Raw genomic sequence first — 56,748 nt, 5'->3', positions numbered from 1 at the left:
CGAAGAAACTAAAGTTGTATTAAAAGAAGATTCGGTCGATAAGGACATCGCTGTAAAAGTTAACTAAAACTGTCAAGCTTTTTTAGGATGTGACAAACTGCTCATTCCTTTGCCTATAATCCTAAAGAGAAAATTGGGCAATGCTTTCAAAAACGGCTTTTCTGTTGATTCAAGTGTTGAGAATATAGGATGATTCTTACTTATTGGAGTAAATTGATTTTGTAAGAATTAGGAGTTTTTTTGAGACTTGGTGTAAAGCTGAATTATTTGAGAATTAGTGTTTTATGAATTGATTGAGGAGGGCAATTGCTTTGTTTATTTCAATTATTTACTTTTATGAAAAAACTTAAACATTCATATATTTACGAGTAAGCCGTAAGCGTATGAAATAGCAAAAGAAATTAACAAACTATTTAGACAATGCAGTTAAACGATATTTTAGGTCTTGGAAAAGTTTTACCTATTGACAAACTAATTGACATAGTTTCAAATTCTGTTGGAAAAATTTCAAAATCTTATTTTGATAAAAAAGATATTGATACAAGAGCGTACGAAATTGAAAAGCTTGCTGAAGCACGAGCAAAAGAAATGAAAATAATGGCAACAGCTGTCAAAGAGAATTTTCAAATTACAGGTGGAATAGATTATAAAGATGAGAAAATAGCCATTACTTCTCCTAAAGAACTTCCAATCCAAATCCCTCAATCAATTTTAAATAATTCACCACTTGAGGAACGAACAGCAGACAGAATAAAATTTCAAGAAGCAAAAAAGCAATTAAATGTCGAAAATGTTACAGCATTTGCAGCAGAAGAACTAAAGAATGGAGAGCCTGTTACAGATGAGCCCTTAGACGAAGATTGGATAACCAGATTTTTTCGTATAGCTGAGGATATTTCAAATGAGGAAATGCAAGCTTTATGGGGTAAAATTTTAGCTGGTGAAATCAAACAACCCAAATCATATTCCCTTAGAACGCTCGAATTAATTCGTAATCTATCAAAAAGAGAAGCTGATACATTTATGAAAGTTGCAAACTTTGCAATTAAATCTGGCAATGCAAATTATATCTTCAAAGGAAATAATGATGATAAACTATCGAATGATTACAACGTAAATTATATGGACATTGCTCTTCTGACTGAAATAGGACTCATACAACCTGGTGACTTTGTAAACCATCAATTTATACAGCAAACATCAGATAGTCAAAGAATACTTATTGCTGGAAATATTGCAATTTTCGTAAATGTAAAAGCAAATACACCATCAATCAAGATGCCTGTCAATGTATTCAGTAGTTCTGGAAACGAACTTTTACAACTTATAAAGCCAACTCCACCCTTTGATTATTTGACTTATTATGCTAATTCAATTAAAAATGAAAATGTGGAAGTAAAATATGCTCATATTTTTGCTTGGGAGGGAAACTCAATTATGCACTCTCAGCCGTTACAAGAATTCAAATAAAAGTCCAAAATAAACATTATTTAAAATACTTCCCAAAGACCTTTATCCAAACACAAAAAACAAAAAATGAAACCTTTAATCAAAATCCTATTAATCCTGCTAATCTCTATCACAAACCTTAAAAGCATTGCTCAAAAGCAATTGGTATTCAAAGCTAAAGTGATTTATAAATCAAAGGATTTAGTCATTACTCAGATTGCTAAGAATGCTTTTGAACATACCTCTTTTTTACAAACCAATGATTTTGGTTATGTTCCTTGTAACGGGCTTGTTGTTAGAAATAGTAATGAAGTAATTATTTTCGATACGCCAACTAATGATAAAAGTTCAGGGTTGTTAATCAAATGGATTAAAGAAAAGCTTCATTGTAAAATCAACGCCATTATTCCGACACATTTCCATGATGATTGTCTGGGAGGATTAAAGGCATTTGATGAAAATGGTATTCCTTCTTATGCTTATTTCAAAACAATAGCATTGGCAAAAGAGAATAATTATGTTGTTCCTAAAAATAGTTTTAATGATTCCCTTATTTTAAAAGTGGGTAATCAACATATTATCGCAAAGTTTTTGGGAGAAGGACATACCAAAGATAATGTAATAGGATATTTCCCAAGCGAAAAAATCATGTTTGGCGGTTGCTTAATCAAAGAACTAGAAGCTGGCAAAGGTTATTTAGGCGATGCAAATATTGCAGAGTGGTCAAACACGGTTGAAAAAATTAAAAAGACATATCCAAATGTGAAAACAGTAGTTCCCGGACATGGAGATTATGGAAACATCGCTTTGTTGGATTATACTATTCAATTATTTAAACCCTAACAATAGCCCAAAACCTTATAAACACAATAGCCAATTACTTCATGGATAAGGTGATAACCCTCATAATATCCTGCTTCGCTTGGAATGATTAAACTATTAAAAGTAAATGTCCTTGCTTTAGATTTGAAGGCTGTACTAAAAGGTGTTACTGATAATCCAGCTTTTTCAAAACATCCTATCGAACGTCTTTGATGAAAGGCGGAGGTGAATAAAAGATATTTTTTACCTAATTGTGGATTCTTCTGGAGAATTTCTGCCGTATAAATAGCGTTTTCTCTGGTGTTTCGGGCTTTGGTTTCTAAGATTAAATCACTTTTCTTTACGCCCAATTCTTCTAACAATTGAGCAGTTTTTAGGTTTTCGTCAGATACATCATTTCTGATAACCGTCAAATCAGTATTGCCACCCGTTATTAATATCTTTTTGATTTTTCCTTGTTTATAAAGTCGAAGAGGCTGAATAAACCTATCAGCAGTTTTATCTACAAATATTTCTTGTGGTGTTCCTTCTTTATTACTAATCATTCCACCCGTTAAAATAATCCCAACATCATAAATTTCTGTAATACTCTCTGGCGAAGTAGGAGGGATTTCCCATAACAAAAAGCCTTCATTCACAATAAAGTCGTTTCCAAATAAAACAACCATGATGACACCAATTTTCAATAATTTGTTTTTGCGTTTGATGTTTTTAGTAAGCATTGCCCAAACCAATACCAGAAGCGTAATTGATAAAGGCATTAGCACATAAAAAAGTACTTTTGAAAGAAAGTAAAACATAAGTTAAAAAAGGATATGTTGATTGAGAGAAAAATAACGTTATTGCCTTTTAGAAAAGCATTTGAGATGAAATTATCTAAGTTTTGTTTACAAAACTACTAAATACTTTTTCTTAATGTTTTCCTAAAGTAATTTTGGCTAATATTGCATCGTTTGTCAACTTAAAAATAAAAACGCTTAATTTTTAAAATATTGAAACAACAATTAAACCCAATGAAAAGATTATCTCAAATTTTACTCCTACTATTTATTACAACCTTCTCTGAGCAGCTTTTAGCACAAAAAACTGAAGGTTTTTCTATCAAAGGAAAAGTAAAAGGTATTAAAGATACCACTGTTTTTTTAGCTCATTATTTTGGTTACAACCAACAAGTAATCAAAGATACCGCCGAAGTAGATGCCAATGGAAACTTTCATTTCAAAGGAATAAAGACTTTACCAGAAGGACTGTACTTGGTTTCTTTGCCAAAAGGCAAGTATTTTGATATGATTATCGGTAATCAAGAGTTTTCGTTTGAAACAGATACGATTAATTTGATTCGTAAAATGAAAATTGTTGGTTCAAAAGAAAATGAGGCTTTCTTTAAATTTCAACAAGAAATGTCCGACCGTTTTGATGAAATGAAAGCTTTGGAAGCGGAGGCAAAAAAAGGGAAAAACCCAGCAGTTGAAGCAAAAATCAAGAAAGTACAAGCGGCTACAAGTCAGTTTCAACAAGAATGGCTTAAAAATAATGCTACCTTATTTGCAGGCAAATTAATTAAATCTTCACAAGAACCAGAAATTCCTGCTTATCCAAAGCCAGTACTTACCAAGGCAGATACCGCAGCGATGTATCAATATCAATTTCAATATTATAAAGCTCATTTTTGGGATAATATTGATTTGAAAGATGATAGAATGATGCGCACGCCTTTCTTACAGAAAAAATTAGAACGTTATTTTGATGATTTAACCGTACAAACTTCTGATTCTATTTCAAAAGAAGCTGATTTTGTGTTGGCTAGAGCTACAGCGAGAGATGTAAGAAGATATGTGATTTATAAAATTTCTAGTCAGTACGAAACCCCAAAAATCTTAGGAACAGATGGTGCTTTTGTACACATGGCAGAAAAATATTATATCGGTGAACCTGTATTATGGGATACTTCTACCGTAAGAAGAATGAAAGAAAGAGTGGCAATTCTTAAACCACTTTTGATTGGTAAGCGATTCCCAGATATGTATTTGACGGATACTTTGGGAAAAGAAATTGAAATTCCAAGAATCCCAGCTGATTATACTGTAATGTTTATTTACGACCCAGAATGTAGTCACTGTCGTGAGTCGGCTCCTAAATTGAAACAGGCTTATCTAAGTTTAAAAGCTAAAAATGTAAAAGTTGTGGCGGCATCTATTGATAGAACACCTTTAAAATGGAAAGGCTTTATCAAGGAGTTTAAGTTAGAAGATATTATCAACGGAATAGATATTCACAAGAATCCGAAAACTGGAAAAGAAGAGTATTATACAGATTTTAAAAATACTTTTGATGTGTATGCCACGCCTGTAATTTATGTATTGGATAAAGACAAGAAAATCATAGCCAAACGCTTACCGATTGAACAAGTAGAAGACTTTATAGACTTTACTCGTAAGCAAAAGATGGCAAAGAATAAGTAAGAGTTAGTTGAGTGATGAATTGTGAGTGATGATTAATTCAATCAACAGAGGTGTCTCAAATGTTAAAATCATAAAAAAGCGGTCTAAATTAGTTTTTCGACCGCTTTTTTATGATTTTAACATTCGGGATGACTCATGTTTGTATTTTATTAAATCCGGAAATTATTCCGAAATTACTTCATGATTAAATTCCTTCACTAATCCTTTCAAATACTTTATCAATTCATCTAATTCCAAACTTACACCATTACTTGCATAAGCTTCATAATTTGCCATACCTAAAGCAAGTGTTTGTTCAGGAAGTAAATCAAGCATCAAACCAAAACATATTCCTGCATTAAAATTGTCTCTTTCGCCAGTGGATATTCTTTTATGAATAGTACGATTCCCTTTTACTTCATAAACATGGTTTTTTTGAACCAAAAAAGCATCTTGACTGGTGTGTACAAAAATCTGTTTGATATGATATTTTGATAATAAGTTTTGTGTTACCAAGGTTAAATCTGGCTCTTCGTGGTCGTTTGTTAGTTCAAAAATATATCTTGCTTCATCTTCATTCATGCTTAAACTTACTCTTCCATATTGAGCATATTTACTAATAAGTTCAAGCACTTCAATGATTTCCTCTTTAGTTCTTTTGCTAATGTTGGCGAGGTCGAAAAAGAAGTTTTTATGACGCATTCCAAAAACATCATCGTCGGGCTGTTGGAATTTATTTCTTGAAAAATATTTAGTCGAAGCATTTGCCTCTATGGGAGCAAGATTTACGACGATATTCTCTAAAAATCCTTTCCAAATATCGGTGGAATGCTTGATATTTGCCCAATTGACAAAGGCTAATAAAGAACTTTCATAAACCCAGCGACTAAGGTTGTCAATTCCTGCCAGTGCTGCTACATACGACCATGTGAGTTGTTCAAAAGTACTCTCCTCAGCAAATATTAATTTACCATCGTTGAATTCAAGAATGTTTATTTTAGCAGGAGAGGCGATAGAAATCAATTCACAGTTGCGATGAATTTCTTCAAAAACACTATTGACCACAGGATAACCCATTGTGGCAATACATACATTTTTGATGGATAGAGCACCTAAGGAATTGGCAAGAATAGGAGCATTGCCACTCATTCTTACTTCTAAAGGGCGAAGTTGTACTTTAGTATTTTTGCCAGAAAGTTCACTTAGTTGTGTGGCTACTTCACTAATTGTTTCAAAATAAACGGTTTGATTTTGTTCTTTCGTCTTAATGATTTTTTGAACTGTATCAATATAAGCATCAAAGCCAACAATAGCTTTTAAAGACTTTCCAGCGGATTGATGTTTCTCTAGGGCTTTGATTAAGTTTGGTAATGCTTTTTTCAAGGTTAATACGGTTGTGCTTTTATAAAGTTTTGAAAGAATCTAACAATACTACTCAAGTAAATTTATATAATTTTAAGAAATAATTGTTTAATAAAAGTATTTTTTATTCAGAGAAAACTATTGCCAAGTACCAAACTTTCCTTGTTGATAGTCCGTGTAAGCCTGATAAATTTCTTCTTGCGTATTCATCACAAAAGGACCTTGTGCTACCATTGGCTCATTAAATGGTACAGCATGACCAAATATTATTAAGGAGTCGCTCTCTGTTTTGATGTTGATACTTTCTGCATCATTTTGGAATTCAACTAATTGCCTAGCTTCAACATTTTTTCCGTTGACTGTCATTGCACCTCTGATGATATAAAAGAAAATATTTCTTTCTTTGACAACTTCAATTTTCAATTCAGCATTGGCTTTAAAGGCAATTGTACTTAAAAATACATCTGTTTTTGATTCAAAAGCACCAACGGTTTCTCCCCATTTTCCTGAAATTAGATTTACTTGGATGGTATCGCTCGCTAAACTAATGGTCGGAATTTCGTCTTGCTGTAAACCTAAATAGAATGGTTTGGTCATCTTTAATTTGGCGGGTAAGTTTAACCAAAGTTGAAGTATTTCTAAATCTCCCCCTTCTTTCTTAAATTGTTCAGAAGAAACTTCAGCATGAATTAAACCACTTCCAGCCGTCATCCATTGCACACCACCGCTATATATAATACTTTCATGTCCGCTAGAATCTTTGTGCATGATATCTCCGTCGATAATAAAAGTAACCGTTTCCATTCCTCTATGTGGATGCGGGCCGAAAGGCAAACCTCTATTATTGGCAGGATAATGCTGAAAACCATGATGATTCAAGAAAATGAAAGGATCGACTTGTGATAAATTTCGAGTAGGTAACGGAGAGTAAGTAATTAAATCGGCGATAGGTCGGTATTCGGCTTGATGGATTCTTTTGATTGCTCTCATTTGAAATTGTTTTGTTGATAATGTTGGATGCACAAATTAGATGAATATAAATAACATTGAGTGGATAAAACTCATCTGATTTCTTCTCAGAAATTATTTATCAAAGTGGCGTAATTTCTTAATAATTTTTTGACATCTTGGATAATAAAAGTTAAAATAATACAAATAATCATGCACTTAAAGTATTATGAATATTATGAAGGATTTGTCCAGACAATCTGTTGTTTATTATCAATATTACAATAAATAGCCAGTAAAGGTATTAAAATCAAGGGTTTTTACTTAGTTTTTTGCTGTTGATTTTATATTGTGCTAAGATTTTAGGTAGAAATTGTATCATAAGTAATGGCTTTTTGTTTTTAAGCTAAAAATATTTTCAGAATAATACGATTGAAAAAAATCAAAAATATTTGTCCTGAATTCAATTTTTATGCTTTACATTTGTCCCAAACTTTAGGGGTGCCTTAAATATAACGGGCTGAGATTATACCCTCAAAACCTGAACGGCGTAATTGCTGCGTAGGAAAAAGTAAGGCAGAAAATTCATTTCAGATACGATTTTTATCGTTTTTAAAATCACACTGCTTTTCTTGATTGTGCTTTCAAAAGAAAACATCCAACAATTTTGGATTGTTTACAATTGTGTAAAATAGATTCCTGTTTAGGTGTACAACTAAGCGTGGGCTTTATTTTGTGTTTTCAGAGCCAATCATTCCCTCATCAAATTACTTCATTTTTCAGGTCTTCTCTAAGGTTCATTTGTTTTTAAATCTTAACATAAAACCAATGACTGTCTTTGTAAATGACGAAATTTTGGAGTTGACAGATACTCCTACATTAATCAAAATATTTGAAATTCAACAGATTACTGAAATGCGTGGACTTGCCGTTGCCATCAACGAAGAAGTGATTCCTCGTGTACTTTGGGCTGAAACCGTTCTTCAAAATAATGATAGATTAATGTTGATTCGTGCTACACAAGGCGGTTGAGGTTTCAGAAAAAACTAATGAAAAACACAAAGAAAACTGAAAAAACACCTCAGACTGAAACCATCAGTCGAGCAGCATTTCCTGCATCTCAAAAAGTATATGTACAAGGGCAAATTCATGATATTCAAGTGGCAATGCGTGAAATCACTTTGTCGGATACTTTGGTGAATGGAAAAGTAATGTCCAAAAATTCACCCGTAACGGTTTATGATACCAGTGGGCCATTTACCGACCCCAATATTGATATTGATGTAAGAAAAGGTTTGCCAAGATTACGTCAGTCATGGATTGTAAATCGTGGCGATGTGGAAGAATTAGATTCTATTACTTCCAATTATGGTCGTGAACGTTTGGCAAATCCAGCCTTGGATTCACTTCGTTTTGAACATTTGAAGAAACCATTAAGAGCGAAAGCAGGGCAAAACGTTTCGCAATTGCATTATGCCAAAAAAGGCATCATTACGCCAGAAATGGAGTATATCGCCATTCGTGAAAACCAGAAAATTGATGCTTTGAAATCAATTGGTCATCAACACGAAGGACATAGTTTCGGAGCAAATACTCAAAAAGGATTAATCACTCCAGAATTTGTTCGTTCGGAAGTAGCAATGGGAAGAGCCGTAATTCCCAATAATATTAATCACCCAGAAAGTGAACCAATGATTATTGGGCGTAATTTTTTGGTAAAAGTAAATGCCAATATTGGTAATTCTGCTGTTTCATCGAACATCGAAGAAGAAGTAGAAAAAACCGTTTGGGCTTGTCGTTGGGGTGCTGATACCATCATGGATTTATCGACAGGTAAAAATATTCATGAAACCCGTGAATGGATTATCCGCAATTCTCCAGTACCGATTGGCACAGTTCCGATTTATCAAGCTTTAGAAAAAGTAGGCGGAAAAGCCGAAGATTTAACTTGGGAAATTTTCAGAGATACACTCATCGAACAAGCAGAACAAGGCGTTGATTATTTCACGATTCATGCAGGCGTATTGTTGAGATATGTGCCGATGACGGCGAAAAGAGTAACGGGTATTGTGTCTCGTGGAGGAAGTATCATGGCAAAATGGTGTTTGGCACATCATAAAGAGAATTTTCTTTATACGCATTTTGAAGAAATCTGTGAAATCATGAAAACTTATGATGTCGCTTTTTCTTTGGGCGATGGACTTCGTCCGGGAAGTATTGCCGATGCCAATGATGCTGCTCAATTTGCTGAATTGGAAACTTTAGGCGAATTGACCAAAATCGCTTGGAAACATGATGTACAAACCATCATCGAAGGGCCTGGTCACGTGCCGATGCACTTGATTAAGGAAAATATGGACAAGCAATTGAAAGAATGCCACGAAGCACCTTTCTATACGCTTGGACCATTGACAACCGATATTGCACCAGCCTACGACCATATTACTTCTGGTATCGGTGCGGCAATGATTGGCTGGTTTGGTTGTGCGATGCTTTGTTATGTTACGCCAAAAGAACATTTAGGTTTGCCAAACAAGGAAGATGTAAAAGTGGGAGTAATCACTTATAAAATTGCGGCACACGCTGCCGACCTTGCTAAAGGACATTACGGAACTCAGATTCGAGACAATGCTTTAAGTAAAGCTCGTTTTGAATTTCGTTGGGAAGACCAATTCAATTTATCGCTCGACCCAGACACCGCTCGTGAGTATCATGATGAAACTTTACCAGCGGAAGGAGCAAAAATTGCTCACTTTTGTTCGATGTGTGGTCCCAATTTCTGTTCGATGAAAATCACACAGGAAGTACGTGATTATGCCGATAATATGGGCGTAGAAGAACAAGAAGCATTAGCAAAAGGCATGGCTGAAAGAGCAAAAGTTTTTGTGGAACAAGGTGCGGAGGTGTATATTTAGTTGTGATTTAGTGAGTTAGTGAATTGTGATTGAGTGATTTGTGAGTTAGTGATTGAGTGAATTGTAAATTCTTAATTAAAGAAAATAAATTACTCAATCGCCATTCAGTCATTCACAAATGAAGTGCTAAATTTTAAATTATTATCTTACATCTTTATTTATTTTTAATAAAAATAATCACTAATTCACAACTCACTCATTCACTAAATATCTTATATATGCAAAAAGTAATTCTATCAAATCCGACTGATTTTGAAGGTGAAATCGCCATCATTGAGCAATTATTGATGGAGGAATCATTAATTTTTCACCTCCGAAAACCTGATAAAACCTTGAAACAGTTAGAGGATTTTTTAAGAAGTATTCCTGCAAAGTTTTACAAAAAAATTGTACTGCATTCACATCATGAACTGATTAAGAAATATAATCTCAAAGGAATTCATATTACAGAATCCGTCCGACAAAACATGGATGAAACCGTAATGTCAAACATGATTAAGCTTTTCAGAAACAGAGGACTTAGCGTTAGTTTTTCATTACATACTTTGAATGCCATTGAGAATTTAGCTTTTAAAGCTGATTATGTCTTTTTGAGTCCTATTCTAAAAAGTATTTCAAAAACAGATTACATCGGTACATTTACGATGGATGAATTACGGTTTTTCTTTCAAGTTCGGAAAAGTGAAATTCCTGTTTTTGCCTTAGGTGGCATTTGTGAGGAAAATAAAGAATTATTGGAAAGGATTGGCTTTCAGGGCTTTGTAATGATGGGTTCCGTTTGGGAAAAATATTTTCTAGAAGAAAAGCAACATGAATAAAAGAGCTTTTGTATTAAGTATTGCGGGCTTTGACCCAAGTGCTGGTGCAGGCGTTTTGGCAGATATAAAAACTTTTGAACAGCAAGAAACTTACGGTTTTGGTGTTTGTTCTGCCATTACTTTTCAAGACGAAAGCTATTTTGAAGGTGTAAACTGGCTCGATAACGAGCAAATTATTCATCAAGCAAAATTACTTTTTGACAAGTACTCCATTGATTTTGTAAAGATTGGTTTGATTCAATCTTTACAAAATTTAGACGAAATCATTTCGACACTTTTAAGTTGGAATCCAAACTTGAAAATTATTTGGGATCCCATTCTAAAAGCCAGTGCAGGTTTTGATTTTCACTCAGAAATCAACGTGGTTTTATTAGAAAAAATCTTGGAAAAGATTTACCTCATCACACCCAATTTGCTAGAAGTAAGACAACTGATACAAGGCGAATTTTCAGATGAAGAAAAAGCGTTGAAACTCAGTGAATTTTGTCAGGTCTATTTAAAAGGTGGACATTCAGAAAATGCGTTTTGTGAAGATATTTTATTAGTCGAAAATCAAAAATTTTATTTCAAATCCGAGAGAATTCCAGACGGAGAAAAACATGGTTCGGGCTGTGTACTTTCTTCGGCAATCACGGCTAATCTGGCAAAATCTCTTTCTATTCAGCAAGCTTGTGCAAATGCCAAGCTGTACATGAATCAAATTTTAAAGAGTAATCCTAATTTATTGGCTTACCATTTTCAGACATGAAGATTTCAAAATTACATTATATCACACAAGATTTAGCCCACATTCCGCATTGGGAACAAGCTCGTTTGGCTTGCGAAGGCGGTGCAGATTGGGTGCAACTCCGAGTAAAAAATCAAGATTTTGATACTTGGAAACAAACAGCTTTGAAAACACAAGCAATTTGTAAGGCTTTCGGAGCAACTTTGATTATTAACGACAATGTACAAATTGCCAAAGAGATTCAAGCAGATGGCGTGCATTTGGGCAAAACCGATGCTTCGCCAATGGAAGCAAGAGCTATTTTAGGAGAAAATTTTATCATTGGTGGTACTTCTAATACATTTGAAGACCTCGCTTTTTTGCATAAAGCAAAAGTAAATTATATCGGTTTAGGTCCTTTTCGTTTTACTAAAACCAAACAAAATTTAAGTCCGATTTTGGGTTTAGAAAAGTATCAAAGTCTTTTGGCTCAATGCAAAATAGCAGGTTTGAATTTGCCGATAGTAGGCATTGGCGGCGTTTTATTGAGTGATGTTGAAGATTTAATGTTGGCTGGTTTGCATGGAGTAGCGGTTTCGTCGGTGATTAATTTGGCTGAAAAACCTTCGGAAGTTGTAGGTGATTTTATCAAAGCTTTAAACGAAAAATATCATGTTGAGTATTGCTAATAAGGAATTTTCATCCAGACTTTTTACGGGTACAGGTAAGTTTTCATCACTGACTTTGATGGAAGAAAGTTTGTTGGCATCTGGTTCTGAATTGGTGACAGTGGCTTTAAAAAGAGTGCATTTGCATCAACAGTCGGATGATATTTTGAGTCACCTGAGTAACCCACAGTTCAATTTATTACCCAATACTTCGGGCGTGAGAAATGCCAAAGAAGCGGTTTTTGCCGCACAATTAGCCAGAGAAGCTTTGGAAACTAATTGGTTGAAATTAGAAATTCATCCTGACCCAAAATACCTTTTACCAGATGCAATTGAAACCTTGAAAGCAGCGGACGAATTGGTAAAACTGGGTTTTGTGGTGTTGCCCTACATCCATGCCGACCCTGTTTTGTGTAAGCGTTTGGAAGAAGTTGGCGTGGCTGCTGTAATGCCTCTGGGTTCGCCAATCGGAACAAATAAAGGTTTGAAAACAATAGATTTTTTAGAAATCATCATCGAGCAAAGTAATGTGCCAGTGGTGGTGGATGCAGGCATAGGTTCGCCTTCGGATGCTGCAAAAGCGATGGAATTGGGTGCGGATGCGGTGTTGGTGAATACGGCAATTGCCGTTTCTGAAAATCCAGTACAAATGGCAAAAGCTTTTAAAATGGCAGTTGAAGCAGGAAGAATGGCTTATGAAGCCCGACTTGCCCCAAAGACAAATTACGCCATTGCCAGTAGCCCGCTGACGGGATTTCTTTCAATTGTGAATTAGTGATTGAGTGAGTTAGTGAATTTTTAATTTCAACTATAAGGTTATTTCAATGATAATGAGATGTTTATTTTTGAAATGAAGAATAAATGAATCAGTTTGATGCAATTTATTAATTAAAACCACACTCAAATTCACTAACTCACTCAATCACTAATTCACTCAATCATTCAGACATGAATTTCTTTCAAAATATTTTTCAACAATACTCTTGGGCGGAGGTTCAGCAGAGTATTTTGTCGAAAACTGCTGATGATGTGCGTCTTGCTTTACATACTTCTCGAAGAAATTTAGAAGATTTCAAAGCCTTGATTTCGCCTGCTGCCATGCCATTTTTGGAAGAAATGGCACAAGTAAGTCAGCAATTAACACAAAAACGTTTTGGTAAAACCATTCAAATGTACGTTCCTTTGTACTTGTCGAATGAATGTCAAAATATATGTACTTATTGCGGTTTTAGTTTTGATAATAAAATCAAACGAAAAACGCTGACAGATAAAGAGATTTTAGCAGAAGTAGCCATGCTAAAATCTATGAATTACGACCATGTTCTACTCGTAACAGGCGAAGCAAATCAGACCGTTGGCGTGCCTTATTTGAAAAATGTTATCAAATTAATTCGTCCATTTTTCTCACATATTTCAATGGAAGTACAGCCTTTGGATGAAACAGATTATACCGAATTGATTGCTGAAGGCTTGAATACTGTGTTGGTTTATCAAGAAACGTACCATCAAGAAGATTATAAATTACACCATCCCAAAGGGAAAAAGTCTAATTTTGAGTACAGAATTCAAACGCCCGACCGATTAGGAAAAGCAGGAATTTATAAAATGGGTTTGGGTGTTTTGATTGGTTTGGAAGATTGGCGAACGGATTCTTTTTTTACCGCTTTGCACTTAGATTATTTAGAAAAACAATATTGGCAAACGAAGTACTCTATTTCTTTTCCAAGATTGCGACCATTTTCGGGAGGATTAGAACCCAAAGTAGTAATGTCGGATGCAGAATTGGTTCAGTTGATTTGTGCGTACAGAATTTTTAAGGAAGAAGTAGAACTGTCTATTTCGACAAGAGAGAACGAAATTTTTAGAAATAACATTATTAAATTGGGTATTACTGCCATGAGTGCGGGTTCAAAAACCAATCCGGGGGGTTATGTTGTAGAGCCAGCATCTTTGGAACAATTTGAAATTTCAGACGAAAGAAGTCCTGAAGTAATTGCCAAAATGATTCAAGAACAAGGCTATGAGCCTGTTTGGAAGGATTGGATTATATTTAGTGAATGAATGAATTGTGATTTAGTGATTATTTTTCAATTGTGAGTTAGTGAATTGTGATTGAGTGAGTTGTGATTTAGTGATTTTTAAATTAAAATAAGTGAATTTTTAGGGGACTCAATTTGGATAAACCTTCTTTCCAATCAATAACTCACAATTCACTAAATCACTAAATAAGTTAATAAAATGGATTTTCAGCGTTATAATCGCCAAATAATTTTACCAGAAATTGGTTTAGAAGGTCAGCAAAAACTGAATGATGCACGAGTATTGGTAATCGGTGCAGGTGGTTTGGGTTGTCCAATTTTGCAGTATTTGGTTGCGGCAGGCGTAGGGAATTTAGGCATTGTAGATGCTGATACAGTTTCTATTTCTAATCTTCAAAGACAAATCCTTTATACTACTGCCGACCTCAATAAAAAGAAAGTAGCAGTTGCCAAAGAGCGTTTGTTAGCCATTAATCCGAATGTAAATATTGAGATTTTTCCTGTAAATCTTCATGCTGAAAATGCTCTTGAACTCCTTGGACAATATGATATTATCGTCGATGGTTCTGATAATTTTGCCACTCGTTATTTGGTCAATGATGCTTCGGTGATGCTGAAAAAGCCTTTTGTATCAGGTTCAATTTTTAAGTTTGAAGGACAAGTATCGGTTTTCAATTATCAAAATGGCCCAACCTATCGCTGCTTATATGCAGAACCGCCAACTGCAGGAAGCGTCCCAAATTGTTCTGAAATAGGAGTGATTGGTACTTTGGCAGGCATTATCGGAACGATGCAAGCGGCAGAAGTCATTAAAATGATTACGGGTGCTGGAGAAGTCTTGTCTGGTAAATTATTGGTTTTTGATATGCTTTCAATGCGTTCGCAAATTATTAAATTTAAAGCGATTTCTGAAAATAAAAACATTTCAAAATTACTTGATTATCAGGTGATTTGTGGTGATTTCCCGATAGGAAATACGGATACAATTGATAAAGAAAGCGTAGAAAAATGGTTGGAGGAAGAGAAAAGTTTTCAACTAATTGATGTCAGAAATCCACACGAATTTGAGCGTGATAATATCGGTGGAATCAATATCCCTTTAGATGATTTATTAGAAAGTATTCACGAGCTTGATGTAGAAAAAGAAATCGTTTTTTGTTGTCAAACAGGTTTACGAAGTGCAAAAGCCATTGAATTATTAAAATCAGCAGGAGTGGAGGGAAGGTTTTTGAATTTGGTTGGTGGAATTTGAACGGGTTTATCTGTTTTCCAGAAAACAAAAAAGCCGAAACCAAAGTGGCTTCGACTTTAAACATTAACCATTTTTATATTTTTATCACTCCTTGTGAAGGAGTTACTTTGTTATCTATTTTTTCAAGCTAGTAGTAAAAAATATTGCAAATATACTTATTTTAAGTACTTAATTTTGTAAATCTGTGATAAACTTCTTAATAAGTACGAATATCATGATAGGAATATTGTTGAAGCTTTTATTTAAACTTGTCTAACTTATCTTGAGTAATTTTAGATCCATAGCTTAATAGAGAAATCAAAAGAAAGCCTAAAGCTATTCAAATTTATTATTGACTGTTATTCCTTGCCAAGTATCAGTTCTGAATGAATTGGCTGGTAAGCCTTCTGAATTAAATAAATTGGCATCCATTGGCGAATCTGCCCAAGCGTATCTTACAGCAATGGCTTTCAATCCTTTTGGATGATAAACTACTACTTTATTATCTACAATTTCAGCTTTAGCATAATGGAAAACTTTGTCTTCGCCAGCAATTTCAAAGCCTTTTAGATAACCAAATTTATCATTTACTTGTAAACCTTTGGCAATGTGTTTGAAACTAACAGTAGCTTTGGCATTATCAAAAGCAACAGCATCAAACATTGGTGAGCTGTATTCAATATTTTGTCCGAAATCTTTTTTCAAGGCATTTATCGCTAAACGATGACCAACATCTTGTTTGTTGGTTGGGTGAATATCATAAGGATTGCCAATGTCTGTAATTACTGCCATACCTGTTTTAGGTAGCGAAAGTGTCATTGTTTGTGCTTCACGCAATTCTGCCCAATTACTTCCTTGATTACTGTTTTGGTAGCCACCATAATTGGCTAACTGAACAAAGTAAAAAGAGAAATCATCATTCCATTTCTTACGCCAATCTTCAATCATCAAGGGGAAACTTTGGCGATATTGATAAGCTCTGCCTGCATTGGTTTCACCCTGATACCACAATGAACCACGGATGGCAAAAGGTACAATTGGGGCAATCATGGCATTATAAATCGTAGTACCGATATTATTACTTGTGTGTACATATTCATGTGGTTCTGCAAAAGCTGGCATCAATCGCCAATTGTTAGCGATAGCAATCTTTTGATTAGCCGTTTCAACATACAAATCATTGATTGAACCTTGTAATCCTAAACCATACCAAGGCAGACTAATCATTTTCCCGAATTTGATAACCAGTAGATTAGTCCCTGTTTTCCAAGTATTCACTGGAACGGTGATTTTACGAACACCTTTGATAATACCAGCCGATACCAATTTGCCATTGATATAAATCTCATTATAACTATCGTTTTCAGCCAAAGCCAAAGTAGATTGTTGATTCAGAAATTCTGCTGGAACATCAATATAACGAGCCATATAACCCGAACCACGATACGCCCAAATGCCTTTCCAGTCCCATTGTCCCATCGGATTATCCGCATAATGCCATTTTGAAATATCATAATTGGCTTCCAAATACTTCTTTTCGTCGGCTACAGTTGGATTGATATTCGTTCCTAAAAGTTGTTTCTGCACTTTTTGGTCATGGAAATGGTCGGCATCTTTCCAGTTGTCGGGTAAGTTTTGGGCATAACTTTTTAGTTCGTTATTACTTAACATCCCTTCTTTACTAATCCAACCCTCTACTTGCGAACCACCCCAAGAAGAATGAACCAAGCCAATAGGAATATTTAGTTTTTGATATAATTCACGAGCAAAAAAGAAACCTACTGCTGTAAAATCTCCAACTGTTTCGGCAGAAGCCACTTTCCACTCGCCCGTTTTTAAATCAGCTTGAGGCGTCATGGTTACGTCATGCTCTACGAAAAAATGTCTGATTTTTGGATAATCAGCATTTTTCTTTTCTTCTTGAAAATTATTGGCTTGCGAGGTTCTCCATTCCATGTTTGATTGCCCTGAACATAACCAAACTTCACCAATCAAAATATCGTTTACGCTGACATTTCCAGATTTAGCAGTTGCCGTCATTTTATAAGGTCCACCAGCTTCTAAAGGAGAAAACTTAACCATCCATTTTCCAGAAGCATCAGCTTGTGTACTTTGTGATTGTCCTGCCAAAGAAACACTTACTTTTTCATTAGCATTTGCCCAACCCCAAACAGGAATTGGTTTTTGTCTTTGTAATACTACGTGGTCGGAGAAAAGCCTAGCCAATTTTACTTGTGCAAAGCTTGTTGCGGAAAGAAACGTTAAGCAGATAATAAGGATTTTTTTCATAATAGAGAGTGACAGATTAATGTTTCGTCGAAATTACAAGAAAGGCTTTATAAAATTGCAGGTTGTTGTTGGGATTGGGTGAAATTGTTGAGGTTTAGATATGACTCATTGGCGTGTTTACTCATGACATGACTGACAGAAGGTTGTTTATGCTCAAAATAATTTGATATTCATGCCATGAGCATTTCCCAGTTAATTACATATACTAAGCAATAGACCATATATTTTCGGGTATTTTAAATTTATGCTTTATTTAATACTTATTGAAATAGTACTTGTAGCGGTAACCTTTACGGTTACCGTTTCTTATTGCGGTCAAACGGTAACCGCAAGGGTTACCGCTACAGCTTGTACACCCAAGGAAAAAATAATATTTATACCTGATAATTTTTGTGTAGTTACTTAATTACCGTTTAATAAGTTTCGGAGTACAAAATGGGCAAAAAGTTTGTAAAATAAACACTTATTTTTTAGGTTTGTTTAAGCTTGAAAAACAAGTATAACACCTTGATAGCGAGTATGACCTAGAGTTTTTAACCTTTTAATATATATCTTTTATGTCTATCCAAAACAAAATTTCGGCGGTTTTGCCTGAAGCAGAAAAAACCGCTGCCCTCGCCTCACTCGAAGAAGTGAAAACCCATTTACCTTTTTTGATTAGTACGCCCACAGACCAAAGTCCCAGAAGGACAATGGGACCTGCTAGTGTGGAGTATGTTGGACTTTGCTTAGAAGGAGCTAAAAAGTATCCTGATAAGATGACTGGAGATTTTGATACGCCTGAATTTGAACGGGATGTGAATTTGATTGGACAGCTATGGAGTGTACGCATAGCGTTGGCAGATTTGTTAGCAAGAGTTGATGATACTATGAATGCTGCAAGTTCTGATGCAATGGTTACTTCTGATAAAGTGTATGGCTTACTAAAAAGTGCTGCTAAAGAAGATGGTGCTATCAAAGAACTTGTAGCAAGGATTGCCCTTAGATATAAGGCACAATCAAGACCAAAGAAAAAACCAACAACAGAGTAACTCACGAAAAAGACACAGTTCAGTGAACACTCCCGATGTGACACAATTTTTAATCTTTATTCAGTAGAACTTACACAAATTAAACAACACCAACATTTATGTCAAATTATTTAGATACAGGTTTTACCATTAGTCAGTTAAGGTTATTGTCCGATTCGGAAGTAACTACAACTCAGTTATTTTATTGCTCAGAAGCAGGCAAAGAAGGTTTTTGGAAGTACAACCCAAGTAATACCACAGGAACAGATAATGTAGGTACTTTATTAGTAACTACTGGAGGCAAGAGGTTGGAGAGAGTTGTTGATGAAAATATCCTTTTTACATGGTTTGAGGTAAGTGGTGAAACAGACCATACTTCTACCTTGAATAATGCAATCCTAGCTGCTAAATTATTACAAAAATCGTTGATATTAAAGGCTAATGCTTCGATAACGGTTAATCAAAAATTTGAATTGTATCAATCATTGATAGGGAACAATTCTACGATTTATTTGAAGAACAATAGCACTATTGCAAATGGAGATAGCATCTTAGCAATTATGAATCATAATATTACTGTATCAGGTATTATATTAGATGGTAATAATACCAATAATATAGGCACGGCTACTAATGGCATATTAGGAATAAATGCCTATCAAAAGAAATACCTCACGATTGATAATGTAAAGATTATAAACACTAGAAATAGAGGATTAACAATACAAAATTGCCCTAATTTTAAGTTCACAAACTCGATAGTTGACAATTGTGGAAGATATACCAGCCAAATGCCAAATCCTCAAGCTGATAGAATTAGTGTTTTAATTGATAATAATGTAGCCACGAAAGGTACAGAGTTTTATATGGGACTTGAATCTTATATTGACAATATAAAGGTTACAAATTCTGGACTTGATGGACTAGTTTTAGGAGTCGGTATGAATATATTAAACTCTACATTTTCTTACAATGGACAAGATTTGTTGAATTATTATGATGGCGGAGCTGGAATCTATACCAGACCTCCTCAAAATTATAATAATGGTGAGATTGATGGGCTCAATATCATTAATTGTAATACCCATTGGAACACAGGTTTAGGTATTGACATTGGTTTTAATGCATTTTCAACCAACAATCCTATCGGTAAAAATATTATTATACAAAACTGCAAAGCCTCTAATAATAATTTAGAAGGTATAGGCATTGGGAGTAATCAAGATGTTAGCGTTTTAGGTAATTTTTGTTGGGATAACGGCATTAGGGCTTTCTTCTTTGATGGCAATGTAAATAGTAGGAGAAGCGGTATTTGCTTAAATTCTGTTCCTATAGTAAATGCATTGACTTCATACTTTCCTACCAAAAATATATTAATAGAAAACAATACTTGTTATGATTCTAGAGATGTAACAGTGAATAAAACTCAACAGTATGGGATATATATTGATAATAACCATGAATTAGCAGAGAGTGAGAATTTTATCATCAAAAATAATCATTTAACAAGGAATGCTCAAAAGGCTATTTTATTACCATATAACAAAAGACCTGTTAAGCTAGGCTCTATTTTTTATTTTAGTGATAATACATCTGAAAATTCATTTACAATATCACCTCAAGATAATACTGTAATAACACCTGTCAATCCCCATATATATATTTAAATCCCATTGCTGATTTAAGCATAACAGGCATCGATGCTTCTATACTAAATACAATAATTAATGTTGAAAATGTTTCGAATAAAAATATAACGCTAGTAAACAGTAATACATTTAAACTATTAGGTAATTCAAACATTGTATTAACACAAAACAAAACTGCTAAATTCATGTACTGTTTTGAAACAGGAGCATTTTGTTGGAAACAAATTAATACTGGGAATGAAATAGTTAGTAAACTATTATCTACATCGAATGTCTTTTTGGTCAATCAAGCAATAGGAATAACGGCGGAGTCTACAACAAACTTTAGAGTAGATGCCAATGTCGGAGGCTCAACAATTGCTACAGGAGTTTGGAGTAGAGGAACAATACAGACTGATGTTAGCACTAGTGCTTACTATTTTAGATCGGCCACAAGAACTGCCAATAATTTAAACATTGGGTCAATTGTCCATTATATCGCTAGTCAAGGAACACTTGGAAGTAATAATACTATAGCAGAACAAGTAGGTTTTTATGTAGATAGTACACTTTTAGCAGGGAATACTAATATAGCTTTTAAAAGCTCCGTTCCTGCTGGGGCAAATAATTGGGGAATTTATAATGTTGGAACAGCAAAGTCTTACTTTGGTGGTAACGTATTAATTGGTTCTACAACAGACTCAGGGGATAAGCTTCAAGTAACAGGCACTGCTAAAATCCAACACTTAAAGGGCGGAACTAGTGCCCCTACTATTTCAGCAGGAATAGGAGCGGGGACTTCACCAACTATAAGTATCACAGGTTCAGATTTATGTGGGACGATTACTATCATTACTGGAACATCTCCAATGGCAAATGCTGTATTAGTCTCAATTAGCTTTAATGTTGCTTATGGCACCGCACCAATAGTAATTATCAAAGAGGCTAATGTGAACGCTGTGGGCATGAATACAGTTTATGTACCAGCTAATGGTCAGAGCAATGGTACAACGGCTACAGCCTTTAATTTAACAACAGGACCTACTGCATTGGCGGCGTCAACAACTTACATGTATTACTATCAGGTTATGCAGTAATACAATCACTGGTCGTAGGTTAAGCGAAGCGTTCCTACGACCCAAAAGAAAAAAGAGCGTCTCGCTCGCAATCATAAACAGTTCAACATTTTAATCCTATGGCACGTAAATACAAATTCCATGATAACAGCAAGTTGTATTTTGTTACGTTCACTGTCGTAAATTGGATTGATGCTTTCATTCGAGACGATTATCGAAAGATATTTTATGAAAGTATAGCTTATTGTCAGCAAAATAAAGGCTTAGAAGTATATGCTTATTGCATTATGACCAGTCATATTCACATGATAATTGGCACAGAAAAAGGAAATTTATCTGATATTGTAAGAGACCTTAAAAGCTTTACTTCTCGTCATATAAGGAAAGCCATTGAAAGTAGTGAATTAGAAAGCAGAAAGTCGTGGATACTTTGGATGTTTGAACGTGCAGGGAAAAAGAATCAACGTAATATAGACTTTCAATTTTGGATGCAACATAATCACCCCATTGAATTAGATACTCATTATAAAACTGTTCAGCGATTAAATTATATTCATCAGAATCCCGTCGAAATGGGCTTTGTAGCGAAAGCAGAAGAATGGCTACATAGTAGCTGTGGAGATTATTATGGCAATAGAAAAGGAGTAATAGATTTAGTGTTTATAGAATAATGGTAGCGTTTTAGAGCGAGACGCTCTTTTTTCTTTTGAGTCGTAGAAGAACCTACGACTAGCTCGCCCAAACTGTATTGAAGCTCCCAAAAACGGAGTACCAGCTCGCTTAAACTGTATTGAAGCTCGTAAAAAGGGAGTATCAACTCTCTCAAACTGCATTGAAGCTCATAAAAACGGAGTACCAACTCGCTTAAACGGTATTGTAGCTCCCAAAAACGGAGTACCAGCTCGCTTAAACCGTATTGAAGCTCTTAAAAACGGAGTACCAGCTCGCTTAAACTGTATTGAAGCTCCCAAAAACGGAGTGCCAGCTCGCTTAAACGGTATTGTAGCTCCCAAAAATGGAGTACCAGCTCGCTTAAACTGTATTGAAGCTCTTAAAAACGGAGTACCAGCTCACTCAAAGTGAGTTGTAAAGCGGGAGTGTTGTATTAAAGCTCAATTTTGTATATTAGGAGATTCTTACATCACTTATGGCATGACTGACAAAAAAGTGTTGGTTCTCAAAATAATTTGGTATTAATGCCATGAGTATAATATTGAAGAGCGAGACGCTCTTTTGCCTTTGGAAGTCGTAGGAGAACCTACGACTAGTGGCAGAAACGCTTATTGACCATCTTAAAGCAATCAATTTAAAATGAAAAATATATTTTGGACGGCATATACAAACGAAGAAAGGCATCTTGCTATCAGAACGATACAACAAATTGTAGATAAGTATGGAGACATTGTTGATTTTAAACAGTTTTCGGATATTGCTCTAACGATGTTGATTGAAATACAAGAATGTAAAATCAACGAACTATATCAAACATTATCTAAATGTATCGGAATGGAAAGTTTTGATTTACTTGAGAGTAAGCGTGACATAGAAAGAAAACTCTATCTGAATATTAATTTTTCAAAAGCAACGGGCAACTTAAAAGTAGAAATTCCTGCTGTGCCAGGATGAGCGTGACGTTCTTTTACCTTTGTAGTAGTAGTTCACCCTCGCTTGGCGTAGTGTTTTCACCACGTCAGTGAGTACTGCAATGTTACATTGCAAAAATGCAAAGCATTTTATAATTTTTTAAGTTGTGGACTGGGTCTTGGCAATTAGTTTTTAAAATAACCTCTAGCTTTCAAGACTTGTATTTTTTTCAGTTCAAACAATTCCTCTAAATAGTTACCATACACTGCAACGGCCTTGTTACCAACAATTTTATAGTATGGTGATGGATAGACAGTCTGTAAATAATTTTCTCTTGCTCCTACAATAGTAGTATCATAAGTGACATCCTCGGCAAAATCAATTAATTCAGGTTTGATATTACTATTATATTGATATAAATAAAACTTGTACGGACTTGCCCATTTGCCTTTTTTAGTTTTATAGACATCTAGGTATTGATATTTTTCATGATATAGTTTACCGTTTGATTTCGAAACGAATAACATTACATTTTTATATTTTGAAAAAGCTGGTACACCATAATGGTCGTAAGCTTCAAACTTGATAGTATTACCTTTGTAGTCACCATAAACATTTTGAATAATTCTATACTTTGCTTTGTAGGCACCATCCATTAACAAAACTCCTTTTTCAAGCTTTGGCTTAAATTTATTGACTTTTATTTTCTTCCCAATAAACACATAAAGGCTATCCTCTTTTCGCTGAGCCAAAGAAGTAAGATATGATAAAAACAATAGGGTAAATAGAAGGAATGCTTTTTTCATGGCTTGTTAAATACTTAGAGATTTGATACGTTTACCAACTTATAACAGTTGGCTAAATATATCAAATCTTTTTAAGAAAATTAGCTCCGCTTGGCGTTACGTTTTTGTAATACATACTAATCTTAGAATAGAGTCTTCGCCCCATATTTACTAAGTTTCTCTAATTATGTCTTTGATTTTATTATCTAAAGTATCTGTTGCTTCTGAAAGCATACTTAACCAATCTTTATCAACAGGATGAATGCCATCTTTTACCATACCGACCAAACACATGATTGAAGATAGGGGATGTCTGATATCATGTGATTGCATGAAAGCAATTTTTTTGAGTGCTTCATTTTTAGCTTCTGTCTCCTCTACTTGCTTTTTTAGTAATATTTGTCCCAATTTCAATTCCATTAGGCAAGTTACCTGCTTTGAAAGTACAGCAAGCGTTTTTTCTTGTAAAGCTGTTAGTTTATTGGGTTTTAAATCAAACAAACAAAGTGTGCCAAGTTTCAACCCATTATCTAAAGTTAATGGCACACCCGCATAAAAACGTACATTAGGGTCTGACAGTACCAATGGATTATTTTCAAAGCGATAGTCTTTTGAAGCATCTGGAATGATAAGAATTTCATCTTGCAGCACACTATATTGACAAAAAGATGTTTCTCTTGGCATTACTTCGAATGTTACTCCCGACCTAACCTTTATCCTATTTACATCCTTATCCAAAATTGTAATTAGGGCTACAGGTTTATCGCATAGCTGGGCAGCAAGGTCAACAATATCTTGAAAATCAGATGATTTATTAAAATCTAACTCCAAAAAACGTTGTACTTCTTTAAGTCTATCCTCTTCTTCACTACTAATCTTTTGCCTAGTCATTTCTTGTACAATATTTTATGTTTGTTGTGTGTGGGGATTACTCATTTCAGTACTTTTTGTAAAGAACCAATAGCAAACATGTAAACTTACGTTTAAAGAGAAGGTTTAGTTTACTTTATATATATTATTTGTTAATTAACTTTATATTCACCATTAATAGTGGTGATATTTTACTTTTATTGGTTTACTACTGATGTAGGAAAAGTACGAATGGTTGAAATGTCAGCTCAGTCAAACTGCATAAAGCTCATAAAAACTTAGTACCAGTTCAATGTTAAGTTTTTTTTCATCAGAACAACATCAGCCGCTTCTCTGGCTACATCCACTGGATTTTCTACCGAAATTGCTACTTCAGTCACATTAATGGCAGATACATCATTAATGCCATCGCCCATGACTGCCAAAACTTTCTGTTTGTTTTTCCTAGATAAGGTAATAAGATAATCAATTAATGCTGAAACTTTCGTTTTTGAAAGCCTATTCAAAAGTAAGGTTTTAAGAATGAAGTAAAACTGACTTTCATCAACTGAAAACCTAAAAGAGCAAAGCTCACTGGATTTTAGAAAATCTACACTAAAAAAGCCTTTAAGGATGAGGCTTTAAAGTATTTTAGTAATAGTTTTTTGTCTGCTAAAAAGCCCCTTTAATCGCAAAATCAGTAATATATGTCTTAAAAATTACACATTTGTTTAACTATTTTGATAAAATATTAAACAAAAGTGTTTTTGGATGGTTCTAATATTAAGACTTGCAATTCTTGAAAAATGTTACTCCCATGGTGACATTACTAATTCTAAACAACACAAGAGCATGGGTGCTTGTACTAAAATAATAATAATAATGAAAGCTACTAAAAAATTCATTTTACCTATTTTTCTTTTGTTTGCCTCTTTGGGCGTTTCTGCGTGTGATAAAGATAACGATGTTGCCCCCTCTAAAACTATTGTGGATGTAGCTGTTGCGGATGTTCAGTTTTCAACGCTTACAGCAGCTCTCACCAAGGCCGACCTTGTAACTGCCTTGAAAGGTACTGGGCCTTTTACTGTTTTTGCTCCTAATAATGCTGCTTTTGGAAAAGCTGGTATTACTAGTTTAGATGGTTTGAGTAAAGAAGCACTTACTCCAATATTAACTTCGCATGTGTTGAGCGGTAAAATTTTGGCTGCTGATGTAAAAAGTGGTACAGGTAATACTTTAAACACAGCCAATAACATTTATTTTTCAGTTAATCCATCAGGTGTTTATATCAACGGAAACATCAAAGTTATTAGCACGAATATAGATGCTACAAACGGAGTGATACATATAATAGACAACGTTATTGTACCACCATCGAAAAGCCTTGTACAAATAGCAAAGACTACTGCCGATTTCTCAGAACTTACTTCGTTAGTACTTGCAGCGGATCCTGCGGTAGCCAAAGCTTTGACAGATGCTTCTACGACTGGACTTACTGTTTTCGCTCCAACCAATGCAGCATTTAATGAGTTGTACAAAACAATTCCGAAAGCTACATTATTAGACCCTGCAAATAAAAAATTACTTACTGATGTACTTTTATATCATGTAGTAGGAGGCAGAGTATTCTCAACTGATTTGCCAAATGTAACTGGCGAAGTAGCAACTGTAAATACAGCAAAAATTAGATTTGATTTAACAAGTGGTGCTAAAGTTGTAGGCAAAACTAGCGGTAATTCAAATATTACGGCAGCTAATGTATTAGCAACTAATGGAGTAATACATGTAATTGATAAAGTGTTATTACCATAATCCTTTTTCTTAGTAAGAAAGTGAAACACCAATGAAAGTAATTTTAAAGGTGTTTCACTCTCTTTTTCGATATAAGATTTGTAGTTCTTGCTTCCCCAAAAACGTTCCAATCCTTACTAAACAGTAAAATTCCCCCTTCACCTTATAATGTTTTTTACCAGAAATTTTTGAAAGTCTCTTATCCAACAGAATTAAATCTTTTATTTCTTATTGTCGGCATATCTCTCATAATTACACCTAAAAAAGGCTATTGATGAAATACTCCAAAAAGTAAAATGAATTGAAACAAAGCTATTTAATCTGAAAAAAAATGAAAGTTCAAGTAATCAATATACTTCAAAGAAACCCTACTTGGCTAACGGTTTTGTTATGCTTTATTTTACTGATTTGGCAGTTTTTCGCAACTGCATTATCAGTAAATGTCCAGATAATTATCTTTATATCATTGATACTTTTAACGGGTATTCCTCATGGTGCTTTAGACCATTTAATTCAAGAAGCAATCTATAAAAAGCTGAATAAAACTTATCATTTAAGGAATTTTTTATTGAAATACTTACTAATAATGGCGATTTATGCCTTGGTATGGTACTTGTTTTCAGGATTAAGTTTATTAATTTTCTTAGTTATTTCAGCTTGGCATTTTGGTGAAACAGATTTAGAAAAAGTACCTAAAGGTGTTTTGATTTGGTCGTTTACAAAATTGATTTACGGATTTTATATTTTATCGTTTATCCTTTTAACCCATGTTGATGAAGTAAAACCAATCGTATTCAAAATGGTTGGAACCCAAAGTAATTTGATAGAAAGCTGGAGTTTTATCGAAATGAATGTCAAACCGATACTTTATTTGTTGGGCTTGTCTTTCACCACCATTTTTATCATTGCCCAATCACAATATTTAATCAATTTTGAGAAAGAGCGTATGTTTCGCTTGTTAATCATTCTTGTTTCATCGGCTTATTTGCCTCTTTTGCCTGCTTTTGCACTTTATTTTGGAGGATGGCACGCATTGTGTGCATTCGATAATATTTATGGTTATCTCAGGGAAGATGCCCCTAATCTCTCGTTCAAATACATTTATTTGAAGTCACTTCCTTTTACAATCTTAGCAATTGTGTCTTTGTGTGTTTTTCTTTGGTATTGTAATGTTTTTGCGGCATCATTTGACCCTTTTTCGATTTTATTCATTTTCATTTCGCTAATTACGCTTCCCCATTTGGTTATTACTCATCAAATGAAATAATACATTGTGAAATTTATGTTTCTTTTATCTCTTTTTTGAAACATAAAACTGAACATAATGTTATCATATTAAAATATTATCATTTCATATTCAAATAATTCATTATAACTCAATCTTTATATCATGGACACATTCAACATCCTCTTGAATGGTAATCTCCAAGCAGGTGATTACATCGGATTTACATTTTTTACAGGCTATATGTCTATGTTGGCAGCCTCCATCTTTTTCATTGTTGAAAGAGGTACAGTAACCAACAAATGGAAGACTTCATTGCTCATCTCGGCATTGATTACTTTCATTGCCGCTGTTCATTATTATTACATGAGAGGCGTTTGGTTGGAGACAGGTACTTCGCCAACCCAATTCCGTTACATCGACTGGACTTTAACTGTTCCGTTGATGTGTATTGAATATTTCTTAATCTTGAAACCAGCAGGTGCGAAAAGTGGAATGCTTGTACGCTTATTAGCAGGTTCAATTTTGATGTTAGTAGCAGGTTACATCGGTGAAGCAATTACTCCTGAACACAACGTAATGTGGGGAATTATCTCGACGGTGGGTTGGGCAGTAATCATTTACGAAATCTATCTGGGCGAAGCTTCTAAATTGGCAGCCTCTTCAGGAAATGTTGCAGTGATAGAAGGTTATAAAGTGATGAGATGGTTTACTTTGGTAGGCTGGGCAATTTATCCGATTGGATATTGTATGCTACCAGGTAATATATTGCATGGATTAGTAGAAGGTGCTGACTTTACCAAAAACTCTCCTGTGGACTTAGCATACAACATTGCTGATGCTATCAATAAAATTGGTTTTGGCTTAGTAGTATATTCTATTGCTAAAAATGCAACCGCTGCCGAAGAAGCAAAACTTGCATAATGTAAATCAGTTGAAGTAAAATTTGGGTAAATTTAAAGGCAGGGAACGGAACTCCCTGCCTTTTTCTATTGGACACAACTCATAACATCCTCGAAAGAATTGTGAATTGTGTTTAAAACGTGAATTCGTTAAAATTCGTTTCTTCATTCATTATTTATTTCTTGGAAATCCTTCATCAAAATCATAAATACAATGGTAATCAGGAAGATAAATACCCAATATTTTTCACTGAATAATAACTTTGTCAGATGGGACGCTTTGTGAAAAATAACAAAATAGAACAAAGAGCATAAGATATACTCACTTTTAGTAGTGGATGAACCAATCATTAAAGTGAATTACAAACAATTGATTTTATTTTACGGTTTTTGTCGGTTTTGTACGGAAAGTTGCGTGAAAAAGATAGGTTAACCTATCTCAGAGATAGGATGTCCCATCTTTTTCACGCAAAAAACCGCAAAAAAGACAGGCTAAGCTATCTCAGAGATAGCTCGTTCTATGAAAAAGATAGGCTATCCTATCTCCGAGATGGATTGATGATTCTTTTAGATAGATTGGGCTGTGAGGAAGATGGAATATTGCTTTTAAGTAGTGGGAACGCTTTGCTTAACCTACTATCAGTAATAGAGCCTACGATTTCAAAATACAAAATTCTAACAAGTATTAGTTTGCAAGAATTTGTTGCTGAACAGAAATGACAAAGTCTGTTGAAACATTCACAAGTAAAGCACATTGTTCAACCGTCAAACCCATTTTTAGTGCATTTTTAATTGTTTCAATCTTCTCAATTTGCCTCGCTTCTTTAATTCTACGACTTTCTGCTTTAACAGATTCAGCATTTCTTGCAATCAAAATCTCTAATGAAGCTTTTTCGTCAGGTGTCATTTTACGACTATCCAACTCGTCAATGGCTACTTTTAACCATTCTTCATCCCAAAATTTGGGGAACTGTGTAGGTTGAGTCACTGTATGTATCGTTTTCATCGTATAAATCAATTTATGTAAATCGGTTTGACAATCAACTTCTTGTAATGTAAATTTATCCAATTCTATTGTAATGAACGTCATTTGGTCATCAAAAAGTTCGGCTTTTTCATTTCTTAGGTTGGCGAGAGTATGATAGTCTTTGTAAGGCAAAATGTCATTAGCTAAAATAGCCACACAATATATTTTTGTCAACGTCCCATAATCAAACTTACCACGTTTTACCATTGCATTGAACTTGTGCAAAGCGTAAAACTTCATACGTTGAACAAAATATGGAGCATCTCCATACTGCATTTCAACAATAAAATGATTGTCATTTTCATCTCTACAAGCTAAATCAAAAATGCCACTCCGACCATCTTGGGTGATACCCTCAAAAGTATTTTTATCAAACATTACTTCTTTAATAGGAATATCAGACTTAATGAGTGCCTGTAAGGATTTACGCAAAAAAAGTGTATTTAATTCATTGCCAAAAGTCGCTTTGAAGCCATAGTCCGAAATTATCGGGATAAATATTTGGTCGTCAATGTATAATGTTTCCATGAAGTAAATTTTTGAGAATAAACAATGTAAGGTGAACTAATGAATATTTGTAGCTATTACCGAAGTTCGTCCAAATTAATATTTGCAAGAGTTCTATACTGGAAGTAGGAACACTTCGCTTAACCTACTACCAGTATTAGAACAAAATCTTTATTCTTGCATCTTGTGTCTCACGTCTCAACTACAAATTCTCCTCTAAAACCGCCGTCTTAACATTATCGTCTGAATGCCTATCAATCAGTTTATTGATTGGGTCGATTCCAGCTTTTTTAGGTTTTTCTTTGACGATGATTTTGAAGGTATTGTCTTTCTTAGCTACTTTGTATTTTTGGATATAAAGCAATTTATCTTTACCATCTTTGTCTTCGCCGTACACACCAACATCAATCCAATCGTTTAATGAAATTGGTTTCTCATTCCCAGAACTATCCGCACGGAATTTCTCTGAAATAGCTTTGATACTTACCTCATAGGTTTTGTTTGGCAATACTTTGTAGCTGACTTTGTCTGTTTTATTTTCAAACAAAGTAATGGTTTCAAACATATCCTTGAGGATATATTTCAAAGAATCTGGCGTTTCGGCTTTGAAGTATTTCAACAAATCCTGACTGGTTGGATAACGTTTGTATTTCCCATCCGAACTTGGATATTTCCAATCTGCCAAGAAATCTTGCAAGGCTTTATTTACTTTATCTTCGCCGATATAATCTTGCAAAGCAAACATTACTAATGAACCTTTGTTATAGTGAATATAGCCCTGACTTTCTACCAATGCCAATGGTTGTTCTTTTTTACTTTCTCTGGCACGACCAGTCAAGTATTTATCCAATTCGTACTTCAAGAATTTTTGCATTAATTCTGGTTTAATGGCATGTTTCATTACCATCAAAGCAGAGTATTGTGCTTGTGTTTCCGAAAGCATCGCATTGCCTTTTACTCTTGCTTCTGCTACTTGATGTCCCCACCATTGATGTCCCAATTCATGTGCTGTTACATAAAATGGCATGTCCAAATCTTTCTCTGGGTCATTGATTTTCTGGATAAAACCTATTCCTTCAGAGAAAGGAACGGTATTGGCAAATGATTGTGCAAAAGAGGCATAACGTGGAAATTCCATGATTCTCATTTGGCGATATTGATAAGGAGCGAAGTTTTTATCAAAATAATCAAAAGAAGATTTCATCGAAGAAATCATTTTTTCGAGGTTATACTCATGCCCTTTGTTGTAGTAAATTTCCAAGTTTACATTCTTCCATTTATCACGCTTGATTTCGTATTTAGCCGAAATAATTGAATAAAAATTCACCATCGGAACATCCATTTTATAATGGAAATACTTACGATTTTGCTCTTCCCAAGTTTTTTGTAAATAACCCGGAGCAATGGCAGTTTGGTCTTTACTTGTACCAATTACCATTTCAAAACGGATATAATCTGAATCATCACCAAACAAACTTTGTGAAAGTCCGATTGGATTATTCTGCTCCATCATTCTTTCTTTTTCTGGTAATTTATACTTTTTACGAGTGTCATCATCACCAATTTCAAAGTCTTCGCTATAACCTAATGAAGGAAAATAATTATTGTTGAAGAAAGTGCCATTATACACAACATTGGTATTTGAACCACTGGCGACAAAACCTTTGGTTTCAAATTTAGTTTTGAAGCTCATCTTCACAGAATCACCAATGGCTAAAGGTTTACTTAATTGATAGATTGTAAAACCGAAATTATCATAAGCTTTTTTCACTTTAGAACCGCCTTCAAATTTCAAGTATTCAATCTTCATATTATGCAAAATATCATTCTGGATAAGAATATCGCTTAATACCTTTGTCGTTTTATTCTTTAACCAAAAGTAACCTTCCGCAGTAAAATCACGTTCTTCGGGATATACTTCAACTTTTAGGTTTACGTCAACAATTCTGGGTTGTGGAGCATTGTCAAATTGTTTCTTCAAGGTTTTTTCGTAATCTACTTGTAGCTTCTCTTGGTCTTCTTTGGTAATGTATTTATTCAGTTTATTGGTGTTATAATACACATAAAAACCCGTAGAAATAAAGACAACCAAAGTACTGATGGCTAAAGTTAGAATAGGTTTGCTTAAACGAAGTTGCCCAATTTTTAAACGAGTTTTCATCAAAGATTCTGTTCCTCTTACGCTCAATAAAACTGATGTAATAAAGAGAATACCTACAAAAGCCAGCCAATAGAGTTTCATCCAAGAGAATGACGATACAAAATGTCCGTACTTGTTCATGTCAGAATATCCACCTAAACTACCGCTATTGAATGAAAATAGGGGATGTTCTATACCAGCGCCACTCATGAACATATTAATAATAAAGAAAACGAACATCAAAGCAAAACCAACTAATTTGTTGTTGGCAATGGTCTGAATGAAAAATGAGAGTAATGTAAACGCTACTAAAAAGATAAGTTCGTCGGTAAAAAGTGTTTCAAAATAGAGTGGTAATTCAAAATTGAAATAGCCATGTGCTACCTGAACGCATACACCAAAGAAAATTAATCCTAATAATAAAGCGATATAAATAAAGATTAATCCGATGAATTTGGAGAGTAATCCAACCCAATCTGGGACTGGCAAAGCATCAATGATAAGATTAATATTAACAGTTCTTTCTCGCCAAATTAATTCGCCAGAGTAAAAAACTACGATGATTAAAAAGAACAAGTCGAATTCCGACAAAAAGCCTAAAACATTGGCTGTGATTGGATAGGAGCTTGTTCCATACATTTCTCCGAAATAGAAGGAATTAATGGTTAAATCTGCAAAGCCTACAAAAACGATGGCGATAAATGGAATTTCTTTAACGACCATTTTGGCATAAAAAACAGATTGCTGCCAAAGTTGAGTAAGATTTGCTGAGAAATTAGTGAATTGATGAACGAGTGGAATTACTACATTTTCTGGTTTGATAGTAGGAGCTACATCTTTCACTACTTTCTTTTTCTTGTTCTTGAACCATGACGAAGTAACCACATTGAAACTGAAAGCATAATAAGTAATGGCTAAAATAATAAAGCCGATACCACACCAAAGTACACGATTCCAGAGCATCATGCCTTCTAGTGGAATCAAAAGATTATTTTTCTGTGCTGGCGTCCAGTACTGAGTATATATTTGGAAGGTTCTGATTGCGAAAGGGTCAACTAAAGATGCGAGGTCTTTATTCTCTAAATCTTGCGTAATTGTTCCTGTGATTTCGTAGAGAACAAATAAAATAATCCCTTGTGTGTAAATCAATAAAGGTTTTCTGCTGAGTGTTCCAGCTGCAAAGTAAATAGTAGCCTGAATGAAAAGATTTGTAATACCATAAAAGATAAATGGCTGAAAATAATGCCAAGCATCAAAAACGTGCATGGTTTTTTCTTTCCAAGATGGATCCCAAGGAAGGAATTTGCCAAGCGAAAATCCTAGCATAAAAGCTATCCAAATGGAAGAGTAAATCAATACCATCACAAAAAAAGAACCCCAGAAACGCCCCATCAAATAATCGAATTTCGACATCGTGGTGGTAAACATCAAGGATTCTGTTTTGTGTTCAAAGTCACGTAAAACGGCTACACCCATCACTGCTGAACTAATGAAAGTTACGGCAAAAGTCATGATGATAGTCATGAAAGAAAGCGAGTAGGGAGAATTGGCTTGTAACTGTCCGCCACCCGAACCGCCAATGGTAACGTATTTTGAAGTTGCCGCAGCAAAACAAAGGATAAATAAAATCAGGAAATATAGATAAGTAGCTGCTCTGTTTTTTCGATAGCTAAATTCAAAACGTAAAATTTCTAAAAACATAGTCGTATAGGTTTAGGCATTAGCGAAAATTTTTGCAAAATAAACATCTTCTAAATCTCCATTAACGGCATCAAAAGTGCCATCAGGATTACTGTCTGCCAACACGTGAATGACAGGAGAACCGCCAATGAGTTTATCAGAAATCAGCGTGAAGTTTTTCTTATAATCTGCTAATTCTGCTTTTTGAATACGTTTTCGCCAGATTTTGCCTTCAATTTCTTGAATAGCATCAAAAGGATTTCCTTTATAAAGTACTTGTCCTTTGTTGAAAACCGCCATATCTTGACATAACTCTTTTACGTCTTCTACGATGTGTGTAGAAAGTATCACAATGGTATTTTCACCTAATTCCGACAATAAATTCAAAAAGCGATTGCGTTCAGCAGGGTCTAAACCAGCGGTTGGTTCGTCAACGATAATTAATTTTGGATTAGCTAGTAAAGCTTGAGCAATGCCAAAACGTTGTTTCATTCCACCAGAGTACCCCCCCAAATTCTTTTTGCGAGCCTCCCAAAGATTGGTTTTTTGAAGTAACGATTCTACCAATTCTTTACGTTCTTTTGAATTCGTGATTCCTTTCAAAACGGCTAAATGATTCAATAAAGTAACAGCATCAACCTTTGGATACACGCCAAATTCTTGCGGTAAATACCCCAATGTTTTGCGTACTTCCTCTTTTTGCGTGAGTACATTAATATCGCCTAAAGTAATTGTACCTGTATCGGCTTCTTGAAGTGTTGCAATGGTACGCATCAAAGAAGATTTCCCTGCACCGTTTGGTCCTAATAAGCCAAACATGCCTTGATTGATAGTTAGATTGACGTTCTGAAGTGCTTGAACGCCATTGGAATAGGTCTTGTTCAGGTTTGTAATCGTTAGTTGCATAAAGTTTGGAGTTTTGAGTTTCTCCAATTTACGATTTAAGCTTTATTAATTGTTTAGTTTATGATGAATATATTGATATTTAGATAAATGGTAAATAAAAAGGCAAAGCACAGAAAATAAATTTCTTATGCTTTGCCTTAAAACTAAATTTTATAACAACTATTTTGCTTTAGGTTGGAAAAAGTACATTCCTAAAAATAGAATAAAAGCAAAAGTACAAATCCAAAGTCCGCAAGCTTCACGAGCTAACTCTTGATTGATGGTTTTCATCGATAATCCGCCACCTTCCGAGAAAAAACCTTCCCAAGAGGTCATTTGCAACCAAGTGTTTAGTCCTGCTACAAAAGACATCAAGGTAACAACAACTAATAATTCAGGATTACTTTTTTCTTGATATGCTTTTATCGAACAATATGCTGCCACCAAATAAATTGGAATCCAAAGTACTGGATCGGGGTCATTGTATTGCCAACCTGCAAACAATAAGAAAATCATGGTAAAAACTATTCCGAGGTATTTCATTTTTAATTGTGATTTAGTGAATTAGTGATTTTGTGAATGGTTCAGTATTTGAATAACCTTAATTATTTGAAGCCATTCTCTAAAGTAGTAAATTACTTACAAAAAGAATCTATCGCCAATTTCGCATCTGGATAACCCAAACGATTTGCCATTTTGAAACTTAAACAACTATCGTCCGACTGTCCTCTTTTTTGTTGAACAATTCCCAAACCATAATATGCTTTGGCAAATTTGTTATCTGCTTTCACTGCCGCCGTAAAGTCGGCTAAAGATTTATCAAATTCACCAAATTGAAAGTAAATATTGCCACGATTATACAAAGCATTTACTTCTTTTGGATTTAATTGAATTGCTTTGTCGAAATCTACAATGGCTTCCTCAGATTTTTGTAAAGCAGCCAAGATAATACCTCTTTTTACATATAATTCAGCAGTGTCTGGCTGAATTGTAATTGCTTTAGAACAATCTTGAAAAGCACCTTCCCAATCCGATTTTTCCATTTTTACCGAAGCCCTGTTGAAGTAAGGTTGGTAATTGTTTGGGTCTAATTTAATGGCTTGTTCATAATCTAATAATGCCGTTGTGAAATCTTTCAACTCAAAATTGGCTGCACCACGCATATTGAAAGCTTTGGCATTATTCGGGTCTTTATCGATGGCTTGATTCAAGTATTCGATGGCTTCTCTGGCTTTTCCTTGTTTCAATTGTTCTTTCGCTTTTTCTAAAAAAGCATCAGACGAACCCGTGCAATTCACTAAAAGAATGGGAAAAGAAGCTAAATAAAGCGAAAATGAAATTTTTTTTAAAATATTTTTGAATGTCATAATAGTATGTTAATTAACTGTAAATCAAAAGGTCAACGTTATAATCAGTATGTTTTGACTGATTTTTAATAGAAAACTTTCCTCAAAGTTGCGGTGAAGGTTTTGAAAAAACAACAAAACCTGCCATCTTTGTGGAGGCAAATTACCAGCTCCCTCCGAATCCCCCAGGTCTTGACCGAAGCAAGGGTAGGCAGGTTGTAGCGGTGAATTTGCCTTTTTTTGTTTTATGACCATCCCATTACTTCATCAAGCTTCAAAAAAATAACTTAAATTTATTTTTAGATTAATAGAAAAAATAACTGTTCTATACTGTTATAATTTTTCAGAAAAATGTCTGCTTTCTCAAATGCTTTTTATAATTTTGTAAACAGTATTTACAAAGAATCAGTATTAAGCTTTATTCCTTGAATTTACTTTCGTTTTTAATTAGCGTTTAACTAATATATTTCTCAAAAAACAAATCATCATGAAATTTTTTATTGACACAGCCAATCTCAAAGAAATCCAAGAAGCACAGGATTTAGGTGTATTAGATGGTGTAACAACCAATCCATCTTTAATGGCTAAAGAAGGTATCAGCGGTAAAAACAACGTTCTTAAACATTACAAAGCAATTTGTGATATCGTTGAGGGAGATGTTTCTGCGGAAGTAATTGCTACTGATTTTGAAGGAATGATTCGTGAAGGAGAAGAATTAGCAGAATTAGATGAGAAAATTGTTGTTAAAATTCCGATGATTAAAGACGGAGTAAAAGCATTAAAGTATTTCTCAGAAAAAGGAATTAAAACTAATTGTACGCTGATTTTCTCTGCTGGTCAAGCTTTGTTAGCGGCTAAAGCGGGAGCTTCTTACGTTTCTCCGTTCATTGGTCGTTTAGATGATATTTCATTCGACGGTATCCAATTAATCGAGCAAATTCGTACTATTTATGATAACTATGGTTTTGATACTGAAATCTTAGCGGCTTCGGTGCGTAACCCAATTCATATTATTAGATGTGCTGAAGTTGGTTCTGACGTTATGACTGGTCCACTTTCTGCTATGTTAGCATTATTGAACCATCCATTAACGGATAGCGGTTTGGCTAAATTCTTGGCTGACCACGCTAAAACGAATGCTTAGTTAGCTATCGGCTGTGAGCAATCAGCTTTCAGATGTCAGCATTTAGTCTTGGAATAATAAATAATAAAAAAGCTCTTCAAACACTAAAGTCTGAAGAGCTTTTTTATTGGCTTTTGGATGTCGGTCTTTCGGTCTTGTTAGAAAATTCTTTGAAAACTGAAAACCAACATCCGAAATCCGATGACCGACATCTGAAAGCTAAAAACTAATTAATCGGTACAAGTACTTTCACACTGATGTTTCTTCCCATGTTATAAACGCCTTGTCTGCCCGTTGTCTGGTTCACATCCAAATACTTCAATCTACTTTGGTGACTTTGATAAGTATTATCTAATAAATTATTGACATTTAGATAAACAGAAAATAAAGCTTTCTTTTTCAAATTTGTAATCGTAGCACCAGTTCCAATATTGACCAATGAATAAGCAGGCGTTTTTGTTTCCGTATTATATGCCAAAAGTGCATTGTTTTGTTGCTGATTATGTTCCAATTCAACAGAAAAATAAGTGTTTCTCAGATGATTTCCCAAAGTATTTTTTGTCAGTTTAACGTTGCTCAACCATCTTGGCGGAGGCATAAAAGGCAAGTACTTCGCTGAATCGTTTTTCGCAGAAAGGTTTACGCCATTTACAGAAGAAAAACTTTGTGTAAAACTAAACCAACGTGCAGAAGCAGGATTATAAGTAACTACAGCTTCCAAGCCCAAAAGTCTGGCATTGCCTTGTTGATAACGAAAAACAGGTACGTCATTAATGATAGAATCTTTTCCTGAAATATTCTGTACACGTTCTGAAAAAGTATAATGATTGATACGATTGCTGAACAAATTTACATCAATGTAAAGCGAACTATTTTCAAAAGTAAAGCCGAAATCATTTTGTAACGATACTTCAGATTGTTGATTAATATTTCCGATTTCGTAACGGAAAGTACCTGCGTGTTCGCCATTGGATGAAATTTCTGGCACGGATGGCGCTCTAAACCCACGGGCAATGTTCGTTTTTACTGAAAGTAAATCATTGATTTTATAAACTGCTCCAAAACTTCCTGTAGCATTTTGAAATGTTTTGTTGAAACCAGCAAAACGTTCGCTCGTATTCGTTGATGGTTGTGTTTGGAATTTTCCTTCGGAATCAATGTATAATTTATGAATATCTAATTGACGAATGTCAAATCTTAATCCGCCACTCATGATTAATTGATTGAATTTCTTTTTTGAAAACACAAATACTCCATTATCGAATAAATTAAAATTTGGATACAAGGTTTCATTACCACGATTATTCATCGTTTGTGCCATTCCGTTTGTTCCGATTGTAACTTCAAGATTATTTTTTTCTGGAAAGTTAAATCTTGCATCATAATAAAGTGTTTGCAAATAGAAGTATAAATCGGCTTCAAAAGGTTTTAAAACATTGCCGTATTCTCTTCTGTGATTTTGTGAATAAGCTAAATTCAAGCTCAAAGAACTTTTTCCCAACATTAAAAAGTTGTTCCACGATACTTTATAATTACTCAAAGATTGTGAGTTTGAAGGATTGATGGAAGGATTTTTTAATTCTTGCTCAGTTACTCTTAATGTCTTACTTTGTCCGTCCAGTAAAACTTGTTTTGTAAAATGTCCTTCTGCATCTCTCAAGCCATCAATGATATTAATATCTTGTCCAAATTTTGAAAAGTAGATTCTTGAAAAGCCCCATTTTTTGTTTAAACCAATCATTCCTGAGTAGTTAAGTTCCTGAAATTTTGAACCATTCACTAAACCATCGAAAGCGTTTTGATAATTGCCCGCATTTTTATGACTAAATCTACTTGTCCAAACAAAACCGTTTTTATTACCCCCCAGATTTGCCGAAAATCCATGTAAGCCATTGTTCGTTTGATAATTATACAAAACACTTCCATTAATTTTCTCAGATTCTGTCGGTGTTGGCGAAATCACAGAAATTACGCCACCCAAGCCATCAGAACCATACATGAGTGAACCCGCACCACGAATAATTTCATAACGTTCAATAGAAAATTCGTCAATGTGCAAACTGTGTTCTTCGCCCCATTGATTATCTTCTTGGCGAACGCCATCATGAACAGTGATTACTCTATTGAAGCCCAAACCACGAATAATCGGTTTAGAAAGTGTTGGACCAGTCATGATTTGTGAAACGCCTGGCAATTTCACAATCGCATCTACTAAATTAGTTGAAGTACTTTGTAACCATTGTGTTCTTGAAAGTGCAGCGATTGGCACTGGACTTTCTTTGACCAACGTTTTGATGCCTGCTCCAGTTATTACTACTTCTTCTAGCGAAGTAGCGGAATTTTCCATTTCAAAATCTTGCTTTGTTGCGTTTTTTACACTTACTTTTTTAGTGATAGTCTTCAAAGAAACATAGCTTACTTGTAGCGTAAATTCACCTTTTGGTAAGTTTTTAATTTGATAAAAACCATTCACATCTGTACTTGTTCCAGTTCGTAACTCAGGAATATAAATGTTCGCTCCAATAATCGCTTCGTTGGTTTCATTCAGTAATACTTTTCCTGAAATGATATTCTGCCCGAAGGATTTAGTCAAACTAAAACAACAAATAATGCAATAAAGTATTGGTTTGAAAAAGTTTCTCATTTTGTGATTCTAATTAATAGTTTAGATAAGTCTAAAAATTGTTCAAATGTAAGGCATAAAAATTAATTAGCTCCCATAAAATAAAAGTTTTTTTTATTTTTCACAATGAATGATAGGACAAATAGCTTTGTAAATCAGTTAGTTAATGAATTTTAAATATTCCTGAGAAGAAAGTTGAAGTATATTCCTCTGTGGTAATATTACAAGGAAAGTATTTTGAAATGTTATTGAGGGAATTTTTTAGCAGGAATTCTGACGATAATTTATCGTTCGTTTTAGCGTAAATTAGCGGACTAAGCACAAAAAATATTTATTCTAATCAATTTGTCAGTATATTTGAAAAAATAACATATCAAGCAAAAAATGTTTACATCAGAACCCGTAGTTGTCATTCAGAGTGCATTTATATATCAAAACGAGCGAATTGTTTTAAACGACGTTAACTTTAGTATTAATAAAGGTGAATTTGTTTTTTTGATAGGAAGAACAGGAAGTGGAAAAAGTTCGTTGCTAAAAACATTGTATGCTGATCTTTGGCTTCAACAAGGAAAAGCGAAAGTGGCTGGATTTACGATTGAAACAATGAAGGCTGCTGAACGTCCTTTTCTTCGTCGAAAAATTGGGGTGGTTTTTCAAGACTTTCAGTTGTTTATGGATAGAAATGTGCAAGAAAATCTGATGTGGGTTTTGGAAGCAACGGGCTGGACAGATAGTGCCAGAATGAAAGCTAGAGTAGCAGAAGTACTCATGCAAGTAGGCATGTCAACCTCTCGTGATAAAATGCCCCATCAACTTTCGGGTGGTGAACAACAAAGAGTAGTAATTGCCAGAGCTTTATTAAACGAACCGCAAATACTCTTTGCTGATGAACCCACTGGAAATCTTGACCCAGAAGTATCAGGACAAATTATTGAGCTTTTCCATGAAATCAACAAAGCTGGTACGGCAATTTTAATGGCCACACATGATTTTGATATGATTCGTAAATTTCCTGCCCGTATTCTGAAATGTGAAAATGGATATGTGAAGGAACAGCCTCAAGTATAAATTATTTAGAAGTATTTTGTCGAAAAATATCGCAGTTAATAATTTTCAACCTATGAAAAAAGCATTAGCATTTATAACGTTTCTTTATTTTACGAGTAATACTTTCGCTCAATTTTCTAAAAACTCAGAGCCTTTTGCACATACATTTTCAATTGTAGCTCGTGATACTAAAACTGGAGAAATGGCTGTTGGAGTACAAAGTCATTGGTTCAGTGTAGGAACAGCAGTTTCATGGGGACAAGCTGGTGTTGGCGTAGTCGCTACACAGAGTTTTGTCAATAAATCATTTGGAGTAAGAGGTTTGGCATTAATGAAAAATGGCAAAACAGCCCAAGAAACAATGGACATTTTACTGTCCAATGATGGCGGAAAAGAGGTGCGTCAAGTAGGAATTATTGATGCTAAAGGAAACGTTGCAGTGCATACGGGTAAAAATTGTGTAGATTTTGCTGGACACATCAAAGGAGCAAATTACTCGGTACAGAGTAATATGATGTTGAATAATAAAGTACCAGCTGCTATGGCTAAAGCTTTTGAAGAAAATTGGAGATTACCTTTAGCAGAAAGAGTTTTAAAAGCCTTAGAAGCTGGACAAGCGGTCGGAGGCGATATCAGAGGAAAACAATCGGCCGCTTTGTTAGTCGTTAAAGGTACTTCAACCAATAAGCCTTGGGATGATGACCATTTGGTAGATTTGCGGGTTGACGACCACCAAGCACCTTTAGTTGAATTAGCCAGATTGTTGAAAATTAAAAGAGCCTACAACCACATGGATGCTGGTGATTTAGCCACCGAAACAAATAATATGAAAAAAGCCATGGATGAGTACAACGCAGCCATGAAACTTTTTCCTAATAATTTAGAAATGCAATACTGGACAGCCATCACGATGGCAAACAATAAAAGTATTATCAAGGCTTCGGAGATACTTCACAAGATTTATTTGAAAGAACCCAATTGGCGAGAAATGACCAAACGCTTGCCAAAAGCAGGATTATTACAAGTTTCGGACTTGGATTTTAAAGAATTAACGAGATAATTTTTAACTAAAATTAACAAAAAATGCAGCAATAAAACGCTGTATTTTCCATTTTAAGTGAACAGTACTGAAATCAGTATTTGAAAACAATCCATTTTATTATGCAATATTCAATTCTATGGGCAGACGATGAAATCGATTTGCTTAAACCATATATTATGTTTTTGACCCAAAAAGGGTACGATGTAACGCCTGTAAATTCTGGTGCGGATGCTTTAGAGGAAGTTGAAAAAAAGAAATTTGATGTAGTTTTTTTGGATGAAAATATGCCTGGAATGACAGGGCTAGAAGTACTTCCTAAGATTAAACAATTGAAGCCTAACTTGCCAGTTGTGATGATTACTAAGTCGGAGGAAGAGGATATTATGGAAGAGGCAATTGGCTCTAAAATTGCCGATTATTTAATTAAACCATTGAATCCCAATCAGATACTTCTTGCAGTAAAGAAAATATTAGATAAGAAAAGATTGGAGGAAGAAAAAACAAATCTTTCATACCAGCAAGAGTTCCGTCAACTAGGGATGCGTTATCAAGACAAGATGGATCATGCAGAATGGGCGGATGTATATAAAAAATTACTTTTCTGGGAATTGGAAATCGACAGAACTGAAAACAAATCGATGGCAGAAGTAATGAATATGCAGAAGTCTGAGGCTAACGCTAATTTCTCAAGATTTATCTCTGAAAACTATGAAAATTGGTTGAACGAACCAAAAGGGAATAATCCAGTTTTATCGCATCAATTGATGAGAAAAAAAGTATTTCCTTTATTGAAAGAAGATTCTCCGCTCTTCTTTGTTTTGATTGATAACTTGCGTTTCGACCAGTGGAAAGTATTAGAAGGTTTGATTCAAGATTACTTTTCTGTTGAAGAAGAATCTACTTATTATTCTATTTTGCCTACCACAACGGCTTATGCACGTAATGCAATTTTCTCAGGTTTGATGCCTTCTGAAATTGAAAAACAATATCCAAAACATTGGGTGCAAGATATTGGCGATAGCGAAGATGAAGAAGGTTTTAATCAACACGAAGAGTTTTTCTTTCAAGAACAAATTCGTAAGAGTAGAATGCCTTTTCCTGTAAAATCTTCTTACCATAAAATTATTCATAATAATCAAGGGAAAAGTTTGGTAGAAAATTTCTCGAAGTTGACACAAAATCACCTAAATGTGGTGGTTTATAACTTTGTGGATATGCTTTCTCATGCCAGAACAGATATGGCAATGATTAAAGAATTAGCACCTGATGAATCTGGTTATAGAAGTTTAACGGCTAGTTGGTTTACGCATTCACCTTTGTTTGATTTACTCAAAAAGATTTCTGATAAAAAAGGAAGATTAATTATCACAACCGACCACGGAATGATTCGTGTTCAGAATCCAGTGAAAATTGTAGGTGACCGTTCTGTAAATACTAATTTGCGTTATAAACAAGGAAGAAACTTAAATTGGGACGATGAAAACCATTTATTAGTTTGCAGAAAACCAGAGCGTTTTTTCTTACCTAAAGTAAATGTTTCGACTACTTATGTTTTCACGAAAGAAGATTACTTCTTTGCGTATCCAAACAATTACAATCATTACGTCAGTCATTATAGAAATACTTTTCAGCATGGTGGCATTTCGTTAGAGGAATGTATTATTCCATTTGTGTATCTAACGGCGAAGTAGCTAAAAAAGAAAAAAGCTGTGAAATTATCACAGCTTTTTTCTTTAAGAAGTAATCCTTTGTGCTTCTATTAAATCTTCAGGAATATCAATTCCAAAACTATCATAAGGCGTGATGGCAACTTTGATTTTAAAACCATTAGCAAGCCATCTCAATTGCTCCAAAGATTCTACTTTCTCTAACAAAGCAATCGGTAATTTTGTGATTTTATTCAAAATATCAACTCTGTAAGCATAAATTCCAATGTGTTTGAAGTAATCATGGGCATTCAACCACTTGTCTTTTTCGATGCCTCTTAAATATGGAATCGTTTGACGAGTAAAATAAATAGCTTCGTTATAATTATTGAAAATTACTTTTGGCGTATTGGGATTGAACAAAGTAGCTTCGTCTTCGATGCGTTTTATTAAAGTTGCCAATTCTGTTTTTGCCGTCAGGCATTGCACTAAAATGTCGATTTGTTTAGGCTGAATGAAAGGTTCATCGCCTTGAATATTGATAACATAATTGTATCGTTGGAATTCTTTTCCCTCTTTTCTACGTTCCAATTTAGAAACGATTTGCAAAGCCTCGAAACAACGGTCGGTTCCGCTTGGATGTTTTGAGGAAGTCATGACAACTTCGCCACCAAAACTTTTTACGTGTTCAAAAATTCTTTCATCATCTGTAGCAACAACTACTTTGGCAAGTAAGTTAGATTTTGACGCTTGTTCATACACACGTTGAATCATGGTTTTACCATTGATGTCCACTAATGGTTTTCCGGGAAAACGAGTGGAAGCGTAGCGAGCAGGAATAATGCCTAATATTTTTAACACTGATAAACTGGATTAGGATGAGATTGCAAAAATATATGTTTAAACTTGTAATCGGAGATTCAAATTAAAATGTAAAATAACAATAAAATTTATGCTAAAAAAAATAGAGGAGACTTTCGCTGGAAAAATTTGGAATACTGTCTTTTATGAAGATAAAATGGTTTTGGAAGTAAGAGATGAATCTAGCCGACAAGTAAGCTTTTCTGCATTGAATTTAAAAACAGGTGAAGTATTATGGAAAGATTATCGTCCAGAAAAATCTTGGTGGTTGGGTTTAGTCGGAATTTTTGGCAATCATTTAGTCTTACATAAATATTCAGATCAGCAAAAGCCTGAACCTCTGGGAGTAATCCTGATAAATATTATCACTTGCGAGATTGAACAAAGAATTGAAGACTGGATTTTTTTTAGTTGCGATGGCAATATATTAGTGCTTTACCAGTTAGATGAAAGTAATTTACCTATTTATCAATCGCTTGAAATTGGAGTGAAACCATTTCAAACCTTTGTTCCTGAACAAAATCAGCATTTTGTGAGGCATTATCCTGATTCAAGTCCACATTTTCCAACAATTTTTAAATTCTTATACCATTTAATAAATATTGAGGCTCAAAATGGGGTAGATTATCTGGAAGTCAATGACAAAATTGTAATTTCTTACTATATTTACAGAGGAAAACAATTCCAAAATTATTTGTTGGTAACCAATAAAGAAAAAAAAATTCTACTACATGATTTCATCGCAGAGAGCGAGGGAATAGGAATAGACACCTTTTCTATGAAATCTGCCACTTTACTATATGTTAAAAATCAAAATCAACTCATCGGATATGAAATATAACACTAAGTCCGTTGCTAAGATTGTCTCTGTCTTTCTTTTGTCAGCAACATATACAGCATCTTTTGCCAAAGAAATAAGCCTAGATTCAGTTACAGTACGTAAAGAAGAAGGTAAAACATACGTAATTCATAAAGTAGAACCTAGGCAAACATTGTATTCTATTTTGAGAAAATATGGAAGTTCAATGTCTGAATTCAGAGTAGCCAATCCTGGAATTTCTGATAATGTGAATATCGGTCAAATCGTGAAAGTACCTTATAATAAGGTCGTTCGTACTACTCCATCAAAATATACAAGTAACTCAACAGCTATACTGCCCCCCGAACCTTCAAGACCAGCAACACATACTGTTGAACAAGGACAAGGTTTATATGGTATTTCAAGTAAATACAAAGTACCAATTGCTGATTTGAGAAGATGGAATAATTTGACCAATGATCAATTAACAGCGGGACAGGTACTTATCATAGACGCTAGAGAATACGAACGTAAAAGATATTCAAATACTGATGTGCCAACTAGGCCGGCGGATGTAAATAGAGAACCTTACAGACCAGTAACAATTTCTGAACAGCCAAAAGTAGCATCTAAAACTGAAGAACCTGTACCAAATGATGTAAAAACCTCTTCAGAAGTGGTAAGAACAGCATCAGGATACAGAAGAACGATTGAAACAGGTTTAGCTGAGTTGATTGATGTGGAAGATAATTCAGGAAAATATTTAGCACTTCACCGCTCTGCGGGTGTAGGAACTTTAGTGAATGTGAAGAATATCGCTAACGGACAGAGCATTTGGGTAAAAGTAGTTGGAAAATTACCTGATATTGGAAGCGATAAAGTAATCATCAAATTATCGCCAAGAGCTTTTGAAAAATTGAACCCAACTGAGAAAAGAATTAGAACAGAATTAAACTATATGACCCCATAAATAATGCGACGCAATAAAAGACAAATCACTTTTGGGCATATCGTGTTTAATGTTCTTTACACATTGGCATTTCCAGCCATCGCAACTTTTGCTTTTTTATATACAGTGCTAGTTTGGATTTTTTCAATTCCTTCAAAACTTATCGCATTTGTTGCTTCAAAAATTAAATAAAAATACTCGGTATTATTCATCATAATAATGCCGAGTATTTTGTCTTTATCTCTTCAATAATGACTAATTACGTCGCTGATTTATTAGCAGAAAAGTATTTACAGTACAATCAACCCAATTTTATTCCGAACGACCCAATTTCTATTCCACATCTTTTTACCAAGAAAGAAGATATTGAAATCATGGGTTTTTGGGCTTCTATTTTGGCTTGGGGACAAAGAAAAACTATTATCAATAAATGTAAAGAATTAATTACTTTGATGGATGGAAGTCCACATGATTTTATCATGAATCATCAAGATTCCGATTTAAAAGCCTTTCTTTCTTTCAAACATCGAACTTTTAATGCTACAGATACACTTTACTTTATCGCTTGGTTTAGAGAGTTTTATCAAAAACATGAATCTTTAGAAGATGCTTTTTTAGCTGAAAATCTTACAGCTGGCGAAACCAATGTTAAGCTAAATCTAATGTTTTTTCATGAAGCTTTTTTCAGCTTGGAAGATTACCCAGAAAGAACCAGAAAGCATGTGGCAACGCCAAGCAGAAATTCTTCCTGCAAACGCTTGAATATGTTTTTGCGTTGGATGGTTCGCAAAGATAATCATGGAGTAGATTTTGGTATTTGGAATAATATCCCCATGTCTCGATTGGTATGTCCTTGTGATGTACACGTAGAAAGAGTAGCCCGAAAGCTAGGCTTAATAGAAAGACCTAAACCCGATTGGCAAATGGCTGTGGAACTAACAGAAAACCTAAAACTACTCGATGCCAACGACCCCGTGAAATATGATTTTGCCTTATTCGGCTTAGGTGTGGAAGGAGAGATGTAGTAGTTAGCTACGCAATTGGAGTTTTTTTAACTGAATTTTTTAAATAGCTATATTATCCAACATGAAAATTACTAAAGAAACATTCGGACGTTTTACTGAATACGTTTTATCGAATCCAACAACTGGTGAGACCGTTAATATTCTACCCGAATTAGGTGGAATTATTCGCAAAATGGTTTTCCAGAAAAATGAAAAATTGTTCAACATCATTGCTTGTGCTGATAGCGACGAGCAATTTCTTCAACAGATGGCTGCTTATCCGTCTGCACATTTATTTCCATGGGGAAATCGAGTGAGAGATGGGAAATACTCTTTTGAAGGAAACTCCTATCAATTACCAATCAACGAAGTCGCACTAAACAATGCTCTTCATGGTTTTGTGGCTTTTACTAATTTTGAAGTGATTGAGGAAACATCAACTGAAACAAAGGCAATTCTAATACTTCGCTATGAATTTAAAGGGAATTACTTCGGTTATCCTTTTCCTTTTGTGTTGGATATTAGCAATACGCTCTCGACAGATGATGGTTTTAGCCTGACTTACACTGTCAAAAATACTGGAAATCAGTCTATGCCAATTGTTTTGGGTTGGCATCCCTATTTCAAAATTGAAGGAGAAAATGTAAAAGATTGGCGAATTGATTTTCCTGCAACGGAACAATCTCTTCCCGACGACCAAATGATTTCTGTTGAGAAAAAACTGGTTGATTTTAGTGAAGGAGTTTTATTAAAAGAACAAAACTTAGATGCTGTTTTTAACATAAAACCAGCTGATAAAGTAAAAGCTGTTTTGTCGTCTACCCAACAAGATGTAGCAATTACTTTGTGGCAAGAAGCACAACAAGGACAATTCTCGTTTATGGTTGTTTATGTACCACCAAGTCGTGACTGTGTGGCAATTGAACCAATGACAGGCAATACAAATGCCTTTAATTCTGGAGACGGATTACTGACTTTAGCAGCAGGAGAGACGTACCAAGTAAGTTGTGGAGTTACTTTATCGTAAAATTAAAGGGAAGAACATTTATTTGCTCTTCCCTTTATTTTTATTACTTCTTACGATGTTGAATTTTTTCATACACCATCTGAATAATTCCATCTTTCAACCCTAAATCAGGGACTAAAATACTTTCTGCTCCAGCCCATTCCATGGCAGCGAGATAGATTGATGCCGCAGGAACGATTACATCCGCACGGTCAGCGTTTAATCTTAATCTGTTAATTCGCTCTTCATACGTAAATGATGCTACATAATCTTTCAAACGAACTAATTCATCAAAACTAATAGAACTTGCATCTTGATGATTCGGTGAAATATTGAATAATTTACTAATGTTTCCTCCAGTTCCTACCGCAGTAATTTTAGCCGTTGTAACATCAATATTACTTTCTATCCAACGCTTCATTTTCTCCCAATCTCCTTCTTTTTCCTTGTGTTCCAACAAACGAACAGAACCGATTTTAAAAGATTTAGAAGCAATTTTCTTTCTTTCAGAATAAATATTTAACTCAGTCGAACCACCACCTACATCAATATGCAAATAATTGGCATCGTCTAAAGCCTGAACCACTACATCATTGATTAATTCAGCTTCTTTTGCTCCTTCGATGATGTTGATTTTCATATCCAGAATTTTATGGATACGAGTAATCACCGCTTCGGCATTGCCTGCTTCACGCATGGCAGAAGTGGCACAAATCATATAATCTTTTACTTCGTGTAAATCTAATAAAAGCTTGTAAGCGTTTAATAACTTAAAAATTCTTACCTCAGATTCTGGGCTGATTTCTCCGTCATTAAAAACATCGTGTCCCAAACGCAAAGCAAAACGAACGTACTCTACTTTCTTAAAACTTATTTTACCATCGTTTTCCAGTACTCTGGAGATTTGCATTCTGGCGGCGTTCGAGCCGATGTCTATTGCGGCAATTTTCATGAATAATATTGTTGTATGATATTTCTATAATTTGTTAAAGGTAAAGCCATTTCCTTCCTCCTCAAAATCAAGCTCTATATTTATTAAATACATCAAATGGCGCTTGTCGATGATTACTTTCAATTCATCTATTTCGTATAATTCGTCGTGTTCACCCATTTTATCAAAGCCAATTAAATAAGTGGCACTGCAAGCTCCACCACGCAAACCTACTCTCAGAAAGTAATTTTCGGGAATCCCTTTAATGCTCAAAGCCTTAGTTACTTCTTGCTTGGCAATATCGGTAATACTGATGGGAATGATTGAAGTTGGATTCATGGTTTTTGTTATTATTGATGGAGTGCCTGCTGATAAAATGATTTGTCTATCTGTTTTCAAGCATCAAACAAATCTATATTCACTCAATTTCATCAACCTTTACACTGATTCTAATAGTAAAGGGCTTTTTCTGTGGGCAAAATTACTTATTTTTGAAAGATTATCGTGAATAATAAACCCCAACATCATGGAATTAGTTGCCGATTTAATAAAGGTTTTACTCCCAGCAGGATTAGTTTTATGGGCTATGTACCTAACAGTCAGTTCTTTTATTCGAAAAGAAATAGTAGAAAAAGAATTAAATATTAAGGCTGAAACTACCAAAACATTGTTGCCTATTCGCTTGCAGGCTTACGAAAGAATGGCTTTGTTTTTAGAAAGAATCTCGCCGAACAACTTATTAATTCGTCTTTCTGGACGAGTAGCCACCGTGGCAGAATTTCAGCAATTGATGTTGGCAGAAATTAGAGAAGAGTTTTCGCATAATCTTTCACAACAGGTGTATATGAGCGACGAGGCTTGGCTGAACATCAAAAACGCCATGAACGAAACGGTAGCCTTGATAAATTTATCGACAAAAGATTTAGTGCCAGAAGCCCCAGCACTAGAATTATCAAAACGAATTTTGGAGGTAGCCATCAGTAAAAATATCGCACCATCCGACGATGCCCTTAAATTCATCAAGCAAGAAATGAGAGATACTTTTATGTAGTTTTTGGATGAAAAAATCTCATGTCATGACACCAATTGAAGGCATGAGGATAGCGAGTAAGTGCTAATATTCTCCGAGAAGGTGCTTATATTCTCTAAGGGGTTGCTCCAATACTAAATGCGGAAGCCTATATTCTTATTGCGGATACTCTAATACTAAATGCGGATGCTTATATTCTCTTAGCGGTTGCTCTAATACTAAATGCGTAAGCCTATATTCTAATTGCGGATGCTCTAATACCAAATGCGTAAGCCTATATTCTAATTGCGGATGCTCTAATACTAAATGCGGAAGCTTATATTCTTTTTGCGGATGCTCCAATACTAAATGCGGAAGCTTATATTCTTTTTGATTATTTTCATGATAGATTAGTTGAATAATCTGTAAAAAAGAAAGTAATGGCAATCTCTTTCGGTTGCCGAATTGAAAGTATTATTTTTAATTATGGCAACCGTAAAGGATTGCCAATAAAGTATTGTGGTGCTTCTTTTTTATGTTTTTATCAATAAAAATCAATGAAAAGTATTTATATTTTTAGTGGACTTGGAGCAGATGAAAGAGTTTTCAAGAAGCTGGATTTTTCAGGTTTTGATGTCACTTTTATTCATTGGGTTATTCCAAATTCAAATGAAACTATTGAAACTTATGCACTTCGTCTGACAGAACAAATCAAAACTAATAATCCAATTTTAATAGGACTTTCATTTGGTGGAATGATGGCTACAGAAGTTGCAAAGCTGATTGATACTGAAAAAATCATTATCATTGCTTCTGCTAAAACTCAACAAGAAATCCCATTTTACTATCGCTTTGCTGGAATGCTTAAACTTCATCGACTCATTCCAACAGTCGTACTTAAAACTCCTAATTTTTTCAGTAATTGGCTTTTCGGTACAAGTGATAAGGAAGATAAAGAAATACTGGCAAGTATCATGCTGGATACCGATGAAGTCTTTTTAACATGGGCAATTGATAAAATCGTAAATTGGAAGAACGATACAGTACACAAAAACTTAAAACATATTCACGGCACGGCAGATAGAATTCTACCATATTGTTTAGTGAAAAGTGATATAGAAGTAAATGGAGGAGGACATTTAATGACATTGAATAAGGCAGAAGAGTTAACGAAAGTAATAAGAAATCTACTCGATTATGAGTAAATTTTATTCCAAAAAGATAAAGAAATGACAGAAGAAGAACTTCAAAATATAATCAATAAGTTTGATGAAACTGAATTGAAGAAGCAAGCCATTTGGGGGATTTTTCAATATGGTGGTGGTTCTGATGAAAGTTTTATAAAAGCCAATAAAGAGGGCTTAGAATTATTTGCTTTGGAATTGCTAAAGGCTTCTCTTGAAAGTAATAAAATTATTGAAAATAATAAGAATAAAATAATACATCTCGATTATTACGAAAATTGGATTTATGAAAATGCCGATACATACCTCCAATATATTGAGTTAGTAAAAGAGAAGCAGACATTAAAACCTAAAGTAGAATATAAAACCACTATATCAGACAAGTTATTAACATCTTTACTTAAAATCATCCTTGTTATATTAATAGTGGCTCTTTTTATAGGATTAAGAACAATGTTTAGTTGGATATTTTAAGTTTGCTTGTGGTTGTCGAATCGGATTTATTATTTCCAATTCGACAACAATAAAGAATTACCGCTACGGGTTGAGGTTAATTAGGCTAAATCATTCATCAAACTTAAATCTTCAATTTTGTCTCCGCCTTAATTTCTGACATCACAAAAATGCTATGCGTACTGCCAATGTTTTCTAAAGAAGCTAATTTGTTCATTAAGAAACCTTGATACTCACGCATGTCATGTACTATAATTTTGAGCATAAAATCATAATCGCCTGAAATATTATAACATTCTTGTACTTCATCTAGCTGAACAATTTCCTTAACAAATTTTGCACCTGCTTCTTGGGCATGTTCTTTCAAACGAATGCTACAAAATACCATTAAATCTTTTTCAATTTTCTCACGATTTACCAAGGCTACATAACCTTTAATAACGCCTTCTTTTTCAAGTCTTCGCACACGTTCATAAACGGGAGTAGGTGATAAATTAAGTCTTCCCGATAATTCTTTGGTAGTCAGATGCGCATCTTCCTGTAGATGTTTTAAGATTTCTCGATCTGTTGAGTCTAGTTTCATGTTGATGTGTTTTGTGGTTTAAGTATTTACTGAGATAAATTATCCCTATTCTTTTAAATAAAGCTTTGAATTTAATAAATTTTATCCGATTCACTATTTAAAAGAAGAAATAATATCCAATTTGATTTAATAAAGCAAATGAATTATCTTTTTGGGATAACTTTGTAGTTAATTTATGTTATTTGATTCAACACAAGTAATTTTGCCGATTGATTCTAAACATATGGTTTTAAGTTCATCGAATAAAGGATATTATAGTAAACGGTGAAATAGATAAGGTGTTACTGAAAGAAAAGATTAATAAGTCAAAAAAGCTCAAAGCTCATAGCTGACAGCTCCCAGCTAAAAAAATATGAATAATCCTAACATTAGAGAAATCTTGAAAAACAGAATCCTTGTTCTTGACGGAGCGATGGGTTCATTGATTCAAGAGTATAAATTAAGTGATGCCGATTACAGAGGTGAAAAATTTCGTGATTTCCCGCATGAAGTAAAGGGAAATAACGATATGCTTTCTATTACAAAGCCAGAAGTAATCAAAGAAATCCATGCGAAATACTTTGAAGCAGGAGCAGATATTGCCGAAACTAATACTTTTTCGGGAACATCAATCGCTATGGCGGATTATCACATGGAGGATTATGTCTATGAATTAAACTACGAATCCGCAAAAATTGCCCGTGAAGTAGCAGATTTATATACCGCTAAAAATCCTAACAAACCTCGTTTCGTAGCAGGTTCAATTGGTCCAACCAATCGTACTTTATCGCTTTCACCAGATGTAAATGACCCTGGTTATCGTGCTGTTACTTTTGACGAATTGGTAGATGCCTATTACGAACAAATCCAAGGCTTAGTAGATGGCGGTGCAGATGTATTATTGGTTGAAACCATTTTCGATACATTGAATGCCAAAGCTGCTTTGTATGCGATTGATTTGTATCAATCAGATAAGAAAAACGGAACAATTCGTCCGCTACAAAGTACTTCTATCCCCAAACAAAATAATCCAAAAGCCGCATTAGCCAGTCCAACTACCAAAATCCCTGTGATGGTTTCTGGAACAATTACGGATGCTTCTGGACGTACTTTATCTGGACAAACTACTGAGGCTTTTTTGGCTTCCGTTTCGCATATTGATTTACTTTCTGTCGGTTTGAACTGTGCTTTAGGAGCAGATTTGATGCGTCCTTATGTACAAATTTTGGCAGAGAAAGCTCCATTTATGGTGTCGGCTCACCCCAATGCAGGTTTGCCAAATGAAATGGGAGAGTACGACCAATCACCTGCTGAAATGGCTGTGATTGTAGAAGATTTTCTTCAACACGGTTTTATGAATATCATTGGTGGGTGTTGCGGAACTACGCCAGCCCACATCAAAGCCATTGCCGAAGTAGCGGTAAAATATCCTCCTCGCCAATTGCCCGAAGCGAATAATGACCAAATTATTTCTGGTTTAGAACCTTTGGTGATTAAGGAAGATACCATGTTTGTCAACATTGGCGAGCGTTGTAATGTAACAGGTTCAAAGAAATTTGCTCGTCTGGTACGTGAAGGTAAATACGACGATGCCATTGCCGTAGCCCGTGAACAAGTAGATGGTGGTGCGCAAGTAATCGACGTAAACTTGGACGAAGGAATGATTGATGGCGTTGAAGCCATGAAAACCTTCTTGAATTTATTGATGGCTGAACCAGACATTGCCAAATTGCCCATTATGATTGACTCCTCGAAATGGGAAGTAATCGAAGCAGGTTTGAAATGTGTTCAGGGGAAATCTATCGTTAACTCAATTTCATTAAAAGAAGGAGAAGCAAAATTCAGAGAATCAGCAGAGAAAGTAAAACGCTACGGTGCTTCGGCAGTAGTAATGGCTTTTGACGAACAAGGTCAGGCGGATTCTTATGAAAGACGTATCGAAATTTGTAAACGTGCGTATGATATTTTGGTGGACGAAGTAGGCTTCCCAGCGGAAGACATCATTTTTGACCCCAACATCCTTACAGTAGCCACAGGTTTGGAAGAACATAATAATTATGCGGTTGACTTTATTAATGCTACTCGTTGGATTAAAGAAAACCTTCCATTCGCTAAAGTATCGGGTGGCGTTTCAAATATTTCTTTCTCATTCCGTGGAAATGAGCCAGTTCGTGAAGCAATGCACACTGTCTTTTTGTATCACGCCATCAAAGCTGGAATGGACATGGGAATCGTTAATGCGGGTCAATTGGGTGTTTATGACGATATTCCAAAAGATATGTTGGAGCTTTGCGAAGATGTATTGATGAATCGTAGAGATGATGCAACTGAACGTTTGGTAACTTTTGCAGAAACAGTAAAATCAAAAGGGAAAGAACAAGTAATAGACAATGCTTGGAGAGATTTACCTGTATCAAAACGTTTGGAACACGCCTTAATAAAAGGTTTAACTGAATTTATCGACCAAGACGTTGAAGAGGCTCGTCAACAAGTAGCGAAACCATTACACGTAATCGAAGGGCCATTAATGGACGGTATGAATGTAGTTGGTGATTTGTTCGGTGAAGGAAAAATGTTCTTGCCACAAGTAGTAAAATCTGCTCGTGTGATGAAAAAGGCCGTTGCGTACTTGTTGCCTTATATTGAAGCAGAAAAGCAAGTAGGGGAAAGCTCTTCGGCAGGTAAAATTTTATTGGCAACTGTAAAAGGTGATGTGCATGATATTGGTAAAAATATTGTGGGCGTTGTGTTGGGTTGTAATAATTACGAAATCATTGATTTGGGCGTAATGGTGCCAACTGCCAAAATTTTAGATGAAGCCAGAAAGCATAATGTAGATATTATCGGACTTTCGGGTTTGATTACGCCTTCGTTGGATGAAATGGTGGGTGTTGCCAAAGAAATGGAACGTCAAGGTTTCAAATTGCCTTTGTTGATTGGCGGAGCAACAACTTCAAGAATTCATACGGCGGTAAAAATAGATCCACATTATTCTGGGCCAGTAATTCATGTATTGGATGCTTCTAAAAGTGTGCCTGTGGCTGGTAGATTGATGCAAAGTGAGCAAACCAATCAAGAGATTTTTGACGAAATTAAAGCTCAGTACGCTCAAATGAGAACTGATCATGCGAGTCGTCAAAAAGATAAAAACTATGTGCCAATTGAAAAGGCAAGGTTGAATAAAGACAAAATTGATTGGACTAATTTCAAAGCTAAAAAGCCTACTTTCTTAGGAAATCGTTACTTTGATAATTATGATTTAGCAGAAATTGCCAAATACATTGACTGGACTCCCTTTTTCTCTACTTGGCAATTGTCTGGAAAATATCCTAAGATTTTTGATAATGAAATAGTAGGAGCGGAGGCTCGTAAATTATTCAATGATGCACAGGCTTTATTGAAAGAAATCATTGATAATAAATTATTGACAGCTCGTGCGGTAGTAGGTTTTTATCCTGCTAATTCAAATGAAGACGATATAATTTTGTCAGATTTTGAAGAAGTAATCAGAGAAATTCCTTGTGAAAAACATGGCGTTCATGCTCATACAGAATATCGTGTGACAAAAAATGAAGAAAGCCAAAAAGTACTTCATAATCTTCGTCAGCAAGGACAAAAAGCTTCGCATTTGCCCAACCTTTGTTTAAGCGATTTTATTGCTCCAGTAACAACTGGCGAACAAGATTATATCGGAGCATTTGCCGTTACTGCTGGGATTGGTATCGAAGCTTTAATTGAAAAGTACGACCGTGACCACGACGATTATAATTCTATCATGGTAAAAGCCCTTGCCGACCGTTTGGCTGAGGCATTTGCAGAATTGATGCACGAGCGTACTCGTAAAGAATTCTGGGGATATTCAAAAGAAGGAAATTTAAGTACTGAAGATTTGATTTCGGAAAAGTACGATGGTATTCGTCCAGCACCGGGTTATCCAGCCTGTCCAGACCATACCGAAAAAGCTACTTTATTTGAATTATTACAAGCAGAAGAAAAATTAGGCATTATCCTTACCGAAAGCTTTGCGATGTATCCAGCGAGTTCAGTAAGTGGTTGGTATTTCTCGCATCCAGATAGTAAATATTTTGGATTAGGAAAAATAGCCAAAGACCAAGTAGTAGATTACGCTCAAAGAAAAAACATGAGCTTAGAAGATACCGAAAGATGGTTAGCACCAGTCTTAAATTATGATTAAGTACTTCGGGATTCCATCCTGAACATTGTAGATAAAATAGAAACAGCCCTCCAAACACAATGTTAATAGGGCTGTTTTTTTTATAAAAAGATAAGATAGGCTTTCCTTGAAAATTGTTTTTCAATATTCATTCATAATAAAATCCACTCATATTCTGGGTGGATTTTTCATTTTATTTGAGGTGATTTACT

General features: G+C 34.7%; 51 protein-coding genes and 1 riboswitch. Of the genes, 32 read left to right on the top strand and 19 right to left on the bottom strand.

Features of this window, described 5'->3' with window-relative positions:
* Positions 1–420 precede the first annotated feature (420 nt).
* Together HNP25_RS18185 and bla are read left to right on the top strand one after the other, a co-directional pair.
* Positions 421–1,470 (top strand): DUF2806 domain-containing protein, encoded by a 1,050-nt coding sequence (locus HNP25_RS18185; RefSeq protein ID WP_184136536.1) that lies wholly within the window; start codon positions 421–423, stop codon positions 1,468–1,470.
* Between the two features lie 66 nt (positions 1,471–1,536).
* Positions 1,537–2,292 carry a subclass B1 metallo-beta-lactamase gene (gene bla / locus HNP25_RS18180; protein ID WP_184136534.1) on the top strand — a complete coding sequence of 252 codons (756 nt, stop codon included), beginning with the start codon at positions 1,537–1,539 and terminating at the stop codon, positions 2,290–2,292.
* On the opposite strand, the gene HNP25_RS18175 is transcribed toward bla, so the two are convergent.
* Complete coding sequence (locus HNP25_RS18175) at positions 2,289–3,071, bottom strand: YdcF family protein (protein WP_184136532.1); 783 nt, start codon at positions 3,069–3,071, stop codon at positions 2,289–2,291. The two genes, bla and HNP25_RS18175, sit on opposite strands and share 4 nt — an antisense overlap.
* A 213-nt stretch (positions 3,072–3,284) precedes the next feature.
* Here HNP25_RS18175 and HNP25_RS18170 point away from each other — a divergent pair, with 213 nt between their 5' ends.
* On the top strand, positions 3,285–4,733 hold the full coding sequence (locus tag HNP25_RS18170) for a DUF4369 domain-containing protein (RefSeq protein ID WP_184136530.1): 1,449 nt from the start codon (positions 3,285–3,287) through the stop codon (positions 4,731–4,733).
* Positions 4,734–4,895: 162 nt separating this feature from the next.
* On the opposite strand, the gene HNP25_RS18165 is transcribed toward HNP25_RS18170, so the two are convergent.
* Positions 4,896–6,095 carry a carbohydrate kinase family protein gene (locus tag HNP25_RS18165; RefSeq protein WP_184136529.1) on the bottom strand — a complete coding sequence of 400 codons (1,200 nt, stop codon included), beginning with the start codon at positions 6,093–6,095 and terminating at the stop codon, positions 4,896–4,898.
* 117 nt (positions 6,096–6,212) lie between these two features.
* The gene (locus HNP25_RS18160; RefSeq protein WP_184136527.1) at positions 6,213–7,064 is read right to left on the bottom strand and encodes a pirin family protein; all 852 of its coding nucleotides are present in this window, start codon (positions 7,062–7,064) and stop codon (positions 6,213–6,215) included.
* A 445-nt stretch (positions 7,065–7,509) separates the two neighbouring features.
* A riboswitch (TPP riboswitch) is annotated at positions 7,510–7,607 on the top strand.
* 243 nt (positions 7,608–7,850) lie between these two features.
* On the opposite strand from HNP25_RS18160, the gene thiS reads away from it, so the two are divergent.
* From thiS to moeB, 8 genes are all read left to right on the top strand, one after another.
* Positions 7,851–8,054, top strand: a complete 204-nt coding sequence (gene thiS / locus HNP25_RS18155; protein ID WP_184136525.1) for a sulfur carrier protein ThiS — start codon at positions 7,851–7,853, stop codon at positions 8,052–8,054.
* A 17-nt stretch (positions 8,055–8,071) separates the two neighbouring features.
* Positions 8,072–9,937 (top strand): phosphomethylpyrimidine synthase ThiC, encoded by a 1,866-nt coding sequence (gene thiC / locus HNP25_RS18150; protein WP_184136523.1) that lies wholly within the window; start codon positions 8,072–8,074, stop codon positions 9,935–9,937.
* 218 nt (positions 9,938–10,155) lie between these two features.
* Positions 10,156–10,755 (top strand): thiamine phosphate synthase, encoded by a 600-nt coding sequence (locus tag HNP25_RS18145; RefSeq protein ID WP_184136521.1) that lies wholly within the window; start codon positions 10,156–10,158, stop codon positions 10,753–10,755.
* Entirely contained in the window at positions 10,748–11,503 is a 756-nt protein-coding gene (locus tag HNP25_RS18140) for a hydroxymethylpyrimidine/phosphomethylpyrimidine kinase (protein WP_184136519.1), read from the top strand. The genes HNP25_RS18145 and HNP25_RS18140 overlap by 8 nt, the downstream gene beginning before the upstream one ends.
* Entirely contained in the window at positions 11,500–12,150 is a 651-nt protein-coding gene (locus HNP25_RS18135; RefSeq protein WP_184136517.1) for a thiamine phosphate synthase, read from the top strand. The genes HNP25_RS18140 and HNP25_RS18135 overlap by 4 nt, the downstream gene beginning before the upstream one ends.
* Entirely contained in the window at positions 12,134–12,904 is a 771-nt protein-coding gene (locus HNP25_RS18130) for a thiazole synthase (protein WP_184136515.1), read from the top strand. The genes HNP25_RS18135 and HNP25_RS18130 overlap by 17 nt, the downstream gene beginning before the upstream one ends.
* A 173-nt stretch (positions 12,905–13,077) precedes the next feature.
* Positions 13,078–14,190 (top strand): 2-iminoacetate synthase ThiH, encoded by a 1,113-nt coding sequence (gene thiH, locus HNP25_RS18125; RefSeq protein ID WP_184136513.1) that lies wholly within the window; start codon positions 13,078–13,080, stop codon positions 14,188–14,190.
* A 177-nt stretch (positions 14,191–14,367) separates the two neighbouring features.
* Entirely contained in the window at positions 14,368–15,420 is a 1,053-nt protein-coding gene (moeB, locus tag HNP25_RS18120; protein ID WP_184136511.1) for a molybdopterin-synthase adenylyltransferase MoeB, read from the top strand.
* 315 nt (positions 15,421–15,735) lie between these two features.
* On the opposite strand, the gene HNP25_RS18115 is transcribed toward moeB, so the two are convergent.
* Entirely contained in the window at positions 15,736–17,688 is a 1,953-nt protein-coding gene (locus tag HNP25_RS18115; protein ID WP_184136509.1) for a sialate O-acetylesterase, read from the bottom strand.
* A 557-nt stretch (positions 17,689–18,245) separates the two neighbouring features.
* Here HNP25_RS18115 and HNP25_RS18110 point away from each other — a divergent pair.
* The 5 genes from HNP25_RS18110 to HNP25_RS18090 all read left to right on the top strand — a co-directional run bounded on the left by HNP25_RS18110 (position 18,246) and on the right by HNP25_RS18090 (position 23,028).
* Complete coding sequence (locus HNP25_RS18110) at positions 18,246–18,719, top strand: hypothetical protein (protein ID WP_184136507.1); 474 nt, start codon at positions 18,246–18,248, stop codon at positions 18,717–18,719.
* Between the two features lie 98 nt (positions 18,720–18,817).
* Entirely contained in the window at positions 18,818–20,365 is a 1,548-nt protein-coding gene (locus HNP25_RS18105; RefSeq protein WP_184136505.1) for a right-handed parallel beta-helix repeat-containing protein, read from the top strand.
* Between the two features lie 167 nt (positions 20,366–20,532).
* On the top strand, positions 20,533–21,423 hold the full coding sequence (locus HNP25_RS18100; RefSeq protein ID WP_184136504.1) for a hypothetical protein: 891 nt from the start codon (positions 20,533–20,535) through the stop codon (positions 21,421–21,423).
* Positions 21,424–21,521: 98 nt separating this feature from the next.
* Positions 21,522–22,073: an REP-associated tyrosine transposase gene (locus tag HNP25_RS18095; RefSeq protein WP_184136502.1), complete on the top strand. Its 552-nt coding sequence runs from the start codon at positions 21,522–21,524 to the stop codon at positions 22,071–22,073.
* Positions 22,074–22,713: 640 nt separating this feature from the next.
* A complete protein-coding gene (locus tag HNP25_RS18090; RefSeq protein WP_184136500.1) occupies positions 22,714–23,028 on the top strand; it encodes a hypothetical protein in 315 nt (104 codons plus the stop codon).
* Between the two features lie 143 nt (positions 23,029–23,171).
* On the opposite strand, the gene HNP25_RS18085 is transcribed toward HNP25_RS18090, so the two are convergent.
* The 3 genes from HNP25_RS18085 to HNP25_RS18075 form a co-directional block, all read right to left on the bottom strand.
* A complete protein-coding gene (locus tag HNP25_RS18085; RefSeq protein ID WP_184136498.1) occupies positions 23,172–23,792 on the bottom strand; it encodes a hypothetical protein in 621 nt (206 codons plus the stop codon).
* Between the two features lie 150 nt (positions 23,793–23,942).
* Entirely contained in the window at positions 23,943–24,662 is a 720-nt protein-coding gene (locus tag HNP25_RS18080; RefSeq protein ID WP_184136496.1) for a sensor histidine kinase, read from the bottom strand.
* A 257-nt stretch (positions 24,663–24,919) separates the two neighbouring features.
* Positions 24,920–25,147: an HAD hydrolase family protein gene (locus HNP25_RS18075; protein WP_221432505.1), complete on the bottom strand. Its 228-nt coding sequence runs from the start codon at positions 25,145–25,147 to the stop codon at positions 24,920–24,922.
* Positions 25,148–25,502: 355 nt separating this feature from the next.
* Between HNP25_RS18075 and HNP25_RS18070 the strand changes: the two genes are divergently transcribed.
* From HNP25_RS18070 to HNP25_RS18060, 3 genes are all read left to right on the top strand, one after another.
* A complete protein-coding gene (locus tag HNP25_RS18070; protein WP_184136494.1) occupies positions 25,503–26,432 on the top strand; it encodes a fasciclin domain-containing protein in 930 nt (309 codons plus the stop codon).
* Between the two features lie 310 nt (positions 26,433–26,742).
* Positions 26,743–27,678, top strand: a complete 936-nt coding sequence (locus HNP25_RS18065; RefSeq protein WP_184136492.1) for a Brp/Blh family beta-carotene 15,15'-dioxygenase — start codon at positions 26,743–26,745, stop codon at positions 27,676–27,678.
* A 123-nt stretch (positions 27,679–27,801) separates the two neighbouring features.
* Complete coding sequence (locus tag HNP25_RS18060) at positions 27,802–28,560, top strand: bacteriorhodopsin-like (protein ID WP_184136490.1); 759 nt, start codon at positions 27,802–27,804, stop codon at positions 28,558–28,560.
* 663 nt (positions 28,561–29,223) lie between these two features.
* On the opposite strand, the gene HNP25_RS18055 is transcribed toward HNP25_RS18060, so the two are convergent.
* The 5 genes from HNP25_RS18055 to HNP25_RS18035 form a co-directional block, all read right to left on the bottom strand.
* The gene (locus tag HNP25_RS18055) at positions 29,224–30,093 is read right to left on the bottom strand and encodes an Rpn family recombination-promoting nuclease/putative transposase (RefSeq protein ID WP_221432504.1); all 870 of its coding nucleotides are present in this window, start codon (positions 30,091–30,093) and stop codon (positions 29,224–29,226) included.
* Between the two features lie 181 nt (positions 30,094–30,274).
* Entirely contained in the window at positions 30,275–33,913 is a 3,639-nt protein-coding gene (locus HNP25_RS18050; protein WP_184136488.1) for a M1 family aminopeptidase, read from the bottom strand.
* A 12-nt stretch (positions 33,914–33,925) separates the two neighbouring features.
* Complete coding sequence (locus HNP25_RS18045) at positions 33,926–34,798, bottom strand: ABC transporter ATP-binding protein (protein WP_184136486.1); 873 nt, start codon at positions 34,796–34,798, stop codon at positions 33,926–33,928.
* Between the two features lie 159 nt (positions 34,799–34,957).
* Positions 34,958–35,320 (bottom strand): transmembrane 220 family protein, encoded by a 363-nt coding sequence (locus tag HNP25_RS18040; protein WP_184136484.1) that lies wholly within the window; start codon positions 35,318–35,320, stop codon positions 34,958–34,960.
* A 92-nt stretch (positions 35,321–35,412) separates the two neighbouring features.
* On the bottom strand, positions 35,413–36,144 hold the full coding sequence (locus HNP25_RS18035) for a tetratricopeptide repeat protein (RefSeq protein ID WP_184136482.1): 732 nt from the start codon (positions 36,142–36,144) through the stop codon (positions 35,413–35,415).
* Between the two features lie 466 nt (positions 36,145–36,610).
* Here HNP25_RS18035 and fsa point away from each other — a divergent pair, with 466 nt between their 5' ends.
* Together fsa and HNP25_RS18025 are read left to right on the top strand one after the other, a co-directional pair.
* A complete protein-coding gene (gene fsa / locus HNP25_RS18030) occupies positions 36,611–37,267 on the top strand; it encodes a fructose-6-phosphate aldolase (protein WP_184136480.1) in 657 nt (218 codons plus the stop codon).
* Between the two features lie 32 nt (positions 37,268–37,299).
* On the top strand, positions 37,300–37,476 hold the full coding sequence (locus HNP25_RS18025; protein WP_184136478.1) for a hypothetical protein: 177 nt from the start codon (positions 37,300–37,302) through the stop codon (positions 37,474–37,476).
* Here HNP25_RS18025 and HNP25_RS18020 read toward each other — a convergent pair.
* Positions 37,473–39,890, bottom strand: a complete 2,418-nt coding sequence (locus HNP25_RS18020; protein ID WP_184136476.1) for a TonB-dependent receptor — start codon at positions 39,888–39,890, stop codon at positions 37,473–37,475. The two genes, HNP25_RS18025 and HNP25_RS18020, sit on opposite strands and share 4 nt — an antisense overlap.
* Before the next feature lie 363 nt (positions 39,891–40,253).
* Here HNP25_RS18020 and HNP25_RS18015 point away from each other — a divergent pair, with 363 nt between their 5' ends.
* The 3 genes from HNP25_RS18015 to porX all read left to right on the top strand — a co-directional run bounded on the left by HNP25_RS18015 (position 40,254) and on the right by porX (position 43,649).
* The gene (locus HNP25_RS18015; RefSeq protein WP_184136474.1) at positions 40,254–40,937 is read left to right on the top strand and encodes a cell division ATP-binding protein FtsE; all 684 of its coding nucleotides are present in this window, start codon (positions 40,254–40,256) and stop codon (positions 40,935–40,937) included.
* A 52-nt stretch (positions 40,938–40,989) separates the two neighbouring features.
* Entirely contained in the window at positions 40,990–41,976 is a 987-nt protein-coding gene (locus HNP25_RS18010; RefSeq protein WP_184136472.1) for a DUF1028 domain-containing protein, read from the top strand.
* Positions 41,977–42,077: 101 nt separating this feature from the next.
* Entirely contained in the window at positions 42,078–43,649 is a 1,572-nt protein-coding gene (gene porX, locus HNP25_RS18005; protein ID WP_184136470.1) for a T9SS response regulator signal transducer PorX, read from the top strand.
* A 42-nt stretch (positions 43,650–43,691) separates the two neighbouring features.
* Here porX and kdsB read toward each other — a convergent pair whose 3' ends face one another.
* Positions 43,692–44,465, bottom strand: coding sequence for a 3-deoxy-manno-octulosonate cytidylyltransferase (kdsB, locus tag HNP25_RS18000; protein ID WP_310587182.1), 774 nt, complete (start codon positions 44,463–44,465; stop codon positions 43,692–43,694).
* Between the two features lie 91 nt (positions 44,466–44,556).
* On the opposite strand from kdsB, the gene HNP25_RS17995 reads away from it, so the two are divergent.
* Positions 44,557–45,306 carry a DUF4905 domain-containing protein gene (locus HNP25_RS17995; protein ID WP_184136468.1) on the top strand — a complete coding sequence of 250 codons (750 nt, stop codon included), beginning with the start codon at positions 44,557–44,559 and terminating at the stop codon, positions 45,304–45,306.
* Entirely contained in the window at positions 45,296–46,234 is a 939-nt protein-coding gene (locus HNP25_RS17990) for a septal ring lytic transglycosylase RlpA family protein (RefSeq protein ID WP_184136466.1), read from the top strand. The genes HNP25_RS17995 and HNP25_RS17990 overlap by 11 nt, the downstream gene beginning before the upstream one ends.
* Before the next feature lie 56 nt (positions 46,235–46,290).
* Here HNP25_RS17990 and HNP25_RS17985 read toward each other — a convergent pair whose 3' ends face one another.
* Positions 46,291–46,428, bottom strand: coding sequence for a hypothetical protein (locus tag HNP25_RS17985; RefSeq protein WP_184136464.1), 138 nt, complete (start codon positions 46,426–46,428; stop codon positions 46,291–46,293).
* 36 nt (positions 46,429–46,464) lie between these two features.
* Here HNP25_RS17985 and HNP25_RS17980 point away from each other — a divergent pair, with 36 nt between their 5' ends.
* Both HNP25_RS17980 and HNP25_RS17975 read left to right on the top strand, forming a co-directional pair.
* The gene (locus tag HNP25_RS17980) at positions 46,465–47,238 is read left to right on the top strand and encodes a TIGR02757 family protein (protein ID WP_184136462.1); all 774 of its coding nucleotides are present in this window, start codon (positions 46,465–46,467) and stop codon (positions 47,236–47,238) included.
* 61 nt (positions 47,239–47,299) lie between these two features.
* Positions 47,300–48,244: an aldose 1-epimerase gene (locus HNP25_RS17975; protein ID WP_184136460.1), complete on the top strand. Its 945-nt coding sequence runs from the start codon at positions 47,300–47,302 to the stop codon at positions 48,242–48,244.
* A gap of 43 nt (positions 48,245–48,287) precedes the next feature.
* On the opposite strand, the gene HNP25_RS17970 is transcribed toward HNP25_RS17975, so the two are convergent.
* Both HNP25_RS17970 and HNP25_RS17965 read right to left on the bottom strand, forming a co-directional pair.
* A complete protein-coding gene (locus HNP25_RS17970; RefSeq protein ID WP_184136458.1) occupies positions 48,288–49,175 on the bottom strand; it encodes a Ppx/GppA phosphatase family protein in 888 nt (295 codons plus the stop codon).
* A 24-nt stretch (positions 49,176–49,199) separates the two neighbouring features.
* Entirely contained in the window at positions 49,200–49,493 is a 294-nt protein-coding gene (locus HNP25_RS17965) for a HesB/IscA family protein (protein WP_184136456.1), read from the bottom strand.
* A 187-nt stretch (positions 49,494–49,680) separates the two neighbouring features.
* On the opposite strand from HNP25_RS17965, the gene HNP25_RS17960 reads away from it, so the two are divergent.
* On the top strand, positions 49,681–50,205 hold the full coding sequence (locus HNP25_RS17960) for a DUF7935 family protein (RefSeq protein ID WP_184136454.1): 525 nt from the start codon (positions 49,681–49,683) through the stop codon (positions 50,203–50,205).
* A gap of 135 nt (positions 50,206–50,340) precedes the next feature.
* On the opposite strand, the gene HNP25_RS17955 is transcribed toward HNP25_RS17960, so the two are convergent.
* Complete coding sequence (locus tag HNP25_RS17955; protein ID WP_184136453.1) at positions 50,341–50,610, bottom strand: hypothetical protein; 270 nt, start codon at positions 50,608–50,610, stop codon at positions 50,341–50,343.
* Positions 50,611–50,720: 110 nt separating this feature from the next.
* On the opposite strand from HNP25_RS17955, the gene HNP25_RS17950 reads away from it, so the two are divergent.
* On the top strand, positions 50,721–51,368 hold the full coding sequence (locus HNP25_RS17950) for an alpha/beta hydrolase (RefSeq protein WP_184136451.1): 648 nt from the start codon (positions 50,721–50,723) through the stop codon (positions 51,366–51,368).
* 24 nt (positions 51,369–51,392) lie between these two features.
* On the top strand, positions 51,393–51,821 hold the full coding sequence (locus HNP25_RS17945) for a hypothetical protein (protein WP_184136448.1): 429 nt from the start codon (positions 51,393–51,395) through the stop codon (positions 51,819–51,821).
* Between the two features lie 103 nt (positions 51,822–51,924).
* On the opposite strand, the gene HNP25_RS17940 is transcribed toward HNP25_RS17945, so the two are convergent.
* Positions 51,925–52,383, bottom strand: a complete 459-nt coding sequence (locus HNP25_RS17940) for an Lrp/AsnC family transcriptional regulator (RefSeq protein WP_184136446.1) — start codon at positions 52,381–52,383, stop codon at positions 51,925–51,927.
* Positions 52,384–52,735: 352 nt separating this feature from the next.
* On the opposite strand from HNP25_RS17940, the gene metH reads away from it, so the two are divergent.
* Positions 52,736–56,557, top strand: a complete 3,822-nt coding sequence (gene metH / locus HNP25_RS17935; protein WP_184136444.1) for a methionine synthase — start codon at positions 52,736–52,738, stop codon at positions 56,555–56,557.
* Positions 56,558–56,748: the final 191 nt, after the last annotated feature.

This window comes from Arcicella rosea (assembly GCF_014204325.1).
GTDB classification, from domain to species: Bacteria; Bacteroidota; Bacteroidia; order Cytophagales; family Spirosomataceae; genus Arcicella; species Arcicella rosea_A.
Note: the sequence above shows the minus strand (reverse complement) of the source record. Positions and strands in the feature narration are given on the sequence as shown.

Excerpts from the sequence above, each read along its gene's own strand:
- HNP25_RS17975 (WP_184136460.1), top strand. The coding sequence starts at position 47,300 with ATGAAAATTACTAAAGAAACATTCGGACGTTTTACTGAATACGTTTTA.
- fsa (WP_184136480.1), top strand. The coding sequence starts at position 36,611 with ATGAAATTTTTTATTGACACAGCCAATCTCAAAGAAATCCAAGAAGCA.
- HNP25_RS18035 (WP_184136482.1), bottom strand. The coding sequence starts at position 36,144 with ATGACATTCAAAAATATTTTAAAAAAAATTTCATTTTCGCTTTATTTA.
- HNP25_RS18105 (WP_184136505.1), top strand. The coding sequence starts at position 18,818 with ATGTCAAATTATTTAGATACAGGTTTTACCATTAGTCAGTTAAGGTTA.
- thiC (WP_184136523.1), top strand. The coding sequence starts at position 8,072 with ATGAAAAACACAAAGAAAACTGAAAAAACACCTCAGACTGAAACCATC.
- HNP25_RS17985 (WP_184136464.1), bottom strand. The coding sequence starts at position 46,428 with ATGATGAATAATACCGAGTATTTTTATTTAATTTTTGAAGCAACAAAT.
- bla (WP_184136534.1), top strand. The coding sequence starts at position 1,537 with ATGAAACCTTTAATCAAAATCCTATTAATCCTGCTAATCTCTATCACA.
- HNP25_RS18020 (WP_184136476.1), bottom strand. The coding sequence starts at position 39,890 with ATGAGAAACTTTTTCAAACCAATACTTTATTGCATTATTTGTTGTTTT.
- HNP25_RS18160 (WP_184136527.1), bottom strand. The coding sequence starts at position 7,064 with ATGAGAGCAATCAAAAGAATCCATCAAGCCGAATACCGACCTATCGCC.
- HNP25_RS18065 (WP_184136492.1), top strand. The coding sequence starts at position 26,743 with ATGAAAGTTCAAGTAATCAATATACTTCAAAGAAACCCTACTTGGCTA.
- HNP25_RS17980 (WP_184136462.1), top strand. The coding sequence starts at position 46,465 with ATGACTAATTACGTCGCTGATTTATTAGCAGAAAAGTATTTACAGTAC.
- HNP25_RS17950 (WP_184136451.1), top strand. The coding sequence starts at position 50,721 with ATGAAAAGTATTTATATTTTTAGTGGACTTGGAGCAGATGAAAGAGTT.
- HNP25_RS18050 (WP_184136488.1), bottom strand. The coding sequence starts at position 33,913 with ATGTTTTTAGAAATTTTACGTTTTGAATTTAGCTATCGAAAAAACAGA.
- HNP25_RS17940 (WP_184136446.1), bottom strand. The coding sequence starts at position 52,383 with ATGAAACTAGACTCAACAGATCGAGAAATCTTAAAACATCTACAGGAA.
- HNP25_RS18025 (WP_184136478.1), top strand. The coding sequence starts at position 37,300 with ATGTCAGCATTTAGTCTTGGAATAATAAATAATAAAAAAGCTCTTCAA.
- HNP25_RS18115 (WP_184136509.1), bottom strand. The coding sequence starts at position 17,688 with ATGAAAAAAATCCTTATTATCTGCTTAACGTTTCTTTCCGCAACAAGC.
- HNP25_RS18080 (WP_184136496.1), bottom strand. The coding sequence starts at position 24,662 with ATGACTAGGCAAAAGATTAGTAGTGAAGAAGAGGATAGACTTAAAGAA.
- HNP25_RS18145 (WP_184136521.1), top strand. The coding sequence starts at position 10,156 with ATGCAAAAAGTAATTCTATCAAATCCGACTGATTTTGAAGGTGAAATC.
- HNP25_RS17960 (WP_184136454.1), top strand. The coding sequence starts at position 49,681 with ATGGAATTAGTTGCCGATTTAATAAAGGTTTTACTCCCAGCAGGATTA.
- HNP25_RS18015 (WP_184136474.1), top strand. The coding sequence starts at position 40,254 with ATGTTTACATCAGAACCCGTAGTTGTCATTCAGAGTGCATTTATATAT.
- HNP25_RS18070 (WP_184136494.1), top strand. The coding sequence starts at position 25,503 with ATGAAAGCTACTAAAAAATTCATTTTACCTATTTTTCTTTTGTTTGCC.
- porX (WP_184136470.1), top strand. The coding sequence starts at position 42,078 with ATGCAATATTCAATTCTATGGGCAGACGATGAAATCGATTTGCTTAAA.
- metH (WP_184136444.1), top strand. The coding sequence starts at position 52,736 with ATGAATAATCCTAACATTAGAGAAATCTTGAAAAACAGAATCCTTGTT.
- thiS (WP_184136525.1), top strand. The coding sequence starts at position 7,851 with ATGACTGTCTTTGTAAATGACGAAATTTTGGAGTTGACAGATACTCCT.
- HNP25_RS17995 (WP_184136468.1), top strand. The coding sequence starts at position 44,557 with ATGCTAAAAAAAATAGAGGAGACTTTCGCTGGAAAAATTTGGAATACT.
- HNP25_RS18045 (WP_184136486.1), bottom strand. The coding sequence starts at position 34,798 with ATGCAACTAACGATTACAAACCTGAACAAGACCTATTCCAATGGCGTT.
- HNP25_RS18100 (WP_184136504.1), top strand. The coding sequence starts at position 20,533 with ATGTACTGTTTTGAAACAGGAGCATTTTGTTGGAAACAAATTAATACT.
- HNP25_RS18110 (WP_184136507.1), top strand. The coding sequence starts at position 18,246 with ATGTCTATCCAAAACAAAATTTCGGCGGTTTTGCCTGAAGCAGAAAAA.
- moeB (WP_184136511.1), top strand. The coding sequence starts at position 14,368 with ATGGATTTTCAGCGTTATAATCGCCAAATAATTTTACCAGAAATTGGT.
- HNP25_RS17970 (WP_184136458.1), bottom strand. The coding sequence starts at position 49,175 with ATGAAAATTGCCGCAATAGACATCGGCTCGAACGCCGCCAGAATGCAA.
- HNP25_RS18095 (WP_184136502.1), top strand. The coding sequence starts at position 21,522 with ATGGCACGTAAATACAAATTCCATGATAACAGCAAGTTGTATTTTGTT.
- HNP25_RS18130 (WP_184136515.1), top strand. The coding sequence starts at position 12,134 with ATGTTGAGTATTGCTAATAAGGAATTTTCATCCAGACTTTTTACGGGT.
- HNP25_RS17945 (WP_184136448.1), top strand. The coding sequence starts at position 51,393 with ATGACAGAAGAAGAACTTCAAAATATAATCAATAAGTTTGATGAAACT.
- HNP25_RS18040 (WP_184136484.1), bottom strand. The coding sequence starts at position 35,320 with ATGAAATACCTCGGAATAGTTTTTACCATGATTTTCTTATTGTTTGCA.
- HNP25_RS18135 (WP_184136517.1), top strand. The coding sequence starts at position 11,500 with ATGAAGATTTCAAAATTACATTATATCACACAAGATTTAGCCCACATT.
- HNP25_RS18170 (WP_184136530.1), top strand. The coding sequence starts at position 3,285 with ATGAAAAGATTATCTCAAATTTTACTCCTACTATTTATTACAACCTTC.
- HNP25_RS18010 (WP_184136472.1), top strand. The coding sequence starts at position 40,990 with ATGAAAAAAGCATTAGCATTTATAACGTTTCTTTATTTTACGAGTAAT.
- HNP25_RS18060 (WP_184136490.1), top strand. The coding sequence starts at position 27,802 with ATGGACACATTCAACATCCTCTTGAATGGTAATCTCCAAGCAGGTGAT.
- HNP25_RS18090 (WP_184136500.1), top strand. The coding sequence starts at position 22,714 with ATGAAAAATATATTTTGGACGGCATATACAAACGAAGAAAGGCATCTT.
- HNP25_RS18175 (WP_184136532.1), bottom strand. The coding sequence starts at position 3,071 with ATGTTTTACTTTCTTTCAAAAGTACTTTTTTATGTGCTAATGCCTTTA.
- HNP25_RS17990 (WP_184136466.1), top strand. The coding sequence starts at position 45,296 with ATGAAATATAACACTAAGTCCGTTGCTAAGATTGTCTCTGTCTTTCTT.
- HNP25_RS18140 (WP_184136519.1), top strand. The coding sequence starts at position 10,748 with ATGAATAAAAGAGCTTTTGTATTAAGTATTGCGGGCTTTGACCCAAGT.
- HNP25_RS18055 (WP_221432504.1), bottom strand. The coding sequence starts at position 30,093 with ATGGAAACATTATACATTGACGACCAAATATTTATCCCGATAATTTCG.
- thiH (WP_184136513.1), top strand. The coding sequence starts at position 13,078 with ATGAATTTCTTTCAAAATATTTTTCAACAATACTCTTGGGCGGAGGTT.
- HNP25_RS17965 (WP_184136456.1), bottom strand. The coding sequence starts at position 49,493 with ATGAATCCAACTTCAATCATTCCCATCAGTATTACCGATATTGCCAAG.
- HNP25_RS18185 (WP_184136536.1), top strand. The coding sequence starts at position 421 with ATGCAGTTAAACGATATTTTAGGTCTTGGAAAAGTTTTACCTATTGAC.
- HNP25_RS18085 (WP_184136498.1), bottom strand. The coding sequence starts at position 23,792 with ATGAAAAAAGCATTCCTTCTATTTACCCTATTGTTTTTATCATATCTT.